We start from the raw sequence: 57,671 nt of genomic DNA, 5'->3' as shown, positions 1-57,671 counted from the left end.
ACGGAACGACTCGATTTCCATCGTCGTCAGATTTTGGGCGACGATGCCCCGGCACGCATTGTCATCATCAAGAACGGCTCCGAGAAACTCCCAGCCTTCATATTTCGAAACAAGCCCTTCTACTTCAAAGCGGCGAACCTGCTCATCCAGCGCGTACAAGAGCTGCTGTCCGGTCGTCGCCCCCGCATATGCCGTTCTGTGATGCTGAGTTCCCCCGAAGCGCCGGAAGTCAAGCAGCCCTTCAGGTGTTCTGTTAAACATGACGCCCATGCGGTCAAGCAAATGAATAATCGACGGCGCCGCATCACACATCGCTTTGACCGGCGGCTGGTTGGCCAGAAAGTCGCCTCCGTAAACGGTATCGTCAAAATGCTCCCAAGGGGAGTCGCCTTCACCTTTTGTATTGACCGCTCCGTTGATTCCGCCCTGCGCACATACGGAATGTGAGCGCTTAACGGGAACGATCGAAAATAGTTTTACATTTGTTCCTGCTTCCGCAGCTTTAATGGTCGCCATCAGACCCGCAAGTCCTCCGCCGACAACGATGATGCTTGAATTGCTCATGCCTGCCCCACTCCCTCTAGTAATCTAGTTCTTTTACACAAATGCCAAAATCGCTCTCAGCCCTACATAGGACAACACAACAAAGACTCCCATTGTCACAAACGTGGCGATTCGCTGTGAGCGAGGAGAAACGGTGATTCCCCAAGTGACAGCAAACGACCATAAACCGTTTGAAAAGTGGAAGATTGTTGAGAGGACACCTACAATGTAAAAGCCGAGCATGATCGGGGAGCTCAAAATATCAGCCATCATGTCAAAGTTTACTTCTGCCCCCATTTGGGCGGCAATCCGTGTTTGCCACACGTGCCAGCTGACAAAAATCAAGGTAACGATTCCTGTAATCCGCTGCAGAACGAACATCCAGTTTCTAAAAAAGCCGAATCTGTTCGCATTATTTTTTGCTGTAAAAGCTATGTATACTCCATAAACAGCATGATAAATCAGCGGAAGGAAAATCACGAAGATTTCCAAGACGTACCTGAACGGCAGGTTTTCCATAAAGTGAGCGGCGTTATTAAACGCCTCCTCTCCGCTTGCCGCAAAATGGTTGACAACCAAATGCTGGATTAAAAATATGCCTACCGGTATGACGCCAAGTAAAGAATGCAGTCTTCGATAAACAAACTCTCTGTTCCCGGCCATTGCTTTACCCCCTAGTTGAAAAGTGCAGTAAAAATGAAAGGTTTCCTATCCCCCGTCCTGTTTCAAATATCGCACTTTGTTAAGTTTTTATGACAATTTCATTTTACTCCTATGAGAAATAGGCGTCAAGAAAACGCGTACATAAATTGAAATTTTCTAAAATTTAATCATATTTTAGAAAATTTTATTTTATCAAAATATAAATATATCAGATTTTTTTCTTCCTAATTGCATGTCCCCGCTGTAATCTTTCACCCCATTTAAGCTATAATAAACGGAGAAAAGAGGGGAGACATTGGATATGAACAAATATGAAGCAAACTTAGCGCAATTAAAAGAGCTGGAAGTCTCCGCATATGGCTATGAGTTGATCAGGGAAGTGCTGCTTCCCGATATGCTGGGACAAGACTACGCAGATATGATGTACTGGGCGGGAAAAAAGCTCGCCCGCAAGTTCCCGCTTGAATCCAGGGAGGATCTTCCCGCTTTCTTTCTGGATGCAGGCTGGGGAACGCTTACGATCGCCCATTCAAAAAAACAGGAGCTTGAGTTTGAGCTCGAAGGCCCGCTGGTCTCAAACCGCCTCAAATATCAAAAGGAACCCTGCTTTCAGCTAGAAGCCGGATTTATCGCCGAGCAAATCCAGCTGATGAACGAACAAATTGCCGAATCGTATGAACAAGTGAAAAAAAGAGCCGGAAAAGTTGTATTGACCGTCAAATGGGATATGAAAGATCCGGCATGATGCTCGAAAGGCTGCTGTTGATTTTCAGCAGCTTTTTTACAATAAAACCCAAATGGACACACATTCTTAAACCTTCTGCTGAGAATATCGGCAAATCACACATCCACTGCTTATTTTTATCGTCAATGATCACTTAAGTTAGAAACGGTTATGCTTAAAAATTAATCTTCAAACACCGATTTTACTAAGTTACTTTTTGAAAGCCACAGTGCAGAAGGAAGGGCAGATAGAATACCCAGTAACGGACTTATTAATAATATGATGAAAATTATCACATAAGGTATTTCGAGGTTCTTTACATCTAAAGCTGATAATAGATTATACCCCAGTATAACGCTTGAAATTAAACCCATTATACAGCCAGCTAATGAAATAACAATTCCTTCATATAAAGCGAGTCGAACGATTTGCCACGGCTTTCCACCTATGGCTCTCATCATCGCAAACTCTTTTTTACTTTCCCTTAAATTGCTTGCCATACTATTCATTAAGCCAACAAGTGCAATTAAGGTGATGATTAACACGCTGCTTCCCAATAATACAATACGCTGTTTGTACTGTTGATAAAATTTATCCATTTCTTCTTTTCTATCATACAAAATAGCATCTTGATATTGTGGATTTTCCATCAGTTTCTCAATTTTGGCCTTTATATGGCCTTTTTCACTTTGGTCCTTAATATTAAAAAATATTTGTTCTGTTTTTTGAAGATGAAATAACTCTTTTAACGTAGTCTCATTAGTAAAGAATCTTAAATCTTCATCAGGTAAAATAGGCACTTCGTCAACCACACCGACAATGCGTAATGTAAATGGCTTCTTGCCAGAAACTTCACTTAATTCATCTGGTTCCAATGTGACTGTATCTCCGACTCGAAACCCGATGTCCTCAGAGAATTGTTTCGTAATCACGGCCTCATCATCTTTAAGGTGATCAATTCGGCCTTTCACAATTTCAAAAGGGGCAGTGTTGCGTACTTTTTCCAAATCCAGGCCACCCACACTCGTTAAAACTTCTTTTTTTCCGTTTACGGTCATAAATTGCCCGTTCCAGTTTGAATCTACTTTTTTTATATCTAAATCCAAAGTATGTGTTAATATACTTGTTTGAACCGGGATTGTTTCAACTCCGTTCATATGATCAATTTGTTTTATAATTGAAGAAGAGAAACCTGGTTCATACGAGGCTTCTGTAGCCTGTATGACATAATCAAGCGGATATTGTTTTGATATTGTTTTTTCTGTTTGACTGACAACAGCTTGCAAAATCATATATCCAACGAATCCAACAATGACTGCTAACGTTAATACCCTGGCAATTTGCTGACTTCTTCTCATTCTTTTCAGAGCATTTCTTCCGGCAATCATGCTTTCCATTTGATAAAACGGCCTTAAGAGAAAAGTTAGTGCCGTTACAATGATCCTCAATACTGCAGGAGTCATCACAAACATAATGAGTACAAATGATACCCCTAACAGAATACTGAAGCTGCCGCTTCCTCCGCTTTTATGCACTGCAAATGTCATAGCTGCCAGCAATAGCAAAATCATGGTCAGGCCGATAATGGTTCCTTTTGATTCCGCTTTACTTTTACTGATTTTTTGGCTGTATGCAGCGATAGGAGAAAGCCTGCTAGTCGATAAAGCTGGTATTGTTGCTGCTAAGACAGTCAAAAGAATGCTTCCAAAAAACGAAATGATTATACTTTTTGCCGGGATTGATATTGATTGGATGGAATAGCCTATAAATTGTTCAGCAATATTTGTCAGGGCATAACATAGTACAGTACCTGTAACCGTTCCTATTAATGCAGCCATAGTCCCTATCAGAAAAGCTTCCCAGATGACCATATAAAACAATTGGGCAGGCTTTCCGCCTAAAAGTCTTAATGTTGCTAATTCCTTTTGTCTTTCTTGAACCGACATTTGCAAAGTGCTGACTACGATTAAAAGGCTTCCTAACAAGACTGTAATTGATAAACCGTTGACAATCGGTTTTAACCCGCCCAGTTGTTCTTTCTCTGTCGTCATCGCCTTTCGTTGATCAATGGATATGTCTGCAAAATGTTCCTTTAAATCCTCTATTACTTTTTGTTTATCAGCTGATTGATTTAATTTCAGCATGACTGCCGTTGCTTTATTTACATTATGAGTTTGTGCTGCGAGCCAATCATAATCAAAAATGACGATATTATTTAATTGCTCGCTTTCATTTAAAATACCAGATACTCGTACCTTTACGTCGTCCCCTGGAGGAAAAGGGAAACTAATTTCAGAATCAATATCCAAGCCCTTAGCTTTTGCATATCGAGCAGGGATTACCACTTCCTGAGCTTTCGGAAATCCACCTTTACCGATGGAAACCAGCGGGTGCTCCATAGCCAATTGGTGATGTTTAAAGCCTATATAAACAGGCTGAGATGCAACAGCAGCCGGCATATCTTCACTTGCATACGGAAATAACATCGGGGTTATTTGATCTACATCTGGAAATCCCTCTATCTTTTGCAAATCTTTCGCACTCAATTTTTTGGTTGATCCGTTATAACCTGAAACCAAATCAAAATCTCCGTATTTTTCCAACACAGATTTTTCGTTTGATTGTTCTAAAGTTGTCATCATGATTTGCGAAATAATGAGCAGCATAACCCCAAGACTAATACCGATCACAGCAAATATAGACCTGGCTCTTCTTGCTTTCAAAAATCGCCAAGCCAATTGAGCAGTTAATTTCATGCGTATACATCCTCTAATCTTTTAGTGATATGGCTTAAATTTACTTTAGGAGTCGCAGTGAGCTGAATATCTCCCGCCAATTCCCCGTCCTTCATAAATATAATCCGATGTGCATGTGAAGCCACATTTGCATCATGCGTCACCATGATAAGCGATTGTTTTTTCGTATCGCAAAAGTGGCGGAGAATTGTCAAAATGGCATCACCAGTTTTTGTATCAAGACTTCCGGTTGGTTCATCTGCTAATACGATACTGGGTTCCATAATAAGCGCTCTTGCAATTGCAACCCGCTGCTGCTGTCCCCCTGACATCTGGGACGGATAAGAAGAAGCGAGTCTTCCAATCCCTAATAATTGCAGCAAATCATTTGCCTTTTTATTTACCGATTTATCTTTCTTTCCAGCTAGGAGTATAGGAAGCGTTATATTCTCCTCCGCCGTTAGAACAGGAATCAAATTAAACATTTGGAAAATAAAACCGATATTATCTCTTCTGAGTTGTGTAATTTGAGCCTCATTGCAATGAGATAAATGAATACCGTCTAGTGTGACTTCTCCTGAAGTTGGTTTATCTAGCCCTGACAGCATATTTAATAACGTAGACTTTCCCGAGCCGCTAGGACCCATAATGGCTGTAAATTCACCTTTTTTTATATCCAAATCAATATTTCTCAATGCAAAAAATTGATGTGCTCCCTCTCCATATGACTTTGATAACTTTTTAGTTTGCAGGACTGAAGCTCTCATGTTTTTCACCTCTTTTTATAGTTCAGTTTCATTTTAAATAGCTAAACTCAATAGGGCGTTAATAAAATATCAATAAAATATCAAGATTTATTCACACATATTCCGCAATTACCAAAAAAACGTCATAATGTTATTCAGAAGCAAAACAGAAAGGAATGGCGATAATGAAAGAAACCATTTTAGTCGTCGATGATGATGCAGAAATTATTGAACTGATGAAAGACTTTCTGGAGATCGAGAATTACAATGTTCTAACAGCATTTAATGGAGAACAAGCCCTCTCCATTGTCAACAAACAAGAGGTCGACTGTATCTTACTAGATGTAATGATGCCGGGGGAATCAGGCTTTTCGATATGCAAGAAGCTGAGAGACATAAAGGATGTCCCTATCTTATTTTTAAGCGCCAAAGAGGATCCAACCGATAAAATCAGGGGATTAAGTGTCGGGGGTGATGATTATATTGTAAAAACGGCAACACCAGGTGAGATTGTAGCCAGAATCAAAGCAGTGAGACGGCGCTCCGGACAGCAAAAACCCGGACACTCATTCAACGGCCTTACAATTGATTACTTATCCCGAGAAGTACATATACACGGAAGAAAAGTTTCCCTCACCTCAAAGGAATTTGACTTATTATCTCTACTTAGCAGACATCCCCATCAAGTATTTACACACGATCAAATTATCCAATTTATATGGGGGGAGCATTATAGTGATCCGCATACAGTAAGGGTATTCGTCGCGAGAATCAGGGAAAAAATTGAAGAAACCCCCTCTCGGCCGCGCTGGATCCTAACTGTCTGGGGAGTCGGATACAAATTTGTGGAGGGGGCATAAACATGTTAAAGGGGCATAAAAAAAGACTGACAATAAAAAAATGGCTGTTTCTCTTTATGATTGCATTTATTTTGCTCCCCATTCTTACTACAAAAATGGCCGTCCATTTTTATAATGAATCAAAAACAAATTCTATTGAAATAGAAGATATAATGCCTTGGCTGGAACAAAACATTCTAAATCAGCCGGAAAATTGGAACAAAAAAGAGTGGCAAAAACAAATACATCATAAAACTGATGAGCTTCATATAGGGATACGCTTGCTAAACAAAGATCAAAAAGTCTTATTTTCAACAGTAGAAAAACCAGATAATCATCAGATTACAAAAATAGAGCAAACAGCAGATTACTCAGTTGGGAATACAAACTATCTTCTTGAAGAATATTATGTATATCAGAACAAAAAACTCGCAGGCATTTTATATGTTCAAGATAAAAGGCCTGCACTCCATGCTTTCAATGGTCCAGAAAACAGTTTTCTAGAACAGTATGGAGGCTTATTCATCGCATTATTTGTTTTCCTAATGCTTTTGGCGACAGCTGCATGGTTTATGAATAAACAAGTATTAATTCCGTTGACTGCACTGGAGAAAACATCACAGCTCATTTCAAAGCAGGATTTCAATTTTTCTCTTCCTTCTTCACGTGTTACAGAAATTCATGAAGTATCAAACGGATTTAAGTCCATGCAGCTGCAGCTAAAGAAATCATTAGCCAAACAACAATCACTTGAAAACGAAAGAAAACTGTTTATTGCTTCTATCGTGCATGATTTACGAACACCAATATTTACAATCCGGGGATATCTAGAAATTATAGAAAAGCAATTACACCAAGCCCCTGAAAAAGTAAAGAAATATATTGTGACATGCAGAAATAAAGCGGATATGCTGAATCATTTAGTGTCAGACCTATTCTCGTACACGAAGCTAGAACTTTACAAAGAAAAACCAAGTGTAGAGTTTGTAAACCTAAACCGCTTACTTGACGATTACCTGAACGATTACTCAGCAATATTAGAAGAAAAGGGAATTCATCTCATAAAATCAATTCCTGAAGGTGATACATATGTTTATGCAGATCCCGAGCTTTTTTCCAGAGCTTTTTACAACATAATAGACAATGCCATAAGATTTTCTTTTAAAAACAGCGACATCTACGTTTCACTGTTCGAAGAGAAAAAATACGCTGTTATTGCCATTCGGGATAAAGGAAAGGGACTGCACGAGTCCGAGTTAGACCAGATATTTACGCCGCTTTACAGAGGAGAAACCTCTCGCAATCGAAAAACAGGAGGAGCCGGATTGGGCTTAGCCATAAGCAAGGAGATTTTAGAAGTGCATGGAGGTAAAATCACTGCAGAAAACCATAACAAACAAGGTGCCGTTTTTAAATTATATTTGCCATTACCTAATGGATCATGATTAATCATCATACTTTTTTTGATCGCTTGTTTTAGATGATATAGAAAAAGCAATAAAGAAATCGCTCATCATACAATAAAAGCACATAGCTTGAATATGAAAAAAGGACCCATACATCAAGTAGAAACCAAAACAGCCAACCAATAGCTGAAAAGTAACATTTTATTTTTCGGCCTATTATTTATATCAAAAAGGAATAAAATTTGGCCTCTGGCTGATTCGGTATTACAAACATCGCAACCGTATTGGGCTATGTTTAATCAAATTTATTTCGCACAAAGTGTCATAGGCGGGGACCGCGGATATATTTTACGAAGAAAAAGGATGCAGCACCGTAAAATCGCTCTGTGTTATTATCAATCGTCTCCCGACTACTGGAGCCATTCCACAACAAACAATGGATAAAAGCTTATCAGAGCGGAAAACAGCGATATGATTGAGCTCCCTAAGGAAAAATATTCATCTTCATTTTCGCGGATTTCCCGCCTTATTCGACTTTGCATTAGCCCTTACTAACTCTGATTACATACCATTCTCCTCCTGCTAGCAAATTGCAGGATGTTTAATTCGCAGCTATGCTTATTTTCGACAGTTCAAAAGCATCATGCAGCGCTTCAACAGCTTTCACCATATCGCCTTCGTTGACGACAGTCGAAACTTTGATTTCGGATGTGCTGACCATTTTGACCTGGATGTTTTTTTCCGCCAGCACAGCGAACATTTCCGCTGCTACTCCCGGGTTGGAGATCATGCCTGAACCGACGATCGAGACTTTGGCCAGCCTGTTTTCCGTTTCAATCTGTTCATAGTCGAGCGCGTCTTTGTATTCTTCGAGAACTTCGACCGTCCGTTTTAAGTCTTCCGTTTTCACGGAGAAAGAAATCGACGTTTGGCTTGTGCTTGTCACCGATTGAATGATGATGTCAACGTTGATGTTCTGTTTAGCGAGCGTTGTAAAAATCGTTGACAGCGTCGTCAAGCCGCTCGCCAGGCCGCATACAGTCACACGTGTGATCTGATCTTCAAATGCAATGCCTCTTACGATTAAATTCTGTTCCATTGATGATTCCTCCTCGATTAATGTGCCCGCTTCTTTCTCGGTGCTTGAACGGACTTCCAAAGGCACCTGATAGTTTTTCGCAAATTCAACAGCTCTCGGATGCAGGACGCCTGCTCCAAGATTGGCAAGCTCAAGCATTTCATCGTAGGAGATTCCGGCCAGCTTCCGCGCTGTTTTCACATAGCGGGGATCGGTTGTGAAAACCCCCGGTACATCGGTGTAAATGTCGCATTTATCGGCTTTCAGGGCAGCTGCGAGGGCAACGGCTGTCGTATCTGATCCGCCTCTGCCGAGCGTTGTGATTTCACCTTCCGCTGTCGTCCCCTGGAATCCGGCGACAACGGCGATTTTCCCTTCATTCAGACGCTCTTTCAGCTTGCCTGTATCAATGTTCGTAATTCTTGCGTTGCCGTGAATATTTTCGGTTTCGATGCCGGCCTGCCAGCCTGTATAGGAAACCGCATCATACCCCTTGTTCTGCAAAGCCATTGTCAACAGCGAAATTGTTACCTGTTCTCCTGTTGTCAGCAGCATATCCATTTCCCTGCTGCTCGGCTGTTCGGTAATTTCCTTAGCAAGCGCGACGAGGGAATCCGTCGATTTGCCCATCGCTGAAACGACGACGACAACATCATGACCGCGCTGTTTTTCTTCGATGACACGGTTTGCGACATTCAATATTTTTTCCACTGATCCTACTGAAGTTCCGCCAAATTTTTGGACGATGAGACCCATCAAATACCACCCTTTTTGTTTTCGTTCGTGCTTGTTTATGTATGAAGAGGAAAACTTGACCGGCGGGCTGTACGTTTTTTCGTACAAAAAAAGCAATGAGAGAAATTCCCTCATTGCTTTAACCAACAAAAATGCCGATGATTTTAACAACGAGATAGCCCTCCAAGAAATGATTTCTTGACAGCCTTACATTTATTCAATGTAAAGCCAGCAGGAAAAACGAATGGATTTTTTCCCCGCTTCGGCGACGCTCCCCTTTCGGCTTTTTTCATCGGAATCCATCTTCCTCATCAAGCCTACTCTTGAAGTTCGCACCTCTATCTTCACCATATCACACGATCTTATTATGAAATTAGTACAAATTCTATCAGATTCTTTTTAAAAGTTCAACATTATTTTTTCAAAGCCTCTTCAATCAGCTGCGCCGTCTTCAGGGGGATGCCGAGCTTGCGGATATCTTCGGCGCTCGCTTCCTTCATTTTCTTAACGGAACCGAAATGTTTTAACAGCAGTTTTTTCCGCTGTTCGCCGACGCCCGGTATGCCGTCGAGCACCGATTGAAATGCGCTTTTTCCCCTGAGCTGCCTGTGGAAGCTGATCGCAAACCTGTGCACTTCATCCTGAATGCGCTGAAGCAGGTAAAATTCCTGGCTGTTCCGCTCAAGCTGGACGATCTCAAGGGGGTCGCCGATCAAAAGGTTGGAAGTTCTGTGTTTATCATCTTTCACCAGACCGGCAACAGGGACATCGAGCCCCAATTCATTTTCCAAAACGTCAAGGGCGGCAGACACCTGGCCTTTTCCGCCGTCGATCAATACTAAATCAGGCAGCGGCAGATTCTCTTTCAGCACCCTTGTATATCTTCTTCTGATGACTTCGCGCATTGACCCGTAGTCGTCAGGGCCTTCAACCGTCTTAATCTTATATTTGCGGTACTCTTTTTTATGCGGTTTTCCGTCGAGAAAGACGACCATCGCCGAAACGGGGTCCGTTCCTTGAATATTTGAATTATCAAACGCTTCAATTCGGTACGGCGTGTAGATGCCCAGTGCTTTGCCGAGCTTTTCAATCGCGCCGATCGTCCGCTCTTCGTCCCGTTCAATGAGCGAAAACTTCTCTTTCAAAGCGAGCTTTGCATTTTTATGGGCAAGGAGCAGCAGGTCTTTCTTCGCTCCCCTTTTCGGCTGGCGCACGTTCACGTCCAAAAGCTCCTCAATCATGTCCTTATCGACGCTGTCTGGAACTAAAATTTCCCTTGGGAGGAAATGGTTGTTTTTCGAGTAAAATTGCCCGATGAACGTCAAAAACTCCTCGTCTGCTTCCCTGTATAAAGGAAACATGCTGACATCTCTTTCAATCAATTTGCCCTGCCTGATAAAGAAGACCTGGACGCACATCCAGCCCTTGTCATACGAATAGGCAAATACATCGCGGTCAACCATGTCATTCAGCATCATTTTCTGTTTTTCCATCGTTGACTCGATATGGGCCATTTGATCGCGGAATTCTTTCGCCCGTTCGAACTGCAGGTTTTCCGAGGCTTCGAGCATTTTTGCTTCAAGTTCTTTCTTGACTTCATTGTATCCGCCCTTTAAAAAGCGGGTGATTTCTTCTGTGAGCTGTCGGTTTGTCTCCTCAGACACATCATATACGCATGGCGCCAGACATTGTCCAAGATGATAGTACAAACAGACGCGGTCCGGCAGTTTGGCGCACTTTCTGAGCGGATAGAGGCGGTCCAGCAGCTTTTTTGTTTCCCTCGCAGCCTGGACATTGGGATACGGCCCGAAATAGCGGCCTTTGTCTTTTTTGACCTTCCTCGTGACAATCAGCTTCGGATGCCGCTCGTTCGTGATTTTAATAAACGGGTAGCTTTTATCATCTTTCAGCATCACGTTATATTTCGGGTCGTACTTTTTGATTAAATTCATTTCAAGAATGAGCGCTTCGATGTTCGAGGAGGTGACAATGTATTCAAAATCTTCAATTTCACTGACAAGACGCTGTGTTTTGGCATCATGGGACCCGCTGAAATAGGAGCGGACCCTGTTTTTTAAGATTTTCGCTTTCCCGACGTAGATGACGGTATCCTGCCTGTCTTTCATCAAGTAGCAGCCAGGCTGATCCGGGAGAAGGGCCAGCTTTTCTTTGATTTTTTTGTTCATCAAAAATCCTTCCTTGTTTCGGCGTTTTTTCTTCATTTCAGTTTACCACGACCGACCGTACGTTCGCTACAATTGGAGAAGGAAGATGGCGCGTTGTAAGAAAAAAGCGATCCCTTTGGAATCGCCTTTTTCACAGGTTTCTATTTTACAAATGTTTGTTGACCAGTTCTTCAAGGGCTTCTTTCGGTTTAAAGCCGACAGATGTTTCAACCACTTCGCCGTCTTTTAGTATGAGGAGAGTCGGGATGCTCATCACGCCGTATTTGCCGGCAGTTTCTTGGTTTTCGTCAACATCGATTTTTACGATTTTCAGTTTGTCTCCCATTTCTTGATCAAGCTCTTCAAGTACCGGCGCGATCATTTTGCAAGGTCCGCACCAAGGAGCCCAGAAGTCGGCAAGAACTACGCCTTCACTTGTTTCAGATGAGAATGTTTGATCAGTTGCTTTTACGATAGCCATTCTTTCATTCCTCCAATTGTGAAATTATGCTTTTTAGTATAGCATCTCCCTTTGGTTCACGCTAACATAATGCTTGATTATACATTTCCCTATCTGCGCAGTTTTACACATCGGGATTTTAGCCTTTCTAAAAATGTCCTTATTCCATGTTATTTTGCAAAAGGCGGAAATGTGCCTATGTAAAAAGCCGGCCATTTCAGGCCGGCTTTTGATCAAGTACTGACGCTCAGCTTTTTAAATTCCTCCGTGAGCAGCGGAACGATTTCAAATAAGTCGCCGACGATCCCGTAGTCGGCAATTTTAAAGATGTCAGCTTCCGGATCTTTGTTGATGGCAACGATGATTTTGCTGTTTGACATCCCTGCGAGGTGCTGAATCGCTCCTGAAATGCCGCAGGCGATATATAAGTCTGGAGTTACGACTTTGCCGGTCTGGCCGATTTGAAGCGAATAGTCGCAGTAGTCTGCGTCACAGGCTCCCCTTGAAGCGCCGACCGCGCCGCCCAGTACGTCGGCAAGCTCCTGCAGCGGTTTAAAGCCTTCCTCGCTTTTGACGCCGCGGCCGCCGGCTACGATGATTTTCGCTTCAGACAAATCGACGCCTTCGGACGTTTTTTTGACAATGTCCTTGATAACCGTTCTGATGTCCCGAATATCCGCTTCGATGCTTTCGACCGCTCCCGTTCGCGTCTCATCTTTGTCGAGCGGGGCGATATTATTCGGTCTGATCGTTGCAAAAATCGTTTCATCTTCGGAAATGATCCGCTCAAACGCTTTGCCTGAGTAGATCGGTCTTGTAAACACGATGTTGCCGCCGGCTACTTCGACGTTGACGGCATCTGATATCAGCCCTGTTCCCATACGGGCTGCAAGCTTCGGCGACAAGTCTTTGCCCATTGACGTATGGCCGAAAATTATCACGTCCGGACTTTCGCGCTCAATGATCGGCATAAAGGCTTGAACATAGCCGTCAGACGTATAGTTTTTCAAGAGCGGGTTTTCGGCTGTAAGCACTCTGTCAGCGCCGTAATGGATCAGTTGTGCCGCATTGCTTGAAACGCTTTCACCGAAGAGAACACCGATCACCTCTCCCCCTTCGGCAACCGTTTTTCCTGCAGCTATCGCTTCGAATGTCACATTTCTCAACGAACCGTCCCTGAACTCTCCCAATACGATAACTTTTTTGCTCATGTCCATTTCCCCCTGTATTTTAATGACCGTGTTTTTGCTCCCTTCGGCTTCAAACGACCTTTGCTTCGCTTCTCAGCAGTGATACAAGGTCTGCCGCCTGCTGTTCCGGCTCCCCTTCAAGGATTTTCCCGGCTTCTTTTTTCGGAGGCAGGAACCGTTCGATCGTTTTTGTTTTGGCGGCCACGTCTTCCTCGTCGATGTCCAGATCATCAAGTTCAAGCTCCTCAAGAGGCTTTTTCTTCGCCTTCATGATTCCCGGAAGTGACGGATAACGCGGTTCGTTCAACCCCTGCTGTGCAGTCGCTACGATTGGAAGCGACGTTTGGATCACTTCAAGGTCACCCTCGGCGTCGCGTTCCGCTTCAACATCTCCGCCGTTTACCATCAGCTTTGTAATCGTCGTGATACAAGGGATGCCGAGCAGCTCGGCCAAACGAGGCGCCACCTGTCCCGATCCCCCGTCGATCGCCACATTCCCGCCGAGTATCATGTCATACTCGCGGTCTTTCAAATAGTTGTATAGGATGGCTGACGCCGTATATTGGTCCGCTTCTTCCAGATCGTCTTCAATGTTGATCAAAACGGCTTTGTCGCACCCCATCGCCAGAGCCGTCCTGAGTTCTTTTTCAGCTTCTTCCTCGCCGACTGTGACAACCGTAATCTCACCGCCGTGCTTCTCCTTCAGCTGAAGCGCTTCTTCAATGGCGTACTCATCGTACGGGTTGATGATGAATTCCGCTCCATCCGTGCTGATTTCCCCTTGTTCAATCTGAATTTTCTCCTCTGTATCAAACGTGCGCTTCATTAAGACATAAATGTTCATGTTCTATTCATCCCCTTTGTTTTCACGTTTGTTATTTCCCTTTAAAATGCGGCTTCCGCTTTTCAAGAAATGCCTGAATCCCTTCCTTCGCATCCTCCGATTGGAACACTTCGCCGAAGTATTTTCCTTCCAGCTTGAGGCCGCCTTCATACGAATACACTTTGCTCGAATTCAGGAGTTCAATGACATAAGCCATCGTCTGCGGACTTTTTTCAGCGAATTTTCGCGCGAGCTCTTGTGCCTTTTGCAGCACTTCTTCTTCATTCGCCGCCAAAATCGTGACAAGGCCGTATTCAAAAGCTTCCTTGCCGGATATCGGCTCTGATGTCCCGATCATTTCAAGCGCTTTGGCGGTGCCCACATACTTCGGAAGGCGCTGCGTTCCCGCAAAGCCGGGAATGATTCCGAGATTCAGTTCGGGAAGGCCGAGCTTAGCGCTCTCCTCGGCAATGCGGATGTGGCATGCCATCGCAAGCTCCAGACCTCCTCCAAGAGCAGCTCCGTGAATCGCGGCGATCACGGGCTTTGGAAAAGATTCTACTTTTTCGAAAATCTGCTGGCCTTTATCAGCCAAATTTGCATAATCAGACCCGTCCATCAATGATGTAAACTCTTTAATGTCAGCGCCTGCCGAGAAAAATCTTCCTTCCCCGTGAATCACGACGCTTCTGACATCCTGACGTTCTGAAAGCTCCTCAAGACATGCGGAAAGGTCTTCAAGCACTTGCGTCGATAGCGCATTTGCCGGCGGGTGCTGAATCGTAATGGTTGCGATATAGTCGTCTACGGCGTATGTTAATGCTGCCATTTTATTTCTCCTCCTTCGTCTTTTGGCTGCCGAACCCATGGATCAGCAATTCATGAATGCTGTCTGCCAGCTTTGGCAGATCGTATTTTTGATCATTCATCACCCAGGTTGTAACCGTCTCATCCACCGTACCGAAAATCATCTGCTTCGCCAGGCGGACATCAAGCGTGCTCTTAAATTCTCCCGCTTCTTTTCCTTCGGTGATGATGTCTTCCAGGATCGTCAAGTACCCTTTGAGAATCTCATTGATTTTCAGCCTCAGCTCAAGATTCGACTGCCTCAGCTCAAGCTGGGTGACAATCGCGAGGTGGCGATCGCTGCTGAGCAGTTCAAAGTGCTTTTTGATGAACAGCGTGAGCTTTTCTGTCGCCGAATTTGTCACTTCCATTTCTTCGTTCATCTGCTCGATAAACTGTCCCATTTTCTCTTTGAATAGCGAGATGAGAATATCTTCTTTGTTTTTAAAATAAAGATAAATGGTGCCGTCCGCCACTCCGGCCTGCTTGGCGATTTTCGAAACCTGCGCCTGATGGTATCCGTTTTCTGCAATCACAATGACAGCTGCGTCGATAATCTGCATATACTTTGGTCTCTTTTGTTTCAATTGGCTTCGTTCCTTTCAAATTAATGAATGAATACTCATTCATGAGTTTATCGTAAATAAAAATGGACGCTTTGTCAAGAAGCTAAACTCAAATCGCACCACAAAAGCATGCCGTCAAAATCGACGGCAGACTTCGCTTTTTCAGACGCCGGTTTTTTCTTCTTGAACGAGCGCTCTTCTTAAAATCTTCCCGACTGCCGTTTTCGGCAGTTCGTCCCTGAACTCGTATACTTTCGGCACTTTATAAGGAGCCAGACGCGATCTGGCATATTCGTCCAATTCCTTCTCCGTTATTGTAACATGATCTTTCAGCACTATAAAAGCCTTAACCGTTTCTCCTCTGTATTCATCAGGGATGCCGGCAACAACCGCCTCCTGAACGGCTTCGTGCTCATAGAGCACCTCTTCGATTTCACGCGGGTAAATGTTGTATCCCCCGGCAATGATCACGTCTTTTTTGCGGTCGACAATATAAAAGAAGCCGTCTTTATCCATGTAGCCGATGTCTCCTGTAAAAAACCAGCCGTCCCTTAGACTTTGAGCGGTTTCTTCATCATTGTTCCAGTAGCCCTTCATCACCTGCGGTCCTTTGACGACGATTTCTCCATGCTCATAAGGTCCGAGAAAACCGCCGGTTTCTTCCGAATAGATAGCCGCGTCTGTACCAGGCCAAGGACAGCCGATACTGCCCGCTTTATTCAAATCCCAAATAAAATTGGCGTGAGTGACGGGCGAGGTTTCAGACATTCCGTAACCTTCGACAAGCCTTCCGCCCGTTACCTTTTCAAACTGCTGTTTGACTTCAACAGGAAGCGCTGCAGATCCGCTCAAACAGCTCTTAATTGACGACAGATCAAATTGGTGAAGATCAGGATGGTTCAACAGGGCAATATATATCGTCGGTGCCCCCGGAAATATCGTCGGCTTTTCTTTATCGATCGTTTTCAGCGCTGCGCGCGCGTCAAATCTCGGCAGCAGAATCATTTCATATCCCTGCCTGATCGTGAAATTCAAGACGGCCGTCATTCCGTAGACGTGAAAAAACGGGACGATCCCCAGCACCTTCTCCTCCCCTTTATTCAATTGATAAAACCAGGCATCGCACATCTCCATATTGGCTAGTATGTTGCGGTGGCTGAGCATGACGCCTTTTGGCGTGCCTGTCGTGCCTCCGGTATACTGCAGGACGGCAATGTCGTGGGCCGGATCGATTTCAATCCCCGGCGGACCGCTTGGAACGGGGCGTTTCATGATGGTTCGGAAGAGGTGTGTCGTCTCATTTTCATTGATCTCAACCGACATTTGATTCTCTTTTTTTTGCACGATTGGGTACAGCAGATTTTTAGGGAAAGGCAGGTAATCTTTTATGCTTGTCGCAATGATGTGCCGGATATTTGACAGCGCTTTCATTTTATATGCTGCCGGGTACAGCATGTCAAGCGTAATGATGATGGTTGCCCCGCTGTCATGAAGCAGATGTTCAAGCTCCCTTTCCGTATACAGCGGATTTGTCTGGACGACGATGCCGCCGGAGAAAAGAACGCCGTAATACGCGATAACCGCCTGCGGGCAGTTCGGCAGCATGATCGAGACTCTGTCTCCTTTTTGAATGCCGAGTGACAGCAGGTAATCTGCCATTTTTAAAGCGTCCTCATAAACTTGCCGGTACGAACATTTTTTTCCGAGAAAATGAATCGCTGTTTTTTCAGAAAACTGTTGGGCGGATTGTTGCAGGATGGAATGGAGTGTTTGATCTTCAAATTGCAGCTCGTGAGGAATATGTTCGGGATAATGACGCAGCCACGGTTTTTCAGTCGGCATAAGCTCCCCCCTTTTAAACAATATATTCTTGATTTCAGTATATCAAAACAATATTCAGAAAGTAATGATATTTTTCCTTTTTAAAAAGGCGCCCTTTTAAAGGACACCTTTTTCAAGCATAAAAGATCATATAAATCAGGCCGATAACCACAAATACCCCAGCTGTGAAAAACAGGACTTTCGCTAATTTCTCCATGTTGATCCCCTTTAGATACCCGAAGCCACGACAAATGACAGGCCGACTGAAATGACGAATGAAATGAAGCCGACTGCGCGGTTGTCGTTTTCAATCTCCTTGTCAATTTTAAAGCGCGGCGTCAGAAATTCAAAAATGAAGTAGCCGATCAAAAGCAGGATAAAACCGAACAGCCCCCACCCCATCATTTGCAGCAGGGAATTATGCTGGCTGATCGATTTTTGCAGCACGTTGGCGATGCCTAAAATTTTTCCGCCTGTTGCCATCGCGACCGCCATGTTTCCTTTTTGAATCTCCTCCCAATTTTTATAGGTGGTGACGAGTTCAAACACAGATAAAAATATCACAAGACACAAAACGGAAACGCTGTAGTACGCGGCAATTTCCACAAGGTCGTTCTCCCAAAACTCTTTCATCCTTCTAGACTCCCTTTTTTATTTTAATTCGACAATGGTGACGCCTGATCCTCCCTCTCCCGCTTCGCCGAACCGGGAGTTTTTCACATTGCGGTGGGATTTCAAGAGGTCCTGAACGCCTTTTCGGAGGGCGCCGGTTCCTTTTCCGTGGATGATCGAGACTCTTGGATAGCCCGCAAGCACCGCATCATCCAAGTATTTTTCAACCCGGTGAAGCGCATTTTCATACCGCTCCCCCCTAAGGTCGAGTTCGAGCGAGACGTGATAATCTTTTCCTTTGACGGCGGCGATCGTTTTTTGTTTTTCGGGTTCAGGTGCCGATTTCAGGAATTCCAGATCCTTTTCCTTAACCTTCATTTTCAGAATGCCGATTTGAACATTCCATTCGGCCGCACCCGTTTTTTCGAGCAGCGTTCCTTTTTGGCCAAAGGTTAAAACCTTGACTTCATCGCCCGGTTTTAATTCGCGCTTGTCCGTTTTTTTCTGAGCCGGCTTTTTCGCTTTTTCAAACGAAGGCACCGCTTCTTCAAGGCGCTTTTTCGCCTCGATCAGCTCATGGTCTTTAAATGCTTTATGGTCTTCCTTGATCATTCGGAGCGACTGGATGATCTCGTCTGCTTCTTTCATCGCTTCTTTGACTTTTTCAGCCGCTTTTTGCTCCGCTTCTTCATAGAGCCTTTCTTTTTTCTCCTGCCATTCGCTGATCTGCTGCTGGAGGTCGCGGTGAAGGGCTTCAGCCTCGGCGCGGATGGCTTCTGTCTCGTTCAGCTCCGCCTCGGCGCGCTTTTTGCTGTCTTCCAGCGATGCGATCATCGTATCAACTTCATTATGCTCGGCCGTCATCTCCGCTTTTGCGCGGCCGATCAGGTAATCAGGCAGCCCGAGTCGCTTCGAAATTTCGAACGCATTGCTTCGGCCGGGCACTCCGATTAACAGCTTGTAGGTCGGCGACAGTGTATCGATATCAAATTCGACGCTTGCATTAATGACATTTTCGCGATTGTAGCCGTATGCCTTCAGCTCAGGGTAATGAGTCGTGGCAATGACGCGCGCGCCAGTCTGGCACACCTCGTCAAGGATGCTGATCGCAAGGGCCGCGCCTTCCTGCGGGTCTGTCCCGGCGCCGAGCTCGTCAAAAAGCACAAGGCTGTTTTCCGTCATGTCTTTCAAAATATCGACGATGTTGACCATATGTGACGAGAACGTACTTAAGCTTTGTTCGATTGACTGTTCATCGCCGATATCGGCAAATACTTGATCAAATATGGCGGTTTCTGATCCTTCTTCCGCCGGTACGTGCAATCCCGACTGCGCCATAATGGTCAAAAGCCCGAGCGTTTTAAGCGTCACCGTTTTACCGCCCGTGTTCGGGCCCGTGATGACAATTGTCGTATACTCTCCGCCGAGCTCAATATCATTCGGAACGACTTCATCCAGGGGCAAAAGCGGGTGGCGGGCTTGAATCAGGCGGACATAGCCGTCAGCATTGACAGCCGGTTTAACCGCTTTTGTCGCTTTGGCGTATTTTGCTTTTGCAAAAATAAAGTCCAGCGTCTGAAGCACTTTGACATCGTGAAAGAGTTCATTTGTGTGCTCTGCCGTCTTTTCTGTCAGGACGCGCAAAATCCGTTCAATCTCCTGTTTTTCGTTTACTTTCGCCTGGCGAAGCGCATTGTTCATATCGACAATCGCCTGAGGCTCGATAAACAATGTCGCGCCGGAAGACGACTGATCGTGCACGATTCCTCCGTAGCTTGATCTGTACTCCTGTTTGACAGGGATAACGAAGCGGTCGTTACGAATTGTGATGATCGTATCCGACAGCATTTTTTGCGCAGATGAAGAACGCAACATTGATTCCAGCCGGTCCCTGATTCTTGATTCAAGCGTCCGCAGTTGCGTCCTGATTCCCCTTAACTTCTCAGATGCATGGTCTAGCACTTCTCCATGATCATCGATGCACGAATTGATGTCTCTTTCCAATTCGGAAAGCGGAATGAGCTTTTCTGCATATTGGTGAAGACAAGGAATCTCAACCCCGTCTTCGAACAGGCCTTCGAGAAAATGCTTCATCTGTTTTGCTGCGTATAGCAGACCCGATATTTCGGTCAATTCCGCCGGGCTTAAAATGCTGCCGATTTCCGCCCTTCTTAACGCTTTTCTAATGTCGGTAAGGCCGCCGAAAGGGGCGTTTCCTTTTAAACGCAGGACGGTTCCTGCTTCATCGACTTCTTCCTGCAGCTTTTTGACTTCTTCGAGCGAACGGGAAGGTTTGAGTTCCAAAAGCATTTCCTTCCCTAAAGAAGATGCCGCATGCTCTGTGAGCTGTTCTTTTACTTTATGAAATTCAAGTGCTGATAGCGCTTTTTGCTGCAACGTCCATTAAACCTCCTTAAGATCGATGGCGCGACAAAAATGCCTGGACTTCTTCAAAGGAGCGGGTATTTAATACATTGGCCTTTGGCGTCCATCCTTTTCTCGCTGCCGTAACGCCCGTTTTCATATCGTCAAGCATCGCTGTGTTGTGGGCATCCGTATTAATAACGAGTGTCACTCCGGCAGCATTCGCTTTCATCAAGTGTTCCATCCTGAGATCGAGCCGCGCTGGATTTGCGTTCAGTTCCAAGGCGGTATTCGTTTTCTTCGCAAGCTCGATCAGCTGGTCAATATCGACTTCATAACCCGCCCTTCTTCCGATCAGACGGCCGGTCGGATGAGCGATAATGTCAACGTGCTGATTCATCAGTGCGGTTTCAAGCCGCTTCATGATGACATGCTGCGGCTGTGAAAAGCTTGAATGGATCGAAGCAATGACAAGGTCCATTTCCGCCAGCAGCTCATCGTCATAATCTAGCGTTCCGTCAGGCAGGATGTCCATTTCCACGCCTTTAAAAATATGAAAATCGGTCAATTCCTTATTCAGTTCATCAATTTCCTTCGCCTGCATGCGCAGGCGCTCAGGCGTCAAACCGCCTGCCACTTTTAAATACTGGGAATGGTCTGTGATCGCCATATAGCGGTACCCTTTTGCCATGCAGGCTTCCGCCATTTCCCTGATCGAAAAAGCACCGTCGCTCCAAGCCGAGTGCATATGAAGGTCTCCTTGAATATCCTCGGCGGAAACGAGTCCGATGTCATCGCGGTAGTCCTCGACTTCTCTTCCTGTCTCCCTCAGTTCGGGCGGAATAAACGGAAGCCCGAAATGGGCGAAAAACTCTTGTTCGCTTGAGAAGGTTTTAATTTCTCCAGTTTCAACGGTTTCGACGCCGTATTCACTGATTCTTTCGCCTTTTTCTTTGGCAAGCTGGCGCATTTTGATATTGTGGTCTTTTGATCCGGTAAAATGATGGAGCGTCGTTGGGAACTGTTCCTCCGTCACCAGCCGGAAATCCGCACTGATTTCGTATTCAAACGCAAATGTGAGAGACACTTTCGTATCTCCTGCGGCAATGACCTCCTTGATGTTCGAAAGCTTCAGGAGTCCTTCCCTGACAAGTTCCGGATCAGTGACAGCCATAATGTAATCGAGGTCTTTCACCGTTTCTTTGGCACGGCGCAGGCTTCCGGCCCGCGAAAACTTGATGAGGCCCTGGAGCCCTTCAAGCTGTTCTTCGATGATGTCAGCGACAGCCAAAGCGACCGCGATCGGGTACCGTTCAGGGCGTTTCCCCGCTTCACCTAAAGCCTGCAGGATTTTTTCTTCCGTTTTTTTGCCGAATCCGGCAAGCCCCTGAACCTTTTGCTGTTCGCAGGCCTCTTTTAAAGACGCCGCATCACAGACGCCGAGCTCCTGATACAGCTTGGCGATTTTTTTGCCGCCGAGGCCCGGCAGCTTCAAAAGCGGGACAAGTCCTTCCGGAACCTCTTCCTTTAATCGTTCCAGCGTACCGGACGCTCCCGTGTCCATATATTCCTTGATGACGGCATACGTGCCTTTGCCGATCCCTGACAGGGACATCATATCATCGATTTCCGAGAGGCTCCGGTCGTCTTGTTCAAGAGCTGCCGCAGCCTTTCTGAAAGCGGAGATCTTAAATGGGTTATCCCCTTTTAGTTCCATATATATCGCAATCGTTTCAAGCAATTTGATGATATCTTTTTTATGCATGCTGTTCACCTCTTGTTTCCCCTCGTTCATCCTGCTTCAATCATACAAATTTTTGGCTGATCCTACAACAAACAGGCCTATTCGACAGTTTTCGGGGTTCTCAAGAGCCCCGAAAAAAAACTTCCCTACAAACAGAGAAGTTTTTACAAAGATCCGTACTGATGCAGCAGATTGTTTAACATGTTTGATAAAAACGGTGTTTTATGAATGATCAAATCAGCCATCACCGAACCGGCCATCATGTTTTGCAGGACATCGATCGGCAGAAGCGTTCCGATGAACAGAACGACAAACACGAACAGATAGATTTCCACAAAACCGAGCACGGCTCCAAGTACTTGGTTGATCTGTTTGAGAACCGGTATGCTTGCAACGGCATCCAGAAACGATGCGGCAATTCTCAAAAGGATAATCGTCAGGAAAAAGAGAATCAAAAACGCAATCATATTGTAATAAGCGCCTTCAAGGCTTCCGTTTACAAACGCCAGCGCAGACTGGCCGCCCGTAAAGTCGGGAGACGGAATCCAGCCGAGCTTAGGTGCAAGGTCGCCGTAATAGGTTGCGGCCACAGCGATCGCTGCGATAAACGTAACCAAACGGATAAACTGGCGGATAAACCCTCTTTTGAGTCCAATAAACAAACCGGACAAAAGCAAAATGATAATGATGATATCTAGCATCGTGATGTTCAATCCTTTTCTTTAATTTGTCCTTTTAATCTCTCAAGCTCTTCCTTCAGCTTCAAATAATCGTGAACCACATTTACAGCCGTCAAAACGGCCAGTTTATTTATATCAAGATACGGATTTTTTTCGTTGATTTCTCTCATTTTATCATCCACAATCGAGGCAACGTGCCTCATATGGCTCTTGCTCTCATCGCCGATAATTGTGAATTGCTGACCGTAGATGTCAACTGTTGTTTTCGTTTTTTGACCATCAGACAACGTTTCTCCTCCATTCCAATTATGCGAGAATCCTAGTCTATATCATAACATGTTTAGAGATTGAATGGAAAGACGAGCCCTCCGCTGTTATGATACACTTATAAAAACAATGATTTAGCCTGTTTAAGCAGCTAATAAAGGAGATTAGAACGTGTCACATTCTGTTTTAAAAGTTCCCCCGTCTGTTATTGAACGGATGCAAAGCCACTACGGGCCTCATATGACTTCCCTTTCCGTACAGGGCGCGGTTTTCCAGGCCAAACCACAGGGCTGCACCATTACAGCATACCGGTCGGGGAAGGTGCTGTTCCAAGGAAAAAACGCGGAAAAAGAAGCGGAGCGCTGGACGGCGGATGCTGAAACACCGGCTGCCAAAAAGCCCGCATCCAAAAAAAGCATCCCGTCCGTCTATCAGCCGCCTGAAGGCATCGGTTCCATGTCTGTGATCGGCTCCGATGAAGTCGGGACAGGCGATTATTTCGGTCCGATCACCGTGGCGTGCGTGTACGCTGACAAGGCGAAGCTGCCGCTGTTAAAGGAACTCGGTGTTAAAGATTCGAAAAACTTAAAAGATCCGCAAATCGTTCAGATCGCGCGCGACTTAATCAAGACAGTCCCTTACAGCCTGCTCGTCTTAAAAAATGACAAATACAATGACCTGCAAAAAAAAGGCATGAGCCAGGGAAAAATGAAAGCCCTTCTCCACAACCAGGCGATCACACATCTGCTCAAAAAGTTGGACTGCACTCGGCCTGAAGCGATTTTAATTGACCAGTTCGCAGAACCTGCCGTCTATTTTAAACACCTGGCCGGCAAAAACGCCATCAAAGAACGTACATATTTCAGCACAAAAGCGGAAGGCATCCACCTTTCAGTTGCAGCGGCTTCGATCATCGCACGCTATTCATTTTTAATGGAGATGGATAAGCTTTCGAAAGAAGCCGGGATGACGCTCCCGAAAGGAGCGGGTCCGCTCGTCGATGAAGCGGCGGCAAAGCTGATCAAGAAACACGGCGAAGGCGCATTGAGGGTATTTACAAAGCTGCACTTTGCAAATACGCAGAAGGCGAAGCGGATTGCGTCGAGGTGATAAGCATTAAAAGGGGGACTTCCGGCTGTCGGAGGTCCCGTCGCTTTACATGACCTTAAACATTTTTTCATTTGAATGCGCTGTCTAAATTGAATTCCATATACCATATCTCCTGTAACCGAGGGATAAAGTTTCGTTTGATATCAAGAAAAAGAATTTTTGTATATCGAAAACCTACGGGGAACCAATATTATAGTTTTTAACTAATTCTCCCTATCTGTATCCATTTTCAAACAGTGAATATTCCATCGTTAGAAGATAAAATATTCTCTCTTCATGTTAAACACTTTTAAATAAATTGAAAAATCAGAAAAACGGTCTGTACTTCATTTGAAGAAAATGGTATATTTTTTCTGTATTTGGATATGTATACAGGAGTTGGTAGCCATGCAAAAGTCTCGTTTTTGGGTAGTTTGCATCACGATGCTTCTTACTATTAATCTTTTCCCTCTGTATCAGGCCTCTGCTGAAGAAGAATTTACTGAAGTGCTTGATGAAAATTCCGAATATTACGAACTTGGTGAGTCTGTTAAAATCGAAGGAGTTTTAGAGCCCGCAACGGCAAGCAGTGATTTTCAGGTTAGTTGCATAGCTTGTGTTAATAACAGATACGTAGTGAAGACAATAAAGGGCCCTACCAAGGTAAAAAAACGTGTAAGGTTTTTAACCTCTTCTTGGGCAAAAGCCTCTAGCTATACCTGGAGTAAAACTCAATCTGCCAGCTCCACTGTATCATCTAATGTGGGGATTAGCGCCAAAGGGATATCAAGTCAGTTAGGGGTTTCTAATACAGTAACCACTTCTTATTCAGTTGCAATCACAATTCCCGCTAATAGTAAGAAATATAGTAAACTTGCATTCTATAGTGATTACAACAAACGGTATGTAAGAGTAAGAAATTATTTAGGAAACTCCCTTATAAGTACAAAGTATGCTTACCATTATGCTCCGCGTAAAGATACATACTTGCAAGTTGTCTATAAATAAAATATAAAGAGGTAAAGGAGTCGCCATGTCAAAAATAAAATGGATCATCACGCTCTCCATATGCGCAGCTCTGGCATTTTCTCTCTTTATTTTCTTCAACAAGGCGAATTTTACAGAGGCCAGCGAAAATAAAGAAAACGGGCTTTTCTTTGCTCAAAACTATATCAGCTATGCGATGGAAGACGAGACGATGTCGTTTAACATTTTCGGCCTGCAAAAAGCAAACACCGGCATTCCGATAAGCGGTGATACGGTTACGTCGCTCGCTTTTGATAACGATCATATTCAAATCAGCGATTACAAGGTTGAAACAGGGATTCGCCATAAAGGCTATACGCTCGTCAACATCATCGTTGACGTCCGAATCTCAAGCGATAAACCGGAAAAAGCTGATCAGCTGCTGATATCTTTTAACGGACGTGATGCAGAAGCATTTCAAATCGGAAAGATTACCCTTCAAAACGATCATAATGTTCGAAGCGGTGACCTGTCGCCTGCCGGCCAGTATACTGCAGGATATCCAAAACCGTCCTTGGACGTTCGGCTGAAAAACAACCTGGCAAAAGATATCTCCCTTGAAAAGATCACCGATCTAAACGGCGTCATGACGTATTCATTTGACAAGAGGACCGCCATCCAAGCTAAACAAAGCAAACACATCGTCGTCCCGGCTTTTGATATGACAGGGGAATATGATTTTTATACGGTCACTCCTGTTTTACGTTACACTGCAGCAGGGAAGCCTCATCAATACAGCTTGCCCGGTGTACTGTACGGAGCTTTAGACTCCGATGTAGAAAAAATCGAACGGATGCTGAAGCGTCCATAGTTACTGCAAAAAAGCCGGTCTCTGGCTATTATGGTTCGGGACGGCTTTTTCTTTATCCTCTAAAAAACAGCTGATACATACCTCCAGAGTCTTTCTTTGATCGCTGCCATTTCAATTACGATAGCCGCAGTTTTTGTAAAACTCAAATTTTTCTCTCGTTTGACCGAACATTTTGACGTTTTCAAAGATTACTTTTTTTAAAACCCAGATATCAGGGTTAAAAGACCTGAAAAAAGAAAGATTCACATGACCATAGACGGTAATTAAAAGGGAATGCCGAATAGACCTATATAAATCTTCCTCATTTTGGATGGTTAGCAGGAATTCTTAGTTAACTAGACGAATCTTTAGTCTGTTAAAAACTAAGGAGGAAATTTTTCAAATGAAAAAACGGTCTTTATTCTTTACTTTATTGCTTTCTGCAAGTTTAATACCTGGGGCGGCCGGAGTCGCGGAAACGGGCGGTCATAAGCATACTCATGAAGCAAAAGGGATTTATAAGGAAGCATTGCCTAAACCTAAGGAAGGTTATAAAGATTTAACAGGCAAAGTTCACATTGAAAAAACAACGAAAACAAAAGTGCTGGATGAGAAAGGAAATGAAACGAGTACGATCACATTTAAAAAGAATGTAAACAACAGTAAATTTTCGACTCAGGCAAGCACGGGCAAGCAAAAGATAAGTGTCCTCGCGGTGGCTGATAAGCAGTACCGGCAGAAACACAAAGACTGGAAAACGAGAATCGTCAACATCGTTGAAGAGGCGGACGAAATGTTTAACCGCGACCACGATATTGATTTTGTCGTGGAAGCTGTTTCCCCATGGAGTTCTTCCGGAAGCAATGCCTCTGACATTCTTGACAACCTGGCGGACAAATTCGAAGGACGGCCTTATAAATTCGTAGCCGGCTTTACAGCCAACGACAATTTTGAAGCGGGCGGCATCGCTTTTCAATACCCTGTTAAACCGGACGGTCCTGCTTTCAGCGTCACGTTCGACCTGGGAACGGAAAATACGGCAAAAGCACAAAGACACGAATTTTCCCATAATTTCGGGGTGGAGCATGATCCGCAAGGAAGCGGCATCCGTTGCATTATGAACTACGATTACGCATACACCGTCGATGTCTGGGATGCGGAACACAACAGCCTGATCGAGAAAAATAAAGTTTGGTATCAATAATTATAAAAAGGCGTCTCCGCATAAAGCGGAGACGCCTCAGATTGTTGACAAAATCCCAAAACGGCTTTTTGTTTTGGGATTTTGTCATCTTTTCAGCGTGATTGAAAACCTTTGCAGTCTAGGAAGGCCGAGCATCGGATCGGAGCGAATGTTGGAATTCGTGAGCACCGACGCGCAGACCTGACAACGAATGCGAGGGTTTGTCGACACGCTGAAGCGTCTCCGCATAAAGCGGAGACGCTTTTTTTGTACTGCAGCCGGGCAGCCTCAATTGGGCTGGGAACCGGTTATCCTCTCAATACAGCCTGATACGCATCCTCCAGTGCTTTCAGCACCTGGTCGTGAACTTTTGTCACTTCTTCTTCAGTCAATGTTTGTTCAGGATTCAAATATTGCAAGCTGAAGGCGACGGATTTCTTGCCTTCTTCCATGTGCTCGCCTTCGTAGACGTCAAAGACATGGACTTCTTTGAGCCATTTGCCGCCTGCTGTTTTGATGACGTCCTCAAGCTGACCGGCCGCTGTTTCTTTATTCACAACAAGCGCGATATCCCGGGTAACAGAAGGATACTTTGGAATTGGTGTATACGTGATCTCCGGTACATCCAATCGAAGGAGCTCGTGCAGGTCCAGTTCAAACACATACGTGTCGCTCAGATCCAGCTCTTTTTCAACTGACGGATGCAGCTGGCCGATGAAGCCGACTAATGAGCCGTTATGCAAAATATTGGCCGTCCGCCCGGGATGAAGCTCTTTTCTTTCAGATTGAGCGAATTCGATGCCTTCGGTGATGCCGAGCTTTTCCAACAGACCCTCGACGATGCCTTTTACGACGAAGAAATCAACCGGCTTTTTCTCGCCCTGCCAGAGGTTTTTATGCCACAGGCCTGTCACGGCTCCGGCGACGTGTTCTTTTTCGATCGGTTTCGTATGTTCTTCAGCTTTCAAGAAAACTGAACCGACCTCATAAAAAGCTGCAGAATCTGACTGCCGGGCCAGGTTGTATGCGACCGAATCAAGCAGATTAGGAAGCAGACTGTGCCTCAGCACGCTTCTTTCCTCGCTCATCGGCAGCGAAAGGATCGTTTTAAACGATTTTTCCAATGCGTAAGCCGTTGCTTTTTTATCGTTTGTTAATGAGTATGTGATCGCCTGGGAAAGGCCTGCTCCTTCCAGAAAGCGTCTTACTTTTCTGCGCTTGTCCTGATAAGGTGTCAGTCCGCCCGCAAAGCCTGTTACTTCCGGCAGTGTCGACGGAATGTTGTCATATCCGTACAGTCTTGCGACCTCTTCGATCAAATCTTCTTCAATCGCAATATCGCCTCTTCTTGACGGTACCGTCACGACCAGTTCCCGTTCAGCGTCTTCAACGGCAAAGCCGAGCCTTTCAAAAATGTTGACCATTTCTTCTTTGCTGATGGACATGCCGAGAACCTTTGTCACTTTATCAACGGAAAGGCGGATGACATTCTCTTTGATATCAAGGTGGTTTTCTTCAACCGTACCTTCTAAGACGGTTCCTCCGGCATACCGGCTGATCAAATCTGCCGCGCGTTCTGCAGCGAGGCGCACCCGTGCAGGATCGATGCCCTTTTCAAAGCGGACGCTTGATTCGCTGCGAAGACCGAGATCCTTTGATGCTTTGCGAACGGTCTGACCGTTAAAATACGCGGCCTCAAGCAGCACTGTCGCCGTATCTTCGCGGACTTCGGAGTCCGCTCCGCCCATTACGCCTGCGACTGCCTGCGGAAGAGAACCGTTTGTGATGACAAGATGCTCAAGCGTCAATGTTCTTTCTTGTTCATCAAGCGTCGTTATCGTTTCATTTTCGTACGCTTTGCGGATGACGACCTCTTTTGAGCCAAAGCGGTCATAGTCAAACGCGTGCAGCGGCTGACCGTATTCGAGCAGAACAAAATTCGTAATATCGACGACATTGTTGTGCGGTCTGATGCCGGCATTGATTAGCTTCGTCTGCATCCAAAGCGGCGACGGGCCGATTTTGACGTTTTTAATGATTTTTGCCGCGTACAAAGGATTGGCTTCTGTATCTTCAATTTTAACGGAAATATAGTCCGCCGCTTTTTCGGCGCCTGCCTGATAAGCCGTCTCAGGAAGCTTGACTTCGCGGCCGAGAATCGCAGCCACTTCATAGGCAACGCCGAGCATGTTCATGGCGTCGGCGCGGTTTGGCGTCAGTCCCAGTTCAAGAACCGCATCGTCGAGCGCCAGGCTTTGAAGGGCGTCCGCACCGGTTTCTGCATCGCCCGGGAAGACGAAGATGCCTTCCGCATATTCTTTCGGCACAAGCTTGCCTTGAATGCCAAGCTCCTGCAAAGAGCAGATCATGCCGTTAGACACTTCCCCGCGAAGCTTCGCTTTTTTGATTTTAAAATTGCCGGGCAATACCGCACCAACCGTGGCGACGGCTACTTTTTGCCCTCTGTCCACGTTCGGAGCCCCGCAGATGATTTGGACAGGCTCTTCTTCGCCGATATCGACGAGGCATTTATTCAACTTGTCGGCGTTCGGATGCTGTTCGCGCTCCAGCACATGTCCGATGACAACGCCTTTCATTCCTTCTCCCTTATATTCGATGCCTTCCACTTCAATTCCGCTTCTCGTAATCTTTTCAGCGAGAATCTCGGGAGTCATCCCATCTAAATCCACGTATTCCTGCAGCCATTTATATGAAACAAACATCACGCGTCCTCCTCTTTAAGCCTGTTTAAATTGAGATAAAAATCTGACATCGTTCGTATAGAAATGACGAATGTCGTCAATGCCGTATTTCAGCATCGCGATCCGTTCAACACCCATTCCAAATGCAAATCCCTGATATTGTTTGGAATCGAATCCGGCCATTTCGAGCACGTTCGGATGCACCATTCCGGCGCCGAGAATTTCGATCCAGCCCGTTTGTTTACAAACGGAGCAGCCTTTGCCTCCGCATTTAAAGCAGGAAACATCGACTTCGACAGACGGCTCTGTAAACGGGAAGAAGCTTGGACGCAGTCTGATTTCGCGCTCTTCGCCGAACATCTTTTTCGCGACCGTTTCAAGCGTTCCTTTTAAGTCGCTCATGCTGATATCGCGGTCAACGCAGAGCCCTTCAATCTGCATAAACTGATGGGAGTGTGTCGCATCATCGTTGTCGCGGCGGTATACTTTGCCGGGGCAGATGATTTTGACAGGGCCTTTGCCTTTATGCTTTTCCATCGTGCGCGTCTGGACGGGAGACGTCTGCGTTCTCATCAGCGTATCTTCCGTAATATAAAAGCTGTCTTGCATATCGCGGGCCGGATGCTCTTTCGGAAGGTTGAGCGCTTCGAAGTTATAGTAGTCGGTTTCTACTTCAGGACCCTCTTCCACCGAATATCCCATGCTGATAAACAAGTCTTCGATTTCTTCAATAACGATCGTCAGCGGATGCCGCGCTCCTGTTTTTACAGGGCTTCCCGGAAGCGTCACGTCAATCGTCTGTTCTTTCAGCTTCCTTTTCACCTCTTCTTCCTCTAGGCGGGCATTTTTTTCGGCAATCGCCGCGGCGATTTTTTCTCTTACTTCGTTCGCCAAGGCGCCCATTTTCGGCCTTTCTTCAGCGGACAGCTTTCCCATTCCCCGAAGCACTTCCGTGATCGGTCCCTTTTTTCCCAGGTACGCAACGCGGACATCGTTGACTTCTTTTAATGAACCAGCGGCTTCCACTTTTTCAACCGCTTCTTTCTCAAGCCGTTTCAGCTCTTCCTGCATCTTAAAAACTCCTCCTTTTATGTAGCAACCTGTTATTTTAGGCAATAAAAAAAGCCCCTTTCATAATGAAAGGGACGAATCGTGGCCGTGGTACCACCCTTTTTTAAAACAAAGCAAAAAAGCTTTGCTGCTAACTTCATTGGCATAACGGAATGAATCCGGTTCACCTTTACACATCCCTCGAGAGACGCGGTCCCGGTGACAACTCAAGAGGTGAAGCGTTTTTCCGGCCTGCCATAAAAATGCTTGCAGTCTAAGGCATTTTCTCCCTAAATGGCGACATGTGAAAAAACGGAGCCTCTATCACTGTTTTTAAACATATTACATTCATTATAGTGAATTACATGATCCTGTGCAACCGGTTATCCGTGGAGATGATAAAGAAGGACCGCGGTTGCGGCCGCTACATTCAGCGACTCCGCTTTTCCGTAGATCGGAACGTACAGATTTTGGTCGGTCTGTGCGAGGAGAGCCGGATCGACCCCAGATCCTTCGTTTCCGATCAAAAGCGCAAATGACTGCGACGGCTCCGCTTCTCTAAATGGCACGGCATCTTGCAGCGCTGTGCCGTATACCGGGACGCTTTTTCCCTTTAGCTCTTCAATCAGCTCCGAAAGCTCGCGTTTTAAAATCGGAATGTGAAAATGCGAACCTTGAGCCGATCTGAGCGTTTTGGCATTGTAGGGGTCGACAGTGCCTTGTCCGATCACAACGGCATCGATCCCCGCCGCGTCTGCCGTCCGGATGATCGTCCCTAAATTGCCCGGATCTTGCACAGCATCCGCAAGCAGCAGCTTTTCGTATTGAAAAGGTCCGCTTTCAGGCATTCGGCATACAGCGGCGACAGCCTGGGGTGTCTCTGTTTCGGCAATCGCCGAGAAAGCATCGTCGCTCAAAATATAGCGGGCAACAGACTCATCAAGCGCGGCCGGGAAATCCGCTTCGTCTCGGACCATGATTTCTTTCACAACACCCGGTGTCTTCAGCGCTTCCTCAACGAGATGCTCGCCTTCTATTAAGAAAGTATTGGTTTTTGTCCGCTCTTTTTTCGTATGAAGTTTTTTCCAATCCTTCACTTTTTGATTTTTGGCTGATTCAATTCGTTTCAAATCGTTTTGACTCCTTTTGTCTCGCAATAGTCACATTATATCTCATCAATGATACATAATAAACCCGAAAGCGAGGCAGAATATAGAAAATCAGATGATGAAATGGAGTGAAAAATGATGGATTTGAATTTGCGCCATGCCGTTATTGCCAATGTATCAGGAAACTCGCAAGAAGAGCTAGAGCATACGATTGTCGATGCGATCCAAAGCGGTGAAGAAAAAATGCTTCCGGGATTGGGTGTGTTGTTCGAGGTCATCTGGCAGCACGCAACTGAATCAGACAAAACCGAAATGCTCGAGACATTGGAACAAGGATTAAAAACAAAATAAACCGGCGGCCCGAAACGGCCCCGGTTTATTTTATCATCCAGGAATAGAAGGCTCCATCCGCAAAGCCGGATCGCGCCAAATCTCCGTCCATTTTTTAATGGCAGCCACCATGATCACCAGCCCCAGCAGCAGCATAATAATTGATAAAATGCCGTTTAAAACACTGAAACCGGCAGCTTCCGCATTAAAATAAACGTTTTTGATCATCCAGTATCCCGCATAGTTGACCGTTACATACAAATAAGCGAGCGGAATGAGACATGTCAGCATATAACGCCGTTTGTCCGCTATTTTTAAAATGACCGTCGCTCCGATAATTAAACCGACGGATGCCATCAGCTGGTTGGATACGCCAAACAGCGCCCAAATCGAGCTGATATCGCCTGAATACAGCAAATACCCCCACATGAAACAGGCAAGGGCGCTCGCTGCGACCGAACCCGGAAGCCAGTCCGTTTTTTTCAGCGGTTTGTACACTTCCCCGAAAAAGTCTTGAATCAAATAACGGGCCACCCTTGTACCGGCATCGATCGCCGTTAAAATAAAGACGGCTTCAAACATGATGACAAATTGAAAAAAGTAAGAGGCCAAATGGCTGAAAAACGGAATATCCGTAAAAATATAAGCCATGCCGACGGCAAGGGTAACAGCTCCGCCTGTTCTTCCTTCAAGATCGAGACCGATTTCGCGGCTGAGTTCAGGCAGGTGGACGACATTCATGCCAAGCGTCCGAAAGACTTCAGGCGAACTGTTGATGGCAAAATAATCGCCCGGCTGCAATGCCGTTGCCGCGATCAGCGCCATGATGCCGACAAGACACTCAACGAGCATCGCCCCAAAGCCGACGAATTTCATGTCGCTCCACTTATCAAGCATTTTCGGCGTCGTGCCTGAACCGACAAACGCATGGAAGCCGGAAATCGCACCGCAGGCGATCGTAATTGAAATAAACGGCCAAACCGGACCAGGCGATACAGGTCCCCCTCCGCCAGTAAACTCGGTAAACGCCGGAAACGGAATCGCCGGATTGACGACGAACACCCCGGCAATCAAAGCGATAAACACCCCGATCTTCATGAAGCTGCTCAAATAATCGCGCGGCGCGAGAAGCAGCCATACAGGGAGCGCAGCTGCAAAAAATGCATAGACAGGAAGTGCGACAGCAAGCGTTTTCGTATCAAGCGTCAAGGCGTCTCCAAGCGGCGTTTCCGCGATGGACGGTCCGATGAAGACACCGGCCATCAGTAAAATAAATCCGCCGGTTGACGCTAATTTTAAGTTGCCTGTCTTTTTATAAAATAAACCGACCCCCATTGCGATCGGAATTGTAATCGCAACGGCGAACGTCCCCCACGGATTGCGTTCAAGCGCATGAAGCACAACCATCGACAGCCCCGCCATCGTGATCGTAATAATAAACAGCATCGCAAGCCCCGTGCAAAATCCCGCAACAGGCCCGAGCTCTTCTTTCGCCACTTCTGAAAGCGACTTTCCCTTCCTCCGCATGGACGCAAATAAAACGACAATATCATGCACGGCTCCCCCGATCACCGCTCCGATCAAGAGCCACAACAGTCCCGGCAAGTAGCCGAACTGCGCCGCCAAGATCGGCCCGACAAGCGGCCCCGCGGCTGCGATGGCCGCAAAGTGGTGGCCGAAAGACACCCATTTGTTCGTCGGCACATAATCTTTGCCGTCTTTCTGGAGATGGGCAGGAGTCGGCTTGTCATCATCAACCTTCAACACTTTCACCATCATAAATGTTCCGTACAAACGATAGGCGATCGCCAAAATACAGATGGAAGCGATCACAATTGTTATTGCATTCATCCAATTCCTCCCCCCTTTGTTTCTTTTTTAACATATCTCATATTTTTTGTAAGCGCAATCATCTTTTTTCGAAAAAAGACACGGCCTCCATCTTCGCTTTTTATGACCGCTTCCTTTTGTTATAGACGAGCACCCGGACCTCTCAGTTTGATTTCATATTCTTATTGACACTTTAGCACGATCGTACTAAAATTGAGTCATGAATACGAAATCACAAAAAAGACGACTGCAAATTATTGAAGACGCTATTCAAGTGCTTGTGGAAGAAGGCTATGCGAATGCCTCGATCGGCAATATCGCGAAAAAGGGGGGAATCAGCAAAGGAGTCGTTACGTATCATTTTCCAAATAAAATGCAGCTTATGAAGGCTGTTGTTGAGTATTGCTACGGACTTGCAGCACCTTATATGGAAAAATTCATGGATGGTTCAGACAGTGCGCCGGCGACACTGCGCGCATACATTGAATCAAATCTCAGATTCATGTATGAACACCGGGCTTACGTGACCGCAATCATTGAGGTGGTATCCAACCTACGAACAGAAACCGGTGAGCTGTTTTACCAGAATGAAGATGAATCAATATATGAGCCATTAGTTGAAATTTTTAAGTGGGGACAGGAAACAGAAGGGAGTTTCAGGCAGTTTTCCCCGCACATTATGGCCAGAACCGTCCGAAGCGTCATCGATTCTCTTGGGACCAAAATCGCAAATCAAGATATATCAGATAAGGAAGACATGATATCAGAAATTGTCGATACGTTCGATTATGCAACAAGAAAAATAACTAAATAGGGGGGCTATCGTGAACACTGGTGAATTTAAAAAATTGGACGGGAAAATTGTTGCCGTACGGAAGCTTGAAGGTGTGATCACTTTATGTGTGTATGCATCCTTGATTCTGGCATTGCTATACTTTACTATCACATTCGGCTGGCCAAAATGGATATTGGCTGTCACATTATGTTTAGCTGTTGCCTCGGTACCGTTTGAACTTTATCTTTTGCCGAAGTGGAAATATCACTTGTGGCGATACCGCCTAAGTGAAGTAAGTATTCAAATCCATAAAGGGATCATTTTCAGACGAAAAGTATTAATTCCTATGGGGAAAGTCCAGCATGTCGAAGCAAAACAAGGTCCTATTTTAAAAAAGTACAATTTATATACAGTGACTTTATCAACGGCAGCCGGCAGCCACGACATTCTGGGATTGGCCGAAGGAACAGCCGATTCGATCCGCAAAGAAATTGAAGCCTATGCGAGGTTAAGCGATGAACAAGTCTGACACATTGATCAAACATCGTCTCCATCCGGTTTCCGTCCTTTACTTTATCGCTACAGCGATCAAAGAATCCTTTTCCTTTATTTGGTTATTTCCACTGCTCGTATTATGTATTCATAAACTGGGCGGTGACATTCCCGCTTTCCTCATCAATATCACTTTAGGCTCATGCCTTATCATGTCGTTTTTCGTGATTGGTGTATTAAAATGGCGGTCATTTACCTACCAAATACATGAGAAAGCGATATATGTTGAATCCGGTTTGCTTGTCGTCAAGAAAAGATGGGTGCAGCCGGATCGTATACAATCAATTGATTCTGCGATTCGTGTATATGATCATTTATTTTCCACCCGGACTTTGACAATTGAACTTGCCGGAGTAGAAGAATCCGGCATCACACTCAGCTGCATTTCAAAAGAAGAAGAACAGCGCATTCGGACGGCTTTAAAAGCAGAAACAAAAGACAGGCCGAGTGAACATGCTGAAGACTCCATGTTTCAATTATCTAAAAGTAACCTCATTTTACACAGCCTGCTATCGCCTAAAGTCGGAATTGTGTTTACGCTGTTATTACTGGGATTGCTAAAATATATGGATATATCGAAAGAAGGAGACAGGGACACTTTGTTCACCTCCTTATCCGGCTGGTTCGGCCCCAACTGGATCATGATCACGGTGGTCTTGATGGCTATTCTATCATTCGCGCTTTCGCTATTACTCACATTTGCAAGTGATTTTCAATTCACATTAAGGAAAAATAGCAAAGGAGAAATTGAGATTGAGCAGGGCCTGTTTGAAAAGAAAAAACGAACGATCGGACAAGACCGGATACAGGCCATTCTCATCATTGAGCGTCCGATTCACCGATTCTTGGGGTATGCAGAAATCAAAGCTGTTGTGATTCGCAATCGTTCAAATGAGCAAAGCAGTAAAACCGTCACCCTACTTCCTTTTGTTAAAAAAGAAAAGGCCGAATCCATGCTTGAACCGTTTACCGGTTACCGCAAAGGAGGCCATCTGCACACGCTCACAAAGGAAGCGAAAATTCACTATATGGTTATGCCATTTATAGCCGGCTGTCTTTTTGCCATACCGATATGGCTGTTTGTACCTTCCGACTATCACAATCTGGCTGCAGTTCTGCCGCTCGGATTATTCAGCCTGGGGTGGATAGGGTATCGGATGATTGGCTGGAATCAAAGCAGCCGGTTTTTAACTTTGCAATACGGAATTTTATCCCGGAAAACGGCAATTATGAAACGCGGACGCATTCAATGGGCATCATTGAGCCAAACATTTATGCAAGAGAGAAAAAACTTAGCGTCAATTAAGCTGGCCGTTGCCTCAGGAAAAGAAAATATGAAGTTTTCGATCAGCCACATTCCAATAGAGAGTGCAGCAGATCTTTATCAACATGTCCTTAAAACAAAGGAATAATTTTCAAAATCACCCAAAACCCAGTTGACTAATAGGAATAATAAGAATAAAATAGACACATGCTTCATCTGCTGCCTTTTTTAAGGCGTAATTGGCGGGTATCATCGGATATCCGCCTTTTTTCTGTCAGCATAACGGAACAATAAAAAAATGAACGGCCATGACTAGACAGAAAGCGGCGATCCCTCCGATTCGATTGATGTTTGTTTTGACAAGTGAAGCTGAGAGATGGTGAGACAGCGAAAAAAACAATATGGTGCCGATCAAGATGACGCCCGCCTCTAAAAATGAGTGATTGAGAAACCGGGTCCGATCAAGGACCGCCGTGATAAACAGAAGCCAAAGGTATGCTATAAATGCGTACATCAAAAAGCAATATGCAGCCGAAAAAAACGACTTCATCATATCCCCCCTCCTGTTTTATAGTATTCTCCGACATAAATGCGCACACCTTTTCACACCTAAAAAAACCGGCACAGCGGCCGGATTTTTTAGATCATCTTTTTTTCATTCTGATCACATTCCAGGAAAGTTTCGGAAGGTGAGCCGTCAGCCTGCCGTCACATACTTTGGCGTCTCCGCCGCTGTGCGGAACGACGTTGTTGCGGTCTTTTTCATTCGTCGCTTTATGATCTTCGTGTTCCAGAACGATGTGCTCAGAGACACTGTACCCTTCAAAGCTTCTCATATCGGCTTCCATTTCAAGGCCGGCGTCAGTTGCGCGGTTGACGGCAAAAACGGTTAATTCTTCGGCTTCTTCATTGAAAACAGACACAGACTCCAGGTACGGCACATCCGTAAAGTCTTTCGCATCATACTTCGGAGACGATACCGCCGTCTGCAATACCGTTCCTCTGCCGTAGACGGAAGCGTGCATAAACGGATAGAAAATGGTCTGACGCCACGCTTCTCCCCCTTTGTCTGTCATAATCGGCGCGATGACATTGACAAGCTGAGCCAGACAGGCGATTTTCACGCGGTCGGCATGCTTGAGCATCGTAATCAGCATACAGCCGACGAGAAGCGCATCCTCAAAGTTGTAGATGTCTTCAAGAAGGTGCGGTGCTTTCGCCCAGCGTTCAGCTTCTTTGTCTTTTTCATTCGAGTGATACCAGACATTCCACTCATCATATGAAAGGTGAATCGTTTTCTTGCTTTTCTTTTTCGCTTTCATATAGTCGCAGACTGAGATGACCGTTTTGATGAAGTGATCCATATCCAGCGATCTCGCCAAATAGTTTGGAAGATCATTGTCACGGTTGCCGTAATACGAGTGAAGCGAGATGTACTCGACATGTTCGTACGTATGGTCAAGCACGGTCGTTTCCCAGTCGATGAATGTCGGCATTCCGCTTCCCGAACTTCCGCAGGCGACGAGCTCGATCGACGGGTCCGTCCATTTCATCACCTTCGCGGCTTCAGCGGCAAGTCTTCCGTATTCGGCTGCAGTTTTATGGCCGATTTGCCATGGACCGTCCATTTCATTGCCGAGGCACCATGTTTTAATTTTATGCGGTTCCTTATATCCGTGGGATTTTCTCAAGTCGCTGTAGTACGATCCTGACGAATGGTTGCAATATTCTACCAGGTTGCGTGCGGCATCAATTCCTCTCGTTCCGAGGTTGACGGCCATATTCACCTCTGCCCCGACAAGCTTTGCCCAATCCATAAATTCGTTCGTACCGATTAAGTTCGGCTCGGTTGTCGCCCACGCCAAATCAAGTCTTGTCGGCCGCTGTTCGACAGGACCGACCCCGTCCTCCCAGTTATAACCCGAGACAAAATTTCCGCCCGGATACCTGATAAACGGAACCTTCAGTTCACTGACCAATTTAATAACGTCTTTCCGAAAGCCAGATTCGTCAGCTTCAGGATGATCGGGCTCATAAATGCCTTCGTAAACGGCTCTGCCGAGATGCTCGATAAAGGATCCGTAAATTCGCTTATCAACCTCTGCCACCTTATATTCCTTGTCAATCGTCATCTTCGCTTTGTGTGCAGTCATGTTAAATCATTCCTTTCAAGATGATATATAGTGGATCAGCCTTTAATTCCGCCTGCCGTCAAACCTGATATAAAGTACTTCTGGAAGAACAGGAAAATGAGAATCACGGGCAGAATCGCCAGCACAGAACCCGAAATCAACATGTCATAATTGTTCCCGTACGGACTGAGCAAAGCGGACAGTCCGATTGGGAGCGTAAACATTTCTTTCGATCGCAAAACGATCAGCGGCCATAAGAAGTTGTTCCAGCTGTTTAAGGATTGAAGAATGATCATCGCTCCAAATGCCGGCTTCATCAAGGGCGCCATGATCCTGAAGTAAATGCCGAACTCTGTGCAGCCGTCCATTCTCGCGGAATCAAGCAAATCTCTCGGCAGGCCGAGCGCATACTGTCTAAAGAAAAACACGGCGACAGGCGAGACGATAAACGGCAGAATCACACCGGCGTATGTGTCGACAATATGAAGAGAAACCGTCATTTTAAATAAAGGCAGCATGAGAATTTCGATCGGCACCATCATGATCAGGAGCACAGCTACAAACAAGAGATTTTTTCCTTTAAAGTCGTAGACGGCAAGCCCGTATCCGACCATTGAAGAAAACAAGAGCGTCAGCACGGTGGATATCACCACGAGAATCAAGCTATTCGAAAACCATTGAAAATAAATGCTTCCTCCGTTAAACAAGTATGTGTAATTGTCAAGGCTCAGGATTTCAGGGCTCAGCTTTAAATTCAAACCGAAGCGCAGCAATTCCGAAGATGGTTTGAGCGAGCCGAGCACAAGGCAGAAAAGCGGAAACACAAACAAAAAGCTTAGTATCGCAAACAGCAGAAACAGAGCAACTTTCGCAATGTTGAGGCCTCTGGCAGGACGCATTAATAGTCCTCCTTTTTAAAAGATCCAGACAGCTTTAATGAAATGAGGCTGCAGATGAAAATGATGATCAAGAGCACGATGCCGAGCGCCGAGCCGTAGCCCATGTTGTTGTAGGCAAGCCCCTGCTGATAAATGTATCCGACCATCGTCAGGCCGATGTTGCCCGGAGAGTTGTTTTGCCACAGCACATAGCTTTCTTCAAACATCCGGAAGCCGCCGATGATGCTGATCGTCAGCACGTAGACGCTGACGGGCTTTAAAAACGGAAGCGTAATATGGTAAAACTTCTTGAACGTGCCTGCGCCGTCGATTTCGGCAGCTTCATATAATTCTTTCGGAACGTTCTGCAAGCCCGCCAAAAAGTACAGGACATTGATTCCCATCCATCTCCAGGATGCGAGCATCACCATTAAAAACATGCCGGTATGTTCGTTGTTCAGCCAGTTGTACGGCGAAGCTCCAAACTTAGCCAATATCGAATTCGCCAGCGATGTATCCATTTCTCCAAAAATCAGCCTGAAAATAATCCCCGCCACAATGGTTGACGTCAGAGCCGGGATGAATAAAGCCGATTTGAACACGTTTTTAAACTTTACGAGTTTAGAATCTAAAAAGACTGCCAGAATAAGAGGAACAGGTATTAAAATCAGCAATGTCCAAAAGGTGTATTTTACGGTGTTGAATAGTGCGGTATAAAATGTAGGATTGTTTAATGCTTGATAGTTCTCCGTCCCGATGAAGCGGACTTCCCCGGGGAGAATGCTTTGAAAGCTCATGATGACGACGCTGATAAGCGGATAAAGAAAAAATATGCAGAAGGAGAGTACAAAAGGTGCTGTGAAAATGTAGGGTGCGGCTTTTGCTGAATATAATAATCGTCTGATCTTTCTTTTTCTGCTCACCGGCGGAAACGAATGCACTGTATCTGTTTTAACAGTCTTCAAGTTATCGCCTCGCTTTACAGTAATGAAAGACTATTGCCCTTTCACTTCAGCTGCTGCTTTGTCCAATGCTTCTTTCGGTGTTTTGCTCTTCGTTTTGAGCGCTTCGTACAGGACGTTTCTGTTGACGAGATCGGAAGTCTTCGCATAATCCTCAGTAAGGTAAAGCGGATTGATCTCATCCTTTATGTCAAGAAGCACGGAAAAGATGTGTTGTCCGTTTTGAAAGTATTCTGTATATTGATTTGGTTTTTTCAATTCGTCCGAGTCCCACACATCCCATCTGAGCGGATCGAATCCGAGCACGGTCCACAGCTTGATGTTGCCTTCTTTCGATGCTTTGGCAAATTTCAAGAAATCCTTGGCCAGATCGACCTCTTTCGCCTGTTTTGGAATCACGGTGGCCGTTCCGCCCATTCCCGCTGAACGGTCTCCCCCTTCTTCCCATGCCGGCAACGGTCTGATCGCGATTTTCCCTTTCAAGTCAGGCATATAATCCAAAAAACGGCCCATATACCAGATCGGCATTAAGACAGACGCCGCGCCGCCTTGGTTCATAAACCCGTAGTATTCTTCACTGTGATGATTACCTCCGGGCGTTGTGACGGCAATTTTGTCTTTCTCAATTAAAGTCTTTAAAAATTCGAGCGTTTTTACGTTTGTCTCATTGTTTAATGTCAAACGCCCCTGCTCATCAAAGTAACCGGATCCCTGCTGGGAAACCAGCGGCAGAAATGAATTCGGATCGGTCGTTTCAATCGTTGTCATCGGCTTTCCGAGAGCTTTGACGACCTTTTTGCCCGCTTCCCTGTAATCTTCCCACGTTTTGATGTCGTCAGGATCAACGCCTGCTTTATTCATCATTTCCATGTTGTAATACATCACGGTTGTTCCGACATGTGTGTCAAGTCCGTAAAGCTTGCCGTTTTTGCTGTAGAGCGTCAGCCTCGCTTCAACAAACTTGTCGCGTTCGCCCTCCACAAGCGGCGTTAAATCTGTAAGAGGAATGTCAGAGCCCTTCAAAAAGTTCGAATAGCGCCCCAGCTCAACATCGGCAATATCTGGAACCCCTTTCCCGGCTAAAAGCGAGATTGATAAATTGTCATGCATCTGTCCATACGGATACACCACTGTATTTAATTTGATTTTTTGCTCGGGATACTTTTTGTTCCATTCTTTCACCATCTCAGCATAAAACTGTTCATGAAGGCCGTTGAATGTCCAAAATGTCAGTTCGGTGCCGTCCGCTTGATCAGAGGCTGGACTTGCCTTGCACCCCGATAAAAGCAGACATGCAGCGACCGTGACCATAAAGATAGATGAAAGGAACCTTTTCACATTTTAACCCCTTTCACGCCTGGTCCTTTGCCTAAAAGCCCCGGCAAAAGGCCGTATTGATTGATGATTTTCAGTCCTGTATACCGGTCTCTGAGCTGATGGGCGTATGCAAGCGCTTCTTTCACCAGCTCTTCTTCAACATCGAGTTCTTTGAAAGATACAGGCCCGCCGATACGCCTCATCCACTCTGCCATTTTCTTACCGTCAGGAAGCTTTTCATAAACGGAGCGAATCGCTTGCTCAGCGTGTTGATCACCCAGGCTTGTACCGATAAGAGATCGGTAAATGTCAGTCAGCATGATGGCGCTGCAGCCGACTTTAGCACCGTGGAGCACTTGCCGCTTATTGTTCTCCAACGCTTTCATTTCAAGGTAGTGGGAAAGATGATGCTCGCCGCCGGAAGCCGGCCTTGAATGGTCGAGAACCAGCATGACAAGACCAGAAAGGATCAGTGATTCCATCAATTTCTTAATCCCATCATGCGTCTTGGCAGCGATGTCATCTTTTCGGTCAAGGCATTGATCAAGCGCTTCCCTCGTGAGCCGGCTGGCGGCCGGGCAATACGGCTCATCGGCAAGCAGGCGGGAAATTTCCCAATCCGCAAGCGACGTCTCCTTGCCGAGCATATCGCCAAAACCTGCGGCTATCATGTTCTGCGGCGCTTGACACAAGAGCTCCAAATCGGCAAAAAGCGCGATCGGCGCTGTCGTTTGAACCGTCTGTTTCTTTCCTTTTAAAATCAGCGGTGCGCCGGCTGAAGTAAAACCGTCAACCGACGGAGCCGTAGGAACTGAAATAAACGGGATGCCGCGCTGATAGGCGCAAAACCTGACGATGTCGTGAATCGTGCCCGCTCCGGCCGCAATTAGTACATCCGCATCAATCGGTACACCGATCAATGCACTCACCAATGTTTGCTCATCCGCCGTCACATCGCCCGCTTCATTAGCTTCCAGCAGAACCTGAACCGTTTCAGCCGTTTCTTCAAGAAGAGGCGCAATCCGCTTACCGGCTATCCGTCCGGTCGTTTCATCATAAATGACAGCGGCTTTTTTATAGGAAGCCGATTTCACGAAAGCGGGCAATTCTTGCTCAACAGCCTTGCCGCCGATCGCGATTTTTTCGACTGTAAGCGGATGTTGAACGGCTCCGCATTCGCACGCACCCAAAGTGTCTTTCACATAAGAGATCAAATCTTTCATTGACAGCTTCCCTCCTCTATTGGCCGTAATACGCGTCTGCCCCGTGCTTGCGAAAATAGTGCTTATCCTGCAAAGCGCTCTTAATCGGCTCAAGAGACGGATTCAGCATCAGGGAGCGGTACGCCATCTTCGCGACTTCTTCCAAGACGACAGCATTGTGTACGGCCGCCAAGGCGTCTTTCCCCCAGCAAAACGGCCCGTGATTGTTCACGAGAACGCCGGGCATCGCCAGGGGGTCCAGATGCCGGAACGTCTCGGCAATCACTTTTCCTGTATTCAACTCGTATTGACCTCTGATCTCCTCAGGATTCATTTCTCTTGTACACGGAATGTCACCGTGGTAGTAGTCGGCATGAGTCGTTCCGAGTGACGGAATATCCTTCCCTGACTGCGCCCAGCTTGTCGCCCACGGAGAATGCGTATGGACGATCCCGCCGATCGACTGAAACTGCCGGTAAAGATAGAGGTGTGTCGGCGTATCGGAAGACGGCTTCAGATCCCCTTCTACAATCTCGCCGTCCATATTCAGAACCACTAAATCTTCGGCTTTCAAATCGCTGTATTTGACACCGCTCGGTTTGATGACGACCAGCTCATTCTCCCGGTCAATACCGCTGACATTTCCCCATGTAAAGGTGACAAGACGGTATTCTTCAAGTTGCAAATTCGCTTTTAATACTTGTTCTTTCAAAGATTCCAGCACAGTTTTCTCCTCCCTTTAAGCCATCGCTTTACCGGTGTCAGAACTAATGGACTGGATGTTTTTCAATTTTTTAAGGCGTTTCATCACGTTGTTTTGCTTTCCGAAGTACGTGTAAAGCTCCTTGTATTCCGTATAAAGCCGATCGTATAAGGCAACGTTTTCAGGAATTGGTTTGTACGTTTGATCCTTGATCTTGCCCATATGTGCGACTGCTTCTTCGATATGGTCATAACCGCCGTTCACGCTTCCGGCCGCGAGCGCTCCGAATATCGCGGAACCTAAAGCCGGCGCCTGCGGAGATCCGGATATTTTGATTTCCATGTTGGTGACATCCGCGTAAATCTGCATGATAAACGGATTTTTTTCGGCGATTCCTCCTGCGGCATACAGCTCCTCGATCGGCACGCCGCTTTGTCTAAACGTTTCAATAATGATCCTCGTCCCGTAAGCAGTCGCTTCAACCAATGCACGGTATATCTCTTCAGGCTTAGTGGCAAGCGTCATACCGAGCAGCATGCCTGTCAGATCGGCATCAACGAGTGTTGAACGGTTTCCGTTCCACCAATCCAATGCAAGCAAACCGCTTTCGCCGATTTGGAGACGGTCAGCTTTTTGAGACAGCAGTTCGAAAATGGAAATCCCTTCGGCTTTAGCTTCTTTCATATACGCTTCTGGTACAAAGTGTTGAATCAGCCAATGAAAATGGTCGCCGACGCACGATTGGCCTGCTTCATAGCCGACATAGCCCGGGAGAATCCCGTTTTCAACAACACCGCACATTCCCGGCACCATTCTGACATCTTCACCGAGCAGCATATGGCAGGTAGACGTTCCCATGATCATCAGCATCTTGCCCGGCTCTGTGATGCCGACCGCCGGAACTGACACATGCGCATCAACATTTGCGACAGCGACCGCCGTACCAGCCAGAAGCCCTGTCTTCCCGGCCATTTCTTCAGTCAGTCCGCCCGCTTTTTCACCTACAGAATAAATATCCTCTGTTAATTTTTCGCGAACGATATTTTTCAGCTTCGGATGCAGGCTTGCGAAGAAATCATCAGAAGGATAGCCGCTTTTATTGTTCCAAATCGCTTTATAACCCGCTGTACAATTGTTGCGCTTTCTAGTTCCGCACAGCATATAGACGATCCAGTCGGCCGCTTCCATAATCTCGGCTGCAGCATCATAAATAACAGGCGCTTCTTCCGCGATTTGCATCACTTTTGGAACGAGCCACTCGGAAGAAATTTTCCCGCCGTATGTTTGAAGAAAAGGTTCATTTCTTTCTTCCGCGATTTGATTCAAGCGATTCGCCTGCTCCTGTGCAGCATGGTGCTTCCAAAGCTTGACATAGCTGTGCGGTTCTGACGCATACTCTTCCCTCATGCAAAGAGGAGTGCCGTGCTCGTCAACGGGCAAAATCGTGCAAGCCGTGAAATCGATTCCGATGCCGATGATTTCTTTCGGATCCGCTTTCGACTGCTTTAAAAGGCTCGGAATTGTTTCCTCCAGCACTTCAATGTAATCAGCCGGATGCTGGAGCGCCCAGTCCCGCGGAAGTTTTCGCTTTGAGACGGGAAGCTCCCGGTCTATCACCCCGTGTGTGTACTCTTTGACAGCTGTCGCGATTTCCTCACCTGTCCGGACATCGACGAGAACAGCGCGTCCTGACAATGTTCCAAAGTCAACTCCGATTGTGTAAGGGATAAGCCTTCACCCCCTTAAAACTTGAGAAGCCGATATGCAGCTTCACTCCATTTAAGTTCATTGCGAAGATTTAAAATCGTCGTATCGCGATTGATCAACACCGCTTCAATGCCTGACATTTCGGCCCAATCGAGCATCTGCTCGGCTGTCAGCTGATACGAAAGGCATGTATGGTGCGCACCGCCAGCCAAAATCCACGCTTCAGCCGATGTTCTCAAAGACGGCTGCGGCTTCCAAAGTACGCGCGCCACCGGAAGATTCGGCATATCATGCGGAACCTTCTCAGCTTCCACTTCATTGATGACAAGCCTGAAACGGCCGCCCAAATCGATGAGAGAGACATTGACCGCAGGGCCTGCAATTCCGTCGAACACGAGCCGCGCCGGATCGTCCTTTGCACCCATTGACAGCGGATGGACTTCAATTCTCGGTTTGTGATCGGCAATCGACGGGCACACTTCAAGCATGTGGGAGCCGAGAATCATTTCATTGCCCGGTTCAAAATGGTACGTGTAATCCTCCATAAATGACGTTTCTTTTCCGCCGGCCATCACTTTCATCATCCTGACGAGCGCAGCCGTTTTCCAATCTCCTTCTCCTCCGAAACCGTAGCCTTCGGCCATCAGGCGCTGAACGGCCAAACCTGGAAGCTGCTTCATACCGTGGAGGTCTTCAAAGGTTGTCGTAAAGGCCGTATAGCCCCCATTCGAAAGAAAGCGCTTTAATCCAAGCTCGATCCGCGCCTGCTCTTTAACGGATTCCCTTGCCTCTTCGCCTTCCGGCCACTCATAAAGCTCCTCATATTCGGAGATGAGCTCGTTCAGACTTTGTTCTGATACAGTATTGATCTCTGTGACGAGGTCGCCGATTCCATATCCGTCGACAGACCAGCCAAGCTGAATCTGCGCTTCAATCTTATCTCCTTCTGTTACCGCCACATTGCGCATGTTGTCCCCAAATCGGGCGACTTTGATATGACGGCTCTCAATATATGCGACCGCTGCGCTCATCCATTTGTCGATCGAGTGTTTGACGTCTCTGTCTTCCCAATACCCGGCAATGACTTTTCGCGGAATGCCCAATCTCGCTCCGATAAAGCCGTATTCGCGGTCGCCGTGTGCAGACTGATTAATATTCATGAAATCCATGTCGATTCTATCCCACGGAATGTCCCGGTTAAATTGGGTATGAAAATGGAGCAGCGGCTTATTCAGCTCAGACAGGCCCGGAATCCACATTTTCGCCGGTGAAAACGTATGCATCCAGGTAATGATGCCCGCGCACTCCTCGTCCCGGTTCGCCTCTTCAAACAGTTTTCTGACGCCGTCCAGCGAAGTGGCCACCGCTTTGTACTTGACTTGAAACCTTAAATGTCCGTCATTTAATCCGTTGCAGATCATTTTGGAATGCTCTTCCACCTCTTGTACGGCCTCTTCTCCATATAAATGCTGGCTGCCTGTCACAAACCAAAATACATGCGTCTTTTTTTGAATCAAATAGCTTCCTCCTCTTCTTTAAGGTTTCTGTGTAAAGATTAGCAAACTATTAAAACGCTTACAAAAAAACATGAATATACCTTATTCTCAAACTTATCGCGACTATATGTACGTACAACTAAACTCAAAAACATATTTGTACGAACAACTTCATTATATCATTTTGAAAAAAACTGTCAATTTAATTTCCAGTGTGTTTTTTATTTTTTTTGACAGATTTCAGAACAAAAAAACCGGGCGGAAAAATCGCCCGTCATCTGTTAATAAGTCGGCCACCCTTGGGAATCCCAGTACAAGTCGTTGATGAGCAGCTTCGATACACCATTGTCCAACGCGTCATAAGCGTGTCTGACAAGGATCGAGTTGTTCAGAACATCCTGATGTCCCGGCCCTTTCCAGCGGTCATTGCCGGAATCCAGGATCGTCCCTCCGCCGTTCATCATATTTTTGCCGCTTTTATCATAATAGGGTCCCGTAATGCTCGTTGAACGGCCGTACGCTATTTTATATGTGCTGTTCACCCCTTTACAGCAGCTGTCAAATGAGACAAATAAGTAATAGTAGCCGTCTTTGTAGGTAATGTTCGGCGCTTCAACCGCTCCGCCGTTATTCGGCCTTGAGGCGATCGAATACAGGCTTCCCGTCGGCTTCATCGTGTTTTTATCAAGCCTTGTCAGCTTGATGCCGGTCCAAAAGGAACCGAATGAGAGCCATGGATTCCCGTTATTGTCAATAACCAGATCAGGGTCAATGGCATTAAACTGATCACCGGATGTCGATCTGATGACCAGCCCGTCATCCCGCCATTGGCCGGATGAAATCCGGTCTGTCGATGCGAGTCCTATCGCTGATGTGTTTGAACCGAAAGACGATACAGAGTAATACAGCCAATACCGGCCGTTATAGTAGCTGATATCCGGCGCCCACTGATGCGGTTCATGATTTGGTACGTACATCTTCCACCAGGACAATGGAGCTGGAAAAATACTCGGGGCAGCACTCCAGTTTCTGCCGTCGGTTGACTTAATGACACGCAGCCCTGTACCGAGCCCGGTTCCAAATGTATACCACGTATTTCCCTCTTTAATGATGGAAGGGTCATGGATGAAATTGTCCCCCTTTGTGTCCCAAAACGCAGCCTTGCCTGATTCAGGCATCAAAAAAGCCAGCAGCAGTCCGAACATCAATCCTGTCAAAGACATTCTCCGCAACACATTTTTCATTCAAATCACACTCCTGTTCTTGTAAATGAAAAAACAATGCCTCCCTTTCTTTGTCAATTTTTCGAACAATGTTTATATATGTAAACGCTGTCTTTGACATTACAAAAAAAAGCTGACAGCTTATAAAATAAGCCTGTCAGCCACATCTTTCATCAGTCAAACGTAATATTTTGAACCGTCTCTTTATCCAATCGCTTAATCACTTCGGTAATTAATTTTACCGCATGTTCATAGTCATCCCGGTGAAGCATGGCCGCGTGCGTATGGATATACCTTGTCGCGATCGTGATCGACAGGGCAGGCACTCCGTTCGCGGTAAGGTGGATCGAGCCCGAATCTGTTCCTCCCCCTGAGAGGGCGTCAAATTGATACGGAATGCCGGCTTCATCTGCAACATTCGTGACAAAGTCGCGAAGCCCTTTATGAGACACCATTGAAGCGTCATAAAGGATGATCTGCGGGCCTTTTCCCATTTTGCTTGTCGACTCTTTTTCCGTAATACCCGGTGTATCACCCGCGATTCCCACGTCAACACCGAAAGCAATATCAGGCTTGATCGTATGCGCGGCGGTTTTCGCGCCTCTCAGTCCGACTTCTTCCTGTACGGTTCCGACGCCGTAGACGACATTCGGGTGATCCGCTCCTTTCAGGTTTTTCAGCACATCGATCGCGATCGCGCAGCCGATACGGTTGTCCCATGCTTTGGCAAGCAGCATTTTTTCATTATTCATCACCGTAAATTCAAAGTAAGGAACGACCTGGTCTCCCGGAAGAACGCCCCACTCCATCGCTTCCTCTCTGTTCGACGCTCCGATATCGATAAACATATCTTTAATATCCACCGATTTTTTTCTTGCCTCCTGAGACAGGACATGAGGAGGTTTTGAACCGATGATACCGGTGATGTCGCCTTTCTTCGTCACGACCGTCACACGCTGCGCCAGCATGACCTGGCTCCACCAGCCTCCAACCGTCTGAAAGCGGAGATAACCCCTGTCATCGATCCGCGTAACCATAAAACCGACCTCATCAAGATGGCCGGCAATCATAATCTTCGGTCCGTCAGCCTGTCCGGTCTTTTTAGCGATTAAGCTTCCCAGTCTGTCTGTCGTAACCTCGTCGGCAAACGGTTCTATGTACGATTTCATGACTTGTCTGGGCTCTTTTTCATTTGCAGGAATTCCTTTTGCATCTGTTAATTCCTTTAGCATCGTCAATGTTTCATCAAGCTTTGCCATCTCTATACAGCCTCCTTAATTAACCCTCATTTACTATTATACAGAAACATCCCTTTTCAATACGACCAATATTCTGTACAGCTTTTTTGGTTAAAAAATGAAACCTTGCGGGAACTGGTTCGTATATATTGGGATATACTCAAAATTACGTTCAAGGGAGGTTCTGTTTTAACATGATTGTCATCATATTGAGACTGGCTTTGCTGGCGCTTTTGGTTTACGTCGTGTACAGGGCCGTTCAATTTTTGGGGAGTCCGGACAGAAGGCTGAAATCAGCACAGGCCAAAAAACACTTTTATTTTTTGGACGAACAGAAAAATGCACGCAAAAATCTCAAGCTGACATTTAAAGGCGTGCTTTTCGAAGGAGAAAAACACATTCCTTCAAAAGACCATCCGCTGTTCATCCATACGATTTTTGTATGGACGGAAGCGCCTGAAGAAAAGCTCAGCTCTTTCACGGAAGAAGACTTCGCAGAATTGGAAGAAAACATTAAAGCCCACTATCCCGATTGCAAAATCGACTGGGATTCGAACATTCAAAAGTGGAGAAACAAAAAAGCAGAAGAGCAATAAGCCTCGTCTGCTTTTTTAATTCATCATATAAAAATAGGTCAAAACGGCTTGCACGGTCAGCAAAAAAGGAATGCCAAGCCTGAAGGAAAGGTGTTTTGTCTTATGTCTGAACCGCATCATCCCGAACCAGACGCCTGCGGATCCGAAAGCGGCCGCAACGAGCCAGATGCGGCGCTCAGATACCCTCCATTTCCCAGTGACCGCTTTTTGCTTGTCTGCTTTCATTAAGAAAAAGCCGTATCCGTTTATGAGGATCGCGTAAATCCATATGAGAGTCATATTGTTCATTTCTCCTTGTTTCGCGGTTGGGGGCTTGCGGCGGCCGGTCTCACGAACCGTTTCACATCCCGCGCGAGTAGCTTCTAACAACAAAAGAAAAAGGCCGGGTTCCGGCCTTTTTCAATTATTTATTCAATTGCGCTTTAGCAGCGTCTGCAAGCTGATTGAATGCGTTCAAATCGTTTACAGCAAGGTCAGCAAGCATTTTGCGGTTTACTTCGATACCGGAAAGCTTAAGACCGTGCATCAAACGGCTGTAAGAAAGACCGTTCATGCGTGCTGCAGCATTGATACGAGTGATCCACAGTTTGCGGAAATCGCGTTTTTTCTGACGACGGTCACGGAAAGCGTAGTTTCCTGATTTCATAACCTGCTGGTTAGCTACTTTATATAATGTATGTTTTGAACCAAAATAACCTTTTGCTAATTTGAGAACCTTTTTACGACGTTTGCGTGTAACAGTTCCGCCTTTTACTCTTGGCATTAGATTTCCCTCCTAATTATACCTTTTCCGAATTACTTAATGTTGGCAAGCTGCTGCTTGATGCGTTTGAAATCGCCGGCGCTTACGACTGCGCTTTTGCGAAGCTTGCGCTTTTGTTTTTGAGATTTATTTGCGAACAAGTGACTTGTATATGCATGAGAACGTTTCAGTTTCCCGGAACCTGTCTTTTTAAAACGTTTCGCAGATCCGCGGTGAGTTTTCATTTTTGGCATGGATGTTTCCTCCTTAATTACTTTTCAGTTTTAGGCGCGAGCACCAAGAACATGCTGCGGCCGTCCATTTTCGGCTTCGTTTCAACATTCGCCACTTCCGCGCAGGCTTCTGAGAAACGGTCCAGCACGCGCTGTCCGATTTCTTTGTGCGTGATCGCACGGCCTTTAAAGCGGATGGACGCTTTCACTTTGTCCCCTTTTTCCAGGAACTTGATGGCGTTGCGAAGCTTTGTATTGAAATCATGTTCTTCAATACCAGGGCTCAGCCGAACTTCTTTTAAGTTAATGATTTTTTGATTTTTGCGTGCTTCCTTTTCCTTCTTCTGCTGCTCGAATCTGTACTTTCCGTAGTCCATGATCCGGCATACAGGCGGTTTTGCATTCGCTGCAACCAACACAAGGTCAAGATTTGCGCGACCCGCAATTTCCAGTGCTTCCTGGCGGGATTTGATCCCAAGCTGATCGCCATTTTGTCCGATCAAACGAACTTCACGCGCACGGATACCCTCATTAACCAATTGATCTTTGCTAATAATGAGCCACCTCCATAGAATCTTTGAATTGATTTCACAACTCATTTTGACCGTTTCTTTGCATTCCACAGGCAAACAAAAAGTGCGGGCATCGAAACACCCACACTGCGAACATTGCATAGAAAAATAAGAAATGTACGTTTAACCTGCCAACTACAAGAATGTGTCAATCAGGTGAGAAGCGGGTGCTTCTGCTTGTTGATATATATTCAATTCATTATCCATCTTACATAAACAAATCCTGCAAGTCAAGATATAAAATTTATCACAACATTTGCTATTATATCAGGACACATTTGAAATAGCAATGCTATTTTTTTATTTTTCTTTCACCGGCTCTATCCGCCGATCATTTGGACACATAACGGAACGACAAACACGGTCACGACGCCGACGACGACAACTGCAATACTCGCCATTGCCGCTTCGACTTCCCCCATTTCAATTCCGACGGCGACGCCGAGGGCATGTCCTGATGTTCCGAGCGCCAACCCTTTGGCGATCGGATGCTGCACTTTGAAGATCTTCAAAAAAAGCGCGCCAAGCGCATAGACGATCACTGCGTCAAAGATGACGGCGAAGGCCGTGATATCTTGAATGCCGCCGATTCCTTTTGATAAAGGAAGTGCAATCGCGGTCGTGGCGGCCTGAGGCAGCATGCTTTTCATGACGGCTCCGTCAAGATGGAGCGCGTTTGCGATCAGATAGACGACAGCAACCGAGCAGACAGAGCCCGCAATAATGGCGCCAAGGATTTGCAGCCAATATTTTTTCAAGCTTTCCACCTGTTTGTATAAAGGAATGGCGAACGCAATCGTGGCGGGCTCCAAAAAGAACTTAATGATGTCTCCGCCGCTCTTGTAGTCCTCATATGAAAAACCGCCGATTTTTAAAAATGCAATCCCAAGAATCATCGCGACAAACAGAGGCGTGAACAAGAAAAAACCATTTGATTTTTTAAATAAAAAAGTGCCGATGCCAAATGCGGCCAGTGAAACGACAATACCGAAATAAGGTGTCATAGCGTTAATAACCTCCTATCGATTCAAGAAGCTGTTTTTTTGGCTGATTCAACCCGGTTGTCCTGACGGTCCTTTTTGCTTGCAGACAGGATGAACTGTGAAAACAAGCCTGTCGCTGCAAGCAGAATGACGGTGGCCAGGAAAATCACGAGGACGATCGGCAGCCCGTATTTCTCCATGACACCGAGCGAGTTCATCACTGATATACCCGACGGAACGAATAAAAAACCGATCAGCGAAGTGAGCGCCGTGCCAAGCGATTCGACTTGTTCCAGCTTCAGCACGTTCGCACACAGCAATGCAAACAACATCACCAAGCCGATGACAGACGGAGGAATCGGGATGGGCAGAATCGCGGCGATTCCGTTTGAAACAAACATAATAACAGCAAAAATAAATGCCTGAGTTAAAAAGCCATATTCTTTTTTCCCCTTCATTTCGTTCACCTCTTTGGCTGTGTTGGGTTCATTATATAAAAAGGCCCCGGCCAAAAAAGCGTTTTCAAAATAACTTGCCGGATACCGCCCTTCAATTGCAGAAACGGGACGCTGAAATGCAAATTATTCTTCCGGCTTTGCACATTCTTCACAATTATTTAAATTCCAGAATGTGCTAATGGAGCAAAACAGATCGTATAGTGGTTAATGAGAAAACGATTGATGAGGAGGCTCTGACTCATGAACCATTCAAGAGGAGGGCGCTTTGTTCCGGCTGGCGAATTCGCATCTTTAGCAAGACGCGGCCTGATGCCTGAAGACGCTTCGATCGCCGCCGGCGCGCCCCGATTTGCAGATTATCCATTCAAGCTTGGAGTGGCTTCAGGTGACCCGCATCCCGACGGGGTTGTCATTTGGACGAGGCTTGCCCCCGATCCGCTTGCCGAAGACGGTTTAGGGGGAATGCCCGGCAGAGCCGTCCCTGTTCAGTGGGAAGTAGCCGAAGATGAACATTTCCGCAAAGTGGTGAAGCGCGGGACCGTCTCAGCGCTCGCTGAGCTCGCCCACTCCGTTCATGTTGAAGTGAACGGCTTAAAGCCGGGAAGCTATTATTGGTACCGGTTTAAAGCGGGACGGGAAATCAGCCGGACAGGCCGTACAAAAACAGCGCCTTCCCCGCACGCCGACATCAAGGGAATGTCGTTCGCTCTCGCCTCGTGCCAAGCTTGGTACCACGGATATTTTACAGCTTACCGGCATATGGCCGAAGACCATCCGGACGTTGTTTTTTTCCTCGGAGACTATATTTACGAATATGCCATTAATGCTAAAAATCTTTTCCGCGATGTGACTTTATCTGCTGCCCATAACGCAAAAACCGTCACGCTCAGCCAATACAGACTCAGATATTCTCTTTTTAAGACAGACCCGGACCTCCAGGCCATTCATGCGCTGGCTCCCTGGGTTGTGACGATGGATGACCATGAGGTCGAAAACAATTATGCCGGCATCCATTCCCAATACAACACATCTCCGGACGATTTTCTCCGGCAGCGCGCAGCGGCGTACCAAGCTTTCTACGAAAATATCCCGATCCGCAGCACATCGATTCCAAATGGGCCTGACATGCTGATGTACAGGCGGTTCCGCTATGGAAACCTGGCTGAATTCAATGTTCTGGACACCCGGCAGTACCGCAATAATTTTCCGGCAAATGAGGCCGAACGGCTTGAGCCGTCACGCTCCATACTCGGATTTGACCAGGAGCGCTGGCTTTTTAACGGCTTGAGCCGGTCTGACACGGTGTGGAACTTTTTAGTCCAGCAAGTCGTCCTGGCTCAAATCGACCGCGATACAGGCCCCGGAGTTGAGTACAGCACAGACCAGTGGGACGGTTTTCCCGCTTGCCGCGACAGGCTTTTTTCCGCATACAAGGCATACGGCATCCAAAACCCCGTTGTGCTGACAGGAGATATTCACAGACATGCCGCTGCCGACTTAAAGGAGAACTTCGACGATGCGGGCTCAGCGACAATCGGAACCGAGCTGATCACAACTTCGATATCTTCAGACGCTGACGGCAGCGAGACCGATTCATTGGCGCCGATCTGGCTCGGAAACCCGCATGTCAAACTGTACAATGCGCAGCGCGGCTACGTTCGCTGCCGCTTGACGCCCCGGCAGCTTGAAGCCGACTTTCAGGTTCTTCCTTATATCACACGGCCCGGCGCCCCAGTCTCAACTTATGCCACATTCTCCATAGAAGCGGGACGGCCCGGGCTTCAGCGCTAAAAAACGGCGGTGAATGACGAATTCAGTCTTTCACCGCCGCTGATCATTTTTCACACCATATGCAGCCGTTTTTTCAGCTCTTTCGCGTATGTACGGCTGACAGGAATCGTGGAGCCGTCTTTCATCAGGAGGTTGTATGTCGAATTGAACCAGGGTTTGACTTCTTTAATATGATCCATATTTGCGAGAAAGCTTCTATGCACCCTGATCAACGCCGTCTGTGAAAGCTTTTGTTCGAGAACGACTAATGTATCGTGAACCGTGTATGCCTGATCAAAGGTTTTCACTGTGACGTGTCCGTCTTCTAACCCGGCGTATACGATTTCGTCCGGATCGAGAATGACGATCGCTTCGTCAATGCTGAGAGCCAGCCTGTGGCGGCCCGCAAGCTGCTGCCCCTCCTGATGGCCGGGACGCATCCTTTTATATTTTTGGATCGTCTGTCTGATTCGCTCCTCATCAAACGGCTTTGTCAAATAATCGACCGCATCCACTTCAAATGCTTTCAGCGCATATTCATCATAAGCGGTCGCAAAAACGACAGCCGGAGGCGCCGACATTTTTTTCAGCCGCTTCGCAATGTCAAAACCGTTCTCCCCAGACAAATCGATGTCCAAGAAAAGAATATCAGGTTTGTGATCCGCCATTTTGTCAAACGCTTCTTCGATATGTTCAGCTTCATCGACCGCAACCACTTCTTCGGTCTGCTCTAATAAATATCTAAGCTCGTCTCGCGCAAACATTTCATCATCCACGATTAATACCTTGAGCATCTCTGTTCCCCTCTCTTTCGGTTTGAAAAGGAATCTTAAAGGATATCTCTGTTCCTCTATCAGGTTCGCTGGCAAGCTCGAGGGCAGCCTGGTGCCCGAACAAACCGGTAAGCCGCTGATTCACATTGTAAAGCGCCGTCCCGTTCCCTTCTTTTGAAGGTGCGGGCGCCTGTCCCAGCTGTCCAAGCAGCTCGGGATCAATTCCCCTGCCGTTGTCTGACACCTTCATCAAAACGCCGTCCTGCTCTCTCACAGCGCATACTTTTACCGTGCATACCTTTTGTTTTCTCGGGAATGCATGGCGAAGCGCGTTTTCAACAAGCAGCTGCAATATAAATGGAGGAATTTCCATGCTTTCAAGACCGTCCTCGATATGAAAATCAATATGATACTTGCCAGGGAACCGGGCCTGCTCCAATGATAAATAGGCTTCCAGGTGGTTCAGCTCTTTTGAGAGCGGAATCATCAGCTGCCTGGCTCCCTGCAGATTGGAACGAAAATAAACGCTCAACTGCAGGAGGAGTTTCCGCGTTTTTTCGGGATCTGTCCTGCACAGAGCAGAAATCGTATGGATGGCATTAAATAAAAAGTGCGGATTGACCTGCGCTTGAAGCGCCTTGATTTCGGCATCTTTCAAAAGCTTGCTTTGCAGCTCAGCCTCACCGAGTTCTAGCTGAGTGGAAAAAAGCATGGCAAGCCCTTCGGCGAGCTCTTCCGTCACACGGTTAAGACCGGATGGATGCTTAAAGTACAGCTTCAGCGTGCCGATTGTTTCGCGGTTGGAGAAGAGCGGCAGTACGATCGCCGCCTGCAGCGGACAGGAACGGTGCGCACACTCGATTTCATCGCGCGACTTCACTTTCATGACCTTTCCGGTTTGAATGACTTTTTTCGATAAACCGGTGATCAGATTTTTCGAAGGAATATGATGATCTGCTCCATCTCCAACATGAGCGAGAATGTTCTCTCTGTCCGTAATCGATACGGCATCCGTCCCCGTCATCCGGTGAATAATGAGAGCGGCGCTTTTGCAGGAATCCTCATTCAGTCCCCGGCGGAAAAAAGGAAGCGTCTGATCCGCTATCGAAAACACCTTATGGGTCTGAACGGCCCGCGCCTGTTCCTCTTTGCGGATAATAGACTGAATGATCGATAGAAAAATAAAGCTGCCCGTCCCGTTGACAATCATCATCGGAATGCCGATCATCTGAACGAGCGCAATAGCCTCAGCCTGCGGTTTTGCAAGTACGAGAATCATCAGCATTTGCAGACCCTCCATACAAATACCCGCCAGAGCGGCTACCCTTGGTGTCACCATCTGATGCCGTTTCCTGAAAAAGCTGCCGATATAACCGGCGATGACGCCAGCCAGCAGTGAAGAAACCGCACAGCTCAAAGCTGTCGTCCCTCCCAGTGAAAAACGGTGAATGCCTGACAATAGCCCGACACCCGCTCCGACAAACGGCCCTCCGATCAGACCGCCGATTTCGACACCGAGAATTCTCGTATTGGCAATCGAGCTTGACGGATCGATCGCAAAAATCCAATCATTGTTCAAAATCTTATGTTCCCGGATTTCAATACCTGTATAGTTGCTGATGATGCTGAACAGGGAAAAAATGAAGATGAGAACCCCTTTTCCCTTATACCCTTCCGGATGCTGGAGGTGCTGACGGAACACCTTCATATGGGCCAACATAAAGCCCAGGATAACGATGATCCCCACTCTCTCCAGCATCATGATCATGAGTTGAATCATGTACTTCCCCTTGCTTTCTTTCTGTATCGGAATTTGCTCTTATTCTATCATACCTCTTTTTATTCACACTTTGACGCGGCATGCTTTACAAAATAAAAAAGGTAGCAAACAATTGCTGCCTTCAGATTGTTGACAAAATCCCAAAACGACTTTTTGTTTTGGGATTTTGTCATCCTTTCAGCGTGATTGAAAACCCTTG

53 protein-coding genes, 1 riboswitch and 1 other annotated feature (1 of these 55 running past the window's edge) are annotated in these 57,671 nt (G+C 46.3%); of the genes, 13 read left to right on the top strand and 40 right to left on the bottom strand.

All coding sequences use genetic code 11. The annotated features are described in order from the left end of the window. A protein-coding gene (gene sdhA / locus LQ247_RS19960; protein ID WP_020452492.1) for a succinate dehydrogenase flavoprotein subunit crosses the window boundary here: on the bottom strand, positions 1-564 show its beginning. 1,200 nt of this gene lie to the left of the window's left edge; 564 of the gene's 1,764 nt are visible here — the first part of the coding sequence; it begins with the start codon at positions 562-564; its stop codon lies off the left edge, out of view. A gap of 33 nt (positions 565-597) precedes the next feature. Further along, complete coding sequence (locus tag LQ247_RS19955) at positions 598-1,206, bottom strand: succinate dehydrogenase cytochrome b558 subunit (protein ID WP_023855447.1); 609 nt, start codon at positions 1,204-1,206, stop codon at positions 598-600. A 301-nt stretch (positions 1,207-1,507) separates the two neighbouring features. On the opposite strand from LQ247_RS19955, the gene LQ247_RS19950 reads away from it, so the two are divergent. Then, complete coding sequence (locus LQ247_RS19950) at positions 1,508-1,951, top strand: YslB family protein (protein ID WP_105981370.1); 444 nt, start codon at positions 1,508-1,510, stop codon at positions 1,949-1,951. Between the two features lie 161 nt (positions 1,952-2,112). On the opposite strand, the gene LQ247_RS19945 is transcribed toward LQ247_RS19950, so the two are convergent. Together LQ247_RS19945 and LQ247_RS19940 are read right to left on the bottom strand one after the other, a co-directional pair. After that, complete coding sequence (locus tag LQ247_RS19945; RefSeq protein WP_231006488.1) at positions 2,113-4,686, bottom strand: FtsX-like permease family protein; 2,574 nt, start codon at positions 4,684-4,686, stop codon at positions 2,113-2,115. Next, positions 4,683-5,432: an ABC transporter ATP-binding protein gene (locus tag LQ247_RS19940; protein ID WP_231006487.1), complete on the bottom strand. Its 750-nt coding sequence runs from the start codon at positions 5,430-5,432 to the stop codon at positions 4,683-4,685. Before LQ247_RS19940 ends, LQ247_RS19945 begins: the two co-directional genes overlap by 4 nt. A 164-nt stretch (positions 5,433-5,596) precedes the next feature. Between LQ247_RS19940 and LQ247_RS19935 the strand changes: the two genes are divergently transcribed. Together LQ247_RS19935 and LQ247_RS19930 are read left to right on the top strand one after the other, a co-directional pair. After that, positions 5,597-6,271 (top strand): response regulator transcription factor, encoded by a 675-nt coding sequence (locus tag LQ247_RS19935; protein ID WP_105980114.1) that lies wholly within the window; start codon positions 5,597-5,599, stop codon positions 6,269-6,271. A gap of 2 nt (positions 6,272-6,273) precedes the next feature. After that, positions 6,274-7,695 carry a sensor histidine kinase gene (locus LQ247_RS19930; RefSeq protein WP_105981130.1) on the top strand — a complete coding sequence of 474 codons (1,422 nt, stop codon included), beginning with the start codon at positions 6,274-6,276 and terminating at the stop codon, positions 7,693-7,695. A 562-nt stretch (positions 7,696-8,257) separates the two neighbouring features. Here the strand turns inward: LQ247_RS19930 and LQ247_RS19925 are convergent. From LQ247_RS19925 to zapA, 13 genes are all read right to left on the bottom strand, one after another. Beyond that, positions 8,258-9,490, bottom strand: coding sequence for an aspartate kinase (locus tag LQ247_RS19925; RefSeq protein WP_231006536.1), 1,233 nt, complete (start codon positions 9,488-9,490; stop codon positions 8,258-8,260). 147 nt (positions 9,491-9,637) lie between these two features. Then, positions 9,638-9,818: riboswitch (Lysine riboswitch) on the bottom strand. Between the two features lie 64 nt (positions 9,819-9,882). Next, positions 9,883-11,655, bottom strand: coding sequence for an excinuclease ABC subunit UvrC (gene uvrC / locus LQ247_RS19920; RefSeq protein WP_023855450.1), 1,773 nt, complete (start codon positions 11,653-11,655; stop codon positions 9,883-9,885). Positions 11,656-11,800: 145 nt separating this feature from the next. Continuing rightward, positions 11,801-12,115, bottom strand: a complete 315-nt coding sequence (gene trxA, locus LQ247_RS19915) for a thioredoxin (RefSeq protein ID WP_020452497.1) — start codon at positions 12,113-12,115, stop codon at positions 11,801-11,803. Positions 12,116-12,327: 212 nt separating this feature from the next. Next, positions 12,328-13,305 (bottom strand): electron transfer flavoprotein subunit alpha/FixB family protein, encoded by a 978-nt coding sequence (locus LQ247_RS19910; RefSeq protein WP_020452498.1) that lies wholly within the window; start codon positions 13,303-13,305, stop codon positions 12,328-12,330. Positions 13,306-13,354: 49 nt separating this feature from the next. Then, the gene (locus LQ247_RS19905) at positions 13,355-14,128 is read right to left on the bottom strand and encodes an electron transfer flavoprotein subunit beta/FixA family protein (protein ID WP_026579113.1); all 774 of its coding nucleotides are present in this window, start codon (positions 14,126-14,128) and stop codon (positions 13,355-13,357) included. Positions 14,129-14,159: 31 nt separating this feature from the next. Then, positions 14,160-14,936: an enoyl-CoA hydratase gene (locus LQ247_RS19900; RefSeq protein WP_020452500.1), complete on the bottom strand. Its 777-nt coding sequence runs from the start codon at positions 14,934-14,936 to the stop codon at positions 14,160-14,162. Position 14,937: 1 nt separating this feature from the next. Beyond that, positions 14,938-15,540, bottom strand: coding sequence for a TetR/AcrR family transcriptional regulator (locus LQ247_RS19895; RefSeq protein ID WP_020452501.1), 603 nt, complete (start codon positions 15,538-15,540; stop codon positions 14,938-14,940). A gap of 141 nt (positions 15,541-15,681) precedes the next feature. Continuing rightward, positions 15,682-17,361, bottom strand: a complete 1,680-nt coding sequence (locus LQ247_RS19890) for an AMP-binding protein (RefSeq protein WP_144498762.1) — start codon at positions 17,359-17,361, stop codon at positions 15,682-15,684. A 207-nt stretch (positions 17,362-17,568) separates the two neighbouring features. Continuing rightward, positions 17,569-17,973, bottom strand: coding sequence for a DUF350 domain-containing protein (locus LQ247_RS19885; RefSeq protein WP_026579111.1), 405 nt, complete (start codon positions 17,971-17,973; stop codon positions 17,569-17,571). 18 nt (positions 17,974-17,991) lie between these two features. Then, positions 17,992-20,349, bottom strand: a complete 2,358-nt coding sequence (locus LQ247_RS19880; protein WP_195536480.1) for an endonuclease MutS2 — start codon at positions 20,347-20,349, stop codon at positions 17,992-17,994. A 16-nt stretch (positions 20,350-20,365) separates the two neighbouring features. Further along, positions 20,366-22,081, bottom strand: coding sequence for a DNA polymerase/3'-5' exonuclease PolX (gene polX / locus LQ247_RS19875; RefSeq protein ID WP_020452504.1), 1,716 nt, complete (start codon positions 22,079-22,081; stop codon positions 20,366-20,368). A 143-nt stretch (positions 22,082-22,224) separates the two neighbouring features. Continuing rightward, on the bottom strand, positions 22,225-22,761 hold the full coding sequence (locus LQ247_RS19870) for a CvpA family protein (protein WP_231006486.1): 537 nt from the start codon (positions 22,759-22,761) through the stop codon (positions 22,225-22,227). 8 nt (positions 22,762-22,769) lie between these two features. Continuing rightward, entirely contained in the window at positions 22,770-23,027 is a 258-nt protein-coding gene (zapA, locus tag LQ247_RS19865; RefSeq protein WP_020452506.1) for a cell division protein ZapA, read from the bottom strand. Positions 23,028-23,178: 151 nt separating this feature from the next. On the opposite strand from zapA, the gene rnhC reads away from it, so the two are divergent. From rnhC to LQ247_RS19845, 4 genes are all read left to right on the top strand, one after another. Beyond that, a complete protein-coding gene (rnhC, locus tag LQ247_RS19860; RefSeq protein WP_231006485.1) occupies positions 23,179-24,117 on the top strand; it encodes a ribonuclease HIII in 939 nt (312 codons plus the stop codon). 387 nt (positions 24,118-24,504) lie between these two features. Then, entirely contained in the window at positions 24,505-25,104 is a 600-nt protein-coding gene (locus tag LQ247_RS19855; protein WP_101561168.1) for a hypothetical protein, read from the top strand. 25 nt (positions 25,105-25,129) lie between these two features. Further along, complete coding sequence (locus tag LQ247_RS19850; protein ID WP_101561169.1) at positions 25,130-25,933, top strand: hypothetical protein; 804 nt, start codon at positions 25,130-25,132, stop codon at positions 25,931-25,933. A 382-nt stretch (positions 25,934-26,315) separates the two neighbouring features. Next, positions 26,316-27,116, top strand: a complete 801-nt coding sequence (locus tag LQ247_RS19845) for a zinc-dependent metalloprotease (protein ID WP_231006484.1) — start codon at positions 26,316-26,318, stop codon at positions 27,114-27,116. A gap of 287 nt (positions 27,117-27,403) precedes the next feature. Here LQ247_RS19845 and pheT read toward each other — a convergent pair whose 3' ends face one another. From pheT to LQ247_RS19830, 3 genes are all read right to left on the bottom strand, one after another. Further along, positions 27,404-29,818 carry a phenylalanine--tRNA ligase subunit beta gene (gene pheT, locus LQ247_RS19840; protein ID WP_231006483.1) on the bottom strand — a complete coding sequence of 805 codons (2,415 nt, stop codon included), beginning with the start codon at positions 29,816-29,818 and terminating at the stop codon, positions 27,404-27,406. Between the two features lie 15 nt (positions 29,819-29,833). Further along, a complete protein-coding gene (pheS, locus tag LQ247_RS19835; protein ID WP_003184229.1) occupies positions 29,834-30,868 on the bottom strand; it encodes a phenylalanine--tRNA ligase subunit alpha in 1,035 nt (344 codons plus the stop codon). Between the two features lie 362 nt (positions 30,869-31,230). After that, positions 31,231-31,977: a TrmH family RNA methyltransferase gene (locus LQ247_RS19830; RefSeq protein WP_023855459.1), complete on the bottom strand. Its 747-nt coding sequence runs from the start codon at positions 31,975-31,977 to the stop codon at positions 31,231-31,233. A gap of 117 nt (positions 31,978-32,094) precedes the next feature. Here LQ247_RS19830 and sspI point away from each other — a divergent pair, with 117 nt between their 5' ends. After that, complete coding sequence (sspI, locus tag LQ247_RS19825; protein ID WP_023855460.1) at positions 32,095-32,307, top strand: small acid-soluble spore protein SspI; 213 nt, start codon at positions 32,095-32,097, stop codon at positions 32,305-32,307. Between the two features lie 33 nt (positions 32,308-32,340). Here sspI and cstA read toward each other — a convergent pair whose 3' ends face one another. Then, on the bottom strand, positions 32,341-34,137 hold the full coding sequence (gene cstA, locus LQ247_RS19820; protein WP_105980095.1) for a carbon starvation protein CstA: 1,797 nt from the start codon (positions 34,135-34,137) through the stop codon (positions 32,341-32,343). A 199-nt stretch (positions 34,138-34,336) separates the two neighbouring features. Between cstA and LQ247_RS19815 the strand changes: the two genes are divergently transcribed. The 3 genes from LQ247_RS19815 to LQ247_RS19805 are packed head-to-tail and all read left to right on the top strand — an operon-like array spanning position 34,337 to position 36,855. Then, positions 34,337-34,930, top strand: coding sequence for a TetR/AcrR family transcriptional regulator (locus LQ247_RS19815; RefSeq protein ID WP_023855462.1), 594 nt, complete (start codon positions 34,337-34,339; stop codon positions 34,928-34,930). A gap of 10 nt (positions 34,931-34,940) precedes the next feature. Next, positions 34,941-35,420 carry a PH domain-containing protein gene (locus LQ247_RS19810; protein ID WP_025811015.1) on the top strand — a complete coding sequence of 160 codons (480 nt, stop codon included), beginning with the start codon at positions 34,941-34,943 and terminating at the stop codon, positions 35,418-35,420. Next, complete coding sequence (locus tag LQ247_RS19805) at positions 35,407-36,855, top strand: PH domain-containing protein (protein WP_105980091.1); 1,449 nt, start codon at positions 35,407-35,409, stop codon at positions 36,853-36,855. Before LQ247_RS19810 ends, LQ247_RS19805 begins: the two co-directional genes overlap by 14 nt. 126 nt (positions 36,856-36,981) lie before the next feature. Here the strand turns inward: LQ247_RS19805 and LQ247_RS19800 are convergent, their stop codons facing one another. From LQ247_RS19800 to LQ247_RS19750, 11 genes are all read right to left on the bottom strand, one after another. Further along, a complete protein-coding gene (locus LQ247_RS19800) occupies positions 36,982-37,260 on the bottom strand; it encodes a hypothetical protein (RefSeq protein WP_020452517.1) in 279 nt (92 codons plus the stop codon). 91 nt (positions 37,261-37,351) lie between these two features. After that, positions 37,352-38,860, bottom strand: a complete 1,509-nt coding sequence (gene arfA, locus LQ247_RS19795) for an arabinosylfuranosidase ArfA (RefSeq protein WP_103750229.1) — start codon at positions 38,858-38,860, stop codon at positions 37,352-37,354. Positions 38,861-38,895: 35 nt separating this feature from the next. Next, positions 38,896-39,738: a carbohydrate ABC transporter permease gene (locus LQ247_RS19790; RefSeq protein WP_020452519.1), complete on the bottom strand. Its 843-nt coding sequence runs from the start codon at positions 39,736-39,738 to the stop codon at positions 38,896-38,898. Then, positions 39,738-40,682, bottom strand: a complete 945-nt coding sequence (locus LQ247_RS19785) for a carbohydrate ABC transporter permease (protein WP_105980087.1) — start codon at positions 40,680-40,682, stop codon at positions 39,738-39,740. Before LQ247_RS19785 ends, LQ247_RS19790 begins: the two co-directional genes overlap by 1 nt. A 30-nt stretch (positions 40,683-40,712) precedes the next feature. Further along, positions 40,713-41,990 (bottom strand): ABC transporter substrate-binding protein, encoded by a 1,278-nt coding sequence (locus LQ247_RS19780; RefSeq protein ID WP_105980605.1) that lies wholly within the window; start codon positions 41,988-41,990, stop codon positions 40,713-40,715. A gap of 23 nt (positions 41,991-42,013) precedes the next feature. Beyond that, positions 42,014-43,219: a sn-glycerol-1-phosphate dehydrogenase gene (locus tag LQ247_RS19775; protein ID WP_231006482.1), complete on the bottom strand. Its 1,206-nt coding sequence runs from the start codon at positions 43,217-43,219 to the stop codon at positions 42,014-42,016. Positions 43,220-43,235: 16 nt separating this feature from the next. Then, positions 43,236-43,922, bottom strand: a complete 687-nt coding sequence (gene araD / locus LQ247_RS19770) for an L-ribulose-5-phosphate 4-epimerase (protein ID WP_020452523.1) — start codon at positions 43,920-43,922, stop codon at positions 43,236-43,238. 15 nt (positions 43,923-43,937) lie between these two features. After that, a complete protein-coding gene (gene araB / locus LQ247_RS19765; protein WP_231006535.1) occupies positions 43,938-45,629 on the bottom strand; it encodes a ribulokinase in 1,692 nt (563 codons plus the stop codon). A gap of 14 nt (positions 45,630-45,643) precedes the next feature. After that, complete coding sequence (gene araA, locus LQ247_RS19760; protein ID WP_144498776.1) at positions 45,644-47,125, bottom strand: L-arabinose isomerase; 1,482 nt, start codon at positions 47,123-47,125, stop codon at positions 45,644-45,646. 260 nt (positions 47,126-47,385) lie between these two features. Continuing rightward, positions 47,386-48,348 (bottom strand): glycoside hydrolase family 43 protein, encoded by a 963-nt coding sequence (locus tag LQ247_RS19755; protein ID WP_023855472.1) that lies wholly within the window; start codon positions 48,346-48,348, stop codon positions 47,386-47,388. Positions 48,349-48,500: 152 nt separating this feature from the next. Next, a complete protein-coding gene (locus tag LQ247_RS19750; protein WP_020452527.1) occupies positions 48,501-49,586 on the bottom strand; it encodes a M42 family metallopeptidase in 1,086 nt (361 codons plus the stop codon). 173 nt (positions 49,587-49,759) lie between these two features. Here LQ247_RS19750 and LQ247_RS19745 point away from each other — a divergent pair, with 173 nt between their 5' ends. After that, positions 49,760-50,161, top strand: a complete 402-nt coding sequence (locus tag LQ247_RS19745; RefSeq protein WP_023855473.1) for a hypothetical protein — start codon at positions 49,760-49,762, stop codon at positions 50,159-50,161. 15 nt (positions 50,162-50,176) lie between these two features. Here the strand turns inward: LQ247_RS19745 and LQ247_RS19740 are convergent, their stop codons facing one another. From LQ247_RS19740 to lrgA, 6 genes are all read right to left on the bottom strand, one after another. Further along, complete coding sequence (locus LQ247_RS19740; protein ID WP_231006481.1) at positions 50,177-50,440, bottom strand: DUF1294 domain-containing protein; 264 nt, start codon at positions 50,438-50,440, stop codon at positions 50,177-50,179. A 124-nt stretch (positions 50,441-50,564) separates the two neighbouring features. Continuing rightward, positions 50,565-50,924: a 50S ribosomal protein L20 gene (gene rplT, locus LQ247_RS19735; protein WP_003184266.1), complete on the bottom strand. Its 360-nt coding sequence runs from the start codon at positions 50,922-50,924 to the stop codon at positions 50,565-50,567. A gap of 32 nt (positions 50,925-50,956) precedes the next feature. Beyond that, the gene (rpmI, locus tag LQ247_RS19730) at positions 50,957-51,157 is read right to left on the bottom strand and encodes a 50S ribosomal protein L35 (RefSeq protein ID WP_003184267.1); all 201 of its coding nucleotides are present in this window, start codon (positions 51,155-51,157) and stop codon (positions 50,957-50,959) included. Positions 51,158-51,174: 17 nt separating this feature from the next. Beyond that, positions 51,175-51,693: a translation initiation factor IF-3 gene (gene infC / locus LQ247_RS19725; RefSeq protein ID WP_145654358.1), complete on the bottom strand. Its 519-nt coding sequence runs from the start codon at positions 51,691-51,693 to the stop codon at positions 51,175-51,177. A gap of 67 nt (positions 51,694-51,760) precedes the next feature. Beyond that, positions 51,761-51,893 (bottom strand) — a sequence feature (ribosomal protein L20 leader region). Positions 51,894-52,028: 135 nt separating this feature from the next. Beyond that, positions 52,029-52,712 carry an antiholin-like protein LrgB gene (gene lrgB, locus LQ247_RS19720; protein WP_231006480.1) on the bottom strand — a complete coding sequence of 228 codons (684 nt, stop codon included), beginning with the start codon at positions 52,710-52,712 and terminating at the stop codon, positions 52,029-52,031. A gap of 23 nt (positions 52,713-52,735) precedes the next feature. Then, the gene (gene lrgA, locus LQ247_RS19715; RefSeq protein ID WP_075212767.1) at positions 52,736-53,149 is read right to left on the bottom strand and encodes an antiholin-like murein hydrolase modulator LrgA; all 414 of its coding nucleotides are present in this window, start codon (positions 53,147-53,149) and stop codon (positions 52,736-52,738) included. A gap of 240 nt (positions 53,150-53,389) precedes the next feature. Between lrgA and LQ247_RS19710 the strand changes: the two genes are divergently transcribed. After that, entirely contained in the window at positions 53,390-54,940 is a 1,551-nt protein-coding gene (locus LQ247_RS19710) for an alkaline phosphatase D family protein (RefSeq protein WP_026579093.1), read from the top strand. A 50-nt stretch (positions 54,941-54,990) separates the two neighbouring features. Here the strand turns inward: LQ247_RS19710 and LQ247_RS19705 are convergent, their stop codons facing one another. Further along, complete coding sequence (locus LQ247_RS19705; protein ID WP_020452534.1) at positions 54,991-55,713, bottom strand: LytR/AlgR family response regulator transcription factor; 723 nt, start codon at positions 55,711-55,713, stop codon at positions 54,991-54,993. Next, positions 55,688-57,472 carry a sensor histidine kinase gene (locus tag LQ247_RS19700; protein ID WP_020452535.1) on the bottom strand — a complete coding sequence of 595 codons (1,785 nt, stop codon included), beginning with the start codon at positions 57,470-57,472 and terminating at the stop codon, positions 55,688-55,690. The genes LQ247_RS19705 and LQ247_RS19700 overlap by 26 nt, the downstream gene beginning before the upstream one ends. Positions 57,473-57,671: the final 199 nt, after the last annotated feature.

This window comes from Bacillus sp. BS3(2021) (assembly GCF_021043345.1).
Taxonomy (GTDB): Bacteria; Bacillota; Bacilli; order Bacillales; family Bacillaceae; genus Bacillus; species Bacillus paralicheniformis.
This window is presented reverse-complemented; position numbering and strand designations above follow the sequence as displayed.

What these genes read in the sequence shown, in the direction of transcription:
- LQ247_RS19845 (WP_231006484.1), top strand. Translation starts at nt 26,316, where the DNA reads ATGAAAAAACGGTCTTTATTCTTTACTTTATTGCTTTCTGCAAGTTTA.
- LQ247_RS19885 (WP_026579111.1), bottom strand. Translation starts at nt 17,973, where the DNA reads ATGAAAGAGTTTTGGGAGAACGACCTTGTGGAAATTGCCGCGTACTAC.
- LQ247_RS19935 (WP_105980114.1), top strand. Translation starts at nt 5,597, where the DNA reads ATGAAAGAAACCATTTTAGTCGTCGATGATGATGCAGAAATTATTGAA.
- pheT (WP_231006483.1), bottom strand. Translation starts at nt 29,818, where the DNA reads ATGTTTGTTTCATATAAATGGCTGCAGGAATACGTGGATTTAGATGGG.
- cstA (WP_105980095.1), bottom strand. Translation starts at nt 34,137, where the DNA reads ATGAATGCAATAACAATTGTGATCGCTTCCATCTGTATTTTGGCGATC.
- LQ247_RS19710 (WP_026579093.1), top strand. Translation starts at nt 53,390, where the DNA reads ATGAACCATTCAAGAGGAGGGCGCTTTGTTCCGGCTGGCGAATTCGCA.
- uvrC (WP_023855450.1), bottom strand. Translation starts at nt 11,655, where the DNA reads ATGAACAAAAAAATCAAAGAAAAGCTGGCCCTTCTCCCGGATCAGCCT.
- LQ247_RS19945 (WP_231006488.1), bottom strand. Translation starts at nt 4,686, where the DNA reads ATGAAATTAACTGCTCAATTGGCTTGGCGATTTTTGAAAGCAAGAAGA.
- LQ247_RS19955 (WP_023855447.1), bottom strand. Translation starts at nt 1,206, where the DNA reads ATGGCCGGGAACAGAGAGTTTGTTTATCGAAGACTGCATTCTTTACTT.
- arfA (WP_103750229.1), bottom strand. Translation starts at nt 38,860, where the DNA reads ATGACTGCACACAAAGCGAAGATGACGATTGACAAGGAATATAAGGTG.
- rpmI (WP_003184267.1), bottom strand. Translation starts at nt 51,157, where the DNA reads ATGCCAAAAATGAAAACTCACCGCGGATCTGCGAAACGTTTTAAAAAG.
- LQ247_RS19850 (WP_101561169.1), top strand. Translation starts at nt 25,130, where the DNA reads ATGTCAAAAATAAAATGGATCATCACGCTCTCCATATGCGCAGCTCTG.
- trxA (WP_020452497.1), bottom strand. Translation starts at nt 12,115, where the DNA reads ATGGCTATCGTAAAAGCAACTGATCAAACATTCTCATCTGAAACAAGT.
- polX (WP_020452504.1), bottom strand. Translation starts at nt 22,081, where the DNA reads ATGCATAAAAAAGATATCATCAAATTGCTTGAAACGATTGCGATATAT.
- rplT (WP_003184266.1), bottom strand. Translation starts at nt 50,924, where the DNA reads ATGCCAAGAGTAAAAGGCGGAACTGTTACACGCAAACGTCGTAAAAAG.
- sspI (WP_023855460.1), top strand. Translation starts at nt 32,095, where the DNA reads ATGGATTTGAATTTGCGCCATGCCGTTATTGCCAATGTATCAGGAAAC.
- LQ247_RS19925 (WP_231006536.1), bottom strand. Translation starts at nt 9,490, where the DNA reads ATGGGTCTCATCGTCCAAAAATTTGGCGGAACTTCAGTAGGATCAGTG.
- LQ247_RS19750 (WP_020452527.1), bottom strand. Translation starts at nt 49,586, where the DNA reads ATGGCAAAGCTTGATGAAACATTGACGATGCTAAAGGAATTAACAGAT.
- LQ247_RS19705 (WP_020452534.1), bottom strand. Translation starts at nt 55,713, where the DNA reads ATGCTCAAGGTATTAATCGTGGATGATGAAATGTTTGCGCGAGACGAG.
- LQ247_RS19855 (WP_101561168.1), top strand. Translation starts at nt 24,505, where the DNA reads ATGCAAAAGTCTCGTTTTTGGGTAGTTTGCATCACGATGCTTCTTACT.
- LQ247_RS19780 (WP_105980605.1), bottom strand. Translation starts at nt 41,990, where the DNA reads ATGGTCACGGTCGCTGCATGTCTGCTTTTATCGGGGTGCAAGGCAAGT.
- LQ247_RS19910 (WP_020452498.1), bottom strand. Translation starts at nt 13,305, where the DNA reads ATGAGCAAAAAAGTTATCGTATTGGGAGAGTTCAGGGACGGTTCGTTG.
- LQ247_RS19900 (WP_020452500.1), bottom strand. Translation starts at nt 14,936, where the DNA reads ATGGCAGCATTAACATACGCCGTAGACGACTATATCGCAACCATTACG.
- LQ247_RS19800 (WP_020452517.1), bottom strand. Translation starts at nt 37,260, where the DNA reads ATGATGAAGTCGTTTTTTTCGGCTGCATATTGCTTTTTGATGTACGCA.
- LQ247_RS19890 (WP_144498762.1), bottom strand. Translation starts at nt 17,361, where the DNA reads ATGCCGACTGAAAAACCGTGGCTGCGTCATTATCCCGAACATATTCCT.
- LQ247_RS19815 (WP_023855462.1), top strand. Translation starts at nt 34,337, where the DNA reads ATGAATACGAAATCACAAAAAAGACGACTGCAAATTATTGAAGACGCT.
- LQ247_RS19940 (WP_231006487.1), bottom strand. Translation starts at nt 5,432, where the DNA reads ATGAGAGCTTCAGTCCTGCAAACTAAAAAGTTATCAAAGTCATATGGA.
- LQ247_RS19930 (WP_105981130.1), top strand. Translation starts at nt 6,274, where the DNA reads ATGTTAAAGGGGCATAAAAAAAGACTGACAATAAAAAAATGGCTGTTT.
- lrgB (WP_231006480.1), bottom strand. Translation starts at nt 52,712, where the DNA reads ATGACACCTTATTTCGGTATTGTCGTTTCACTGGCCGCATTTGGCATC.
- LQ247_RS19700 (WP_020452535.1), bottom strand. Translation starts at nt 57,472, where the DNA reads ATGATTCAACTCATGATCATGATGCTGGAGAGAGTGGGGATCATCGTT.
- LQ247_RS19755 (WP_023855472.1), bottom strand. Translation starts at nt 48,348, where the DNA reads ATGAAAAATGTGTTGCGGAGAATGTCTTTGACAGGATTGATGTTCGGA.
- LQ247_RS19805 (WP_105980091.1), top strand. Translation starts at nt 35,407, where the DNA reads ATGAACAAGTCTGACACATTGATCAAACATCGTCTCCATCCGGTTTCC.
- LQ247_RS19905 (WP_026579113.1), bottom strand. Translation starts at nt 14,128, where the DNA reads ATGAACATTTATGTCTTAATGAAGCGCACGTTTGATACAGAGGAGAAA.
- LQ247_RS19790 (WP_020452519.1), bottom strand. Translation starts at nt 39,738, where the DNA reads ATGCGTCCTGCCAGAGGCCTCAACATTGCGAAAGTTGCTCTGTTTCTG.
- LQ247_RS19740 (WP_231006481.1), bottom strand. Translation starts at nt 50,440, where the DNA reads ATGACTCTCATATGGATTTACGCGATCCTCATAAACGGATACGGCTTT.
- LQ247_RS19775 (WP_231006482.1), bottom strand. Translation starts at nt 43,219, where the DNA reads ATGAAAGATTTGATCTCTTATGTGAAAGACACTTTGGGTGCGTGCGAA.
- LQ247_RS19745 (WP_023855473.1), top strand. Translation starts at nt 49,760, where the DNA reads ATGATTGTCATCATATTGAGACTGGCTTTGCTGGCGCTTTTGGTTTAC.
- pheS (WP_003184229.1), bottom strand. Translation starts at nt 30,868, where the DNA reads ATGCAGGAAGAGCTGAAACGGCTTGAGAAAGAAGCGGTTGAAAAAGTG.
- lrgA (WP_075212767.1), bottom strand. Translation starts at nt 53,149, where the DNA reads ATGAAGGGGAAAAAAGAATATGGCTTTTTAACTCAGGCATTTATTTTT.
- LQ247_RS19950 (WP_105981370.1), top strand. Translation starts at nt 1,508, where the DNA reads ATGAACAAATATGAAGCAAACTTAGCGCAATTAAAAGAGCTGGAAGTC.
- LQ247_RS19870 (WP_231006486.1), bottom strand. Translation starts at nt 22,761, where the DNA reads ATGCTAGATATCATCATTATCATTTTGCTTTTGTCCGGTTTGTTTATT.